The organism is Cellulophaga omnivescoria, from assembly GCF_027915275.1.
In the GTDB taxonomy this organism is placed as follows: Bacteria; Bacteroidota; Bacteroidia; order Flavobacteriales; family Flavobacteriaceae; genus Cellulophaga; species Cellulophaga omnivescoria.
In genome coordinates this window covers 1498529-1556199 of record NZ_CP115819.1, presented here as the reverse complement: position 1 = coordinate 1556199, position 57671 = coordinate 1498529, and the positions used below count along the sequence as shown (strand labels likewise).

General features: G+C 31.4%; 53 protein-coding genes (2 of these 53 running past the window's edge). 10 read left to right on the top strand and 43 right to left on the bottom strand.

What is annotated here, in order from left to right:
- The 9 genes from porW to PBN93_RS06795 all read right to left on the bottom strand — a co-directional run.
- Window positions 1-1879, bottom strand: the 5' portion of a protein-coding gene (gene porW, locus PBN93_RS06835; RefSeq protein WP_271081745.1) for a type IX secretion system periplasmic lipoprotein PorW/SprE. The gene continues 668 nt to the left of window position 1, outside the view; 1879 of the gene's 2547 nt are visible here — the first part of the coding sequence; it begins with the start codon at window positions 1877-1879; its stop codon lies beyond the left edge, outside the window.
- A gap of 189 nt (window positions 1880-2068) precedes the next feature.
- A complete protein-coding gene (locus PBN93_RS06830; RefSeq protein ID WP_271081744.1) occupies window positions 2069-2809 on the bottom strand; it encodes an ABC transporter ATP-binding protein in 741 nt (246 codons plus the stop codon).
- Between the two features lie 43 nt (window positions 2810-2852).
- On the bottom strand, window positions 2853-4325 hold the full coding sequence (locus PBN93_RS06825) for a DUF5687 family protein (protein WP_271081743.1): 1473 nt from the start codon (window positions 4323-4325) through the stop codon (window positions 2853-2855).
- Window positions 4326-4386: 61 nt separating this feature from the next.
- Window positions 4387-5085 (bottom strand): hypothetical protein, encoded by a 699-nt coding sequence (locus tag PBN93_RS06820; protein ID WP_271081742.1) that lies wholly within the window; start codon window positions 5083-5085, stop codon window positions 4387-4389.
- Between the two features lie 2 nt (window positions 5086-5087).
- Window positions 5088-5777: a hypothetical protein gene (locus PBN93_RS06815; RefSeq protein ID WP_271081741.1), complete on the bottom strand. Its 690-nt coding sequence runs from the start codon at window positions 5775-5777 to the stop codon at window positions 5088-5090.
- Window positions 5774-6505 (bottom strand): hypothetical protein, encoded by a 732-nt coding sequence (locus PBN93_RS06810; RefSeq protein ID WP_271081740.1) that lies wholly within the window; start codon window positions 6503-6505, stop codon window positions 5774-5776. The genes PBN93_RS06815 and PBN93_RS06810 overlap by 4 nt, the downstream gene beginning before the upstream one ends.
- Before the next feature lies 1 nt (window position 6506).
- Window positions 6507-7139, bottom strand: coding sequence for a hypothetical protein (locus tag PBN93_RS06805; RefSeq protein WP_271081739.1), 633 nt, complete (start codon window positions 7137-7139; stop codon window positions 6507-6509).
- Window positions 7136-7783, bottom strand: a complete 648-nt coding sequence (locus tag PBN93_RS06800; protein ID WP_271081738.1) for a hypothetical protein — start codon at window positions 7781-7783, stop codon at window positions 7136-7138. The genes PBN93_RS06805 and PBN93_RS06800 overlap by 4 nt, the downstream gene beginning before the upstream one ends.
- A gap of 4 nt (window positions 7784-7787) precedes the next feature.
- The gene (locus tag PBN93_RS06795) at window positions 7788-8126 is read right to left on the bottom strand and encodes a PadR family transcriptional regulator (RefSeq protein WP_038505492.1); all 339 of its coding nucleotides are present in this window, start codon (window positions 8124-8126) and stop codon (window positions 7788-7790) included.
- 187 nt (window positions 8127-8313) lie between these two features.
- On the opposite strand from PBN93_RS06795, the gene PBN93_RS06790 reads away from it, so the two are divergent.
- The gene (locus tag PBN93_RS06790; RefSeq protein ID WP_077403301.1) at window positions 8314-9363 is read left to right on the top strand and encodes a ferredoxin--NADP reductase; all 1050 of its coding nucleotides are present in this window, start codon (window positions 8314-8316) and stop codon (window positions 9361-9363) included.
- 52 nt (window positions 9364-9415) lie between these two features.
- Here the strand turns inward: PBN93_RS06790 and PBN93_RS06785 are convergent, their stop codons facing one another.
- From PBN93_RS06785 to PBN93_RS06760, 6 genes are all read right to left on the bottom strand, one after another.
- Window positions 9416-10198, bottom strand: coding sequence for a patatin-like phospholipase family protein (locus PBN93_RS06785; protein ID WP_271081737.1), 783 nt, complete (start codon window positions 10196-10198; stop codon window positions 9416-9418).
- 232 nt (window positions 10199-10430) lie between these two features.
- On the bottom strand, window positions 10431-11417 hold the full coding sequence (locus PBN93_RS06780) for a phosphotransferase (RefSeq protein ID WP_271081736.1): 987 nt from the start codon (window positions 11415-11417) through the stop codon (window positions 10431-10433).
- 4 nt (window positions 11418-11421) lie between these two features.
- Complete coding sequence (locus PBN93_RS06775) at window positions 11422-12489, bottom strand: nucleoside hydrolase (RefSeq protein ID WP_171974496.1); 1068 nt, start codon at window positions 12487-12489, stop codon at window positions 11422-11424.
- A gap of 10 nt (window positions 12490-12499) precedes the next feature.
- Entirely contained in the window at window positions 12500-13948 is a 1449-nt protein-coding gene (locus PBN93_RS06770) for a SusD/RagB family nutrient-binding outer membrane lipoprotein (protein ID WP_271081735.1), read from the bottom strand.
- 13 nt (window positions 13949-13961) lie between these two features.
- Window positions 13962-17180 (bottom strand): SusC/RagA family TonB-linked outer membrane protein, encoded by a 3219-nt coding sequence (locus PBN93_RS06765; RefSeq protein WP_271081734.1) that lies wholly within the window; start codon window positions 17178-17180, stop codon window positions 13962-13964.
- A 97-nt stretch (window positions 17181-17277) separates the two neighbouring features.
- Entirely contained in the window at window positions 17278-17976 is a 699-nt protein-coding gene (locus PBN93_RS06760) for a TIGR04282 family arsenosugar biosynthesis glycosyltransferase (protein ID WP_077403285.1), read from the bottom strand.
- A gap of 321 nt (window positions 17977-18297) precedes the next feature.
- Between PBN93_RS06760 and PBN93_RS06755 the strand changes: the two genes are divergently transcribed.
- Entirely contained in the window at window positions 18298-18906 is a 609-nt protein-coding gene (locus tag PBN93_RS06755; protein WP_077403282.1) for a TetR/AcrR family transcriptional regulator, read from the top strand.
- A 74-nt stretch (window positions 18907-18980) separates the two neighbouring features.
- Here PBN93_RS06755 and PBN93_RS06750 read toward each other — a convergent pair whose 3' ends face one another.
- Genes PBN93_RS06750 through PBN93_RS06740 form a run of 3 tightly spaced genes read right to left on the bottom strand, consistent with a single transcriptional unit; the run spans window position 18981 to window position 21582 of the window.
- Complete coding sequence (locus tag PBN93_RS06750; protein WP_271081897.1) at window positions 18981-19976, bottom strand: glycosyltransferase family 9 protein; 996 nt, start codon at window positions 19974-19976, stop codon at window positions 18981-18983.
- Between the two features lie 37 nt (window positions 19977-20013).
- Window positions 20014-20613, bottom strand: coding sequence for a DUF4254 domain-containing protein (locus PBN93_RS06745; RefSeq protein WP_077403276.1), 600 nt, complete (start codon window positions 20611-20613; stop codon window positions 20014-20016).
- 30 nt (window positions 20614-20643) lie between these two features.
- Window positions 20644-21582, bottom strand: a complete 939-nt coding sequence (locus tag PBN93_RS06740; RefSeq protein WP_271081733.1) for a hypothetical protein — start codon at window positions 21580-21582, stop codon at window positions 20644-20646.
- Window positions 21583-21623: 41 nt separating this feature from the next.
- On the opposite strand from PBN93_RS06740, the gene PBN93_RS06735 reads away from it, so the two are divergent.
- The gene (locus tag PBN93_RS06735) at window positions 21624-21857 is read left to right on the top strand and encodes a DUF6341 family protein (RefSeq protein ID WP_077403270.1); all 234 of its coding nucleotides are present in this window, start codon (window positions 21624-21626) and stop codon (window positions 21855-21857) included.
- A 116-nt stretch (window positions 21858-21973) separates the two neighbouring features.
- Here PBN93_RS06735 and purD read toward each other — a convergent pair whose 3' ends face one another.
- The 4 genes from purD to PBN93_RS06715 form a co-directional block, all read right to left on the bottom strand.
- Window positions 21974-23245, bottom strand: a complete 1272-nt coding sequence (gene purD / locus PBN93_RS06730) for a phosphoribosylamine--glycine ligase (protein ID WP_077403267.1) — start codon at window positions 23243-23245, stop codon at window positions 21974-21976.
- Window positions 23246-23466: 221 nt separating this feature from the next.
- Window positions 23467-24441 carry a UDP-glucuronic acid decarboxylase family protein gene (locus tag PBN93_RS06725; protein WP_077403264.1) on the bottom strand — a complete coding sequence of 325 codons (975 nt, stop codon included), beginning with the start codon at window positions 24439-24441 and terminating at the stop codon, window positions 23467-23469.
- Between the two features lie 63 nt (window positions 24442-24504).
- The gene (locus PBN93_RS06720) at window positions 24505-25872 is read right to left on the bottom strand and encodes a sugar transferase (RefSeq protein WP_077403262.1); all 1368 of its coding nucleotides are present in this window, start codon (window positions 25870-25872) and stop codon (window positions 24505-24507) included.
- A gap of 19 nt (window positions 25873-25891) precedes the next feature.
- The gene (locus PBN93_RS06715) at window positions 25892-26641 is read right to left on the bottom strand and encodes a glycosyltransferase family 2 protein (protein WP_077403259.1); all 750 of its coding nucleotides are present in this window, start codon (window positions 26639-26641) and stop codon (window positions 25892-25894) included.
- A gap of 82 nt (window positions 26642-26723) precedes the next feature.
- Between PBN93_RS06715 and PBN93_RS06710 the strand changes: the two genes are divergently transcribed.
- Complete coding sequence (locus tag PBN93_RS06710; protein WP_077403256.1) at window positions 26724-27971, top strand: DUF2264 domain-containing protein; 1248 nt, start codon at window positions 26724-26726, stop codon at window positions 27969-27971.
- Here PBN93_RS06710 and PBN93_RS06705 read toward each other — a convergent pair.
- The 17 genes from PBN93_RS06705 to PBN93_RS06625 all read right to left on the bottom strand — a co-directional run bounded on the left by PBN93_RS06705 (window position 27968) and on the right by PBN93_RS06625 (window position 46863).
- Window positions 27968-29251 (bottom strand): O-antigen ligase family protein, encoded by a 1284-nt coding sequence (locus PBN93_RS06705; protein WP_171974495.1) that lies wholly within the window; start codon window positions 29249-29251, stop codon window positions 27968-27970. The two genes, PBN93_RS06710 and PBN93_RS06705, sit on opposite strands and share 4 nt — an antisense overlap.
- The gene (locus PBN93_RS06700; RefSeq protein ID WP_077403250.1) at window positions 29202-30329 is read right to left on the bottom strand and encodes a glycosyltransferase family 4 protein; all 1128 of its coding nucleotides are present in this window, start codon (window positions 30327-30329) and stop codon (window positions 29202-29204) included. Before PBN93_RS06700 ends, PBN93_RS06705 begins: the two co-directional genes overlap by 50 nt.
- A 5-nt stretch (window positions 30330-30334) precedes the next feature.
- Window positions 30335-31543 (bottom strand): O-antigen ligase family protein, encoded by a 1209-nt coding sequence (locus tag PBN93_RS06695; RefSeq protein WP_077403247.1) that lies wholly within the window; start codon window positions 31541-31543, stop codon window positions 30335-30337.
- Complete coding sequence (locus PBN93_RS06690) at window positions 31521-32798, bottom strand: lipopolysaccharide biosynthesis protein (RefSeq protein WP_077403244.1); 1278 nt, start codon at window positions 32796-32798, stop codon at window positions 31521-31523. The genes PBN93_RS06695 and PBN93_RS06690 overlap by 23 nt, the downstream gene beginning before the upstream one ends.
- Entirely contained in the window at window positions 32791-33981 is a 1191-nt protein-coding gene (locus tag PBN93_RS06685) for a glycosyltransferase family 4 protein (protein WP_077403241.1), read from the bottom strand. The genes PBN93_RS06690 and PBN93_RS06685 overlap by 8 nt, the downstream gene beginning before the upstream one ends.
- 42 nt (window positions 33982-34023) lie before the next feature.
- Entirely contained in the window at window positions 34024-34650 is a 627-nt protein-coding gene (locus PBN93_RS06680; RefSeq protein ID WP_077403238.1) for a DNRLRE domain-containing protein, read from the bottom strand.
- Between the two features lie 111 nt (window positions 34651-34761).
- A complete protein-coding gene (locus PBN93_RS06675) occupies window positions 34762-35853 on the bottom strand; it encodes a GDP-L-fucose synthase family protein (protein ID WP_077399291.1) in 1092 nt (363 codons plus the stop codon).
- Between the two features lies 1 nt (window position 35854).
- On the bottom strand, window positions 35855-36976 hold the full coding sequence (gmd, locus tag PBN93_RS06670; RefSeq protein ID WP_077399294.1) for a GDP-mannose 4,6-dehydratase: 1122 nt from the start codon (window positions 36974-36976) through the stop codon (window positions 35855-35857).
- A gap of 44 nt (window positions 36977-37020) precedes the next feature.
- Entirely contained in the window at window positions 37021-38376 is a 1356-nt protein-coding gene (locus PBN93_RS06665) for a nucleotide sugar dehydrogenase (protein WP_245799573.1), read from the bottom strand.
- A gap of 78 nt (window positions 38377-38454) precedes the next feature.
- Window positions 38455-39234, bottom strand: a complete 780-nt coding sequence (rfbD, locus tag PBN93_RS06660) for a dTDP-4-dehydrorhamnose reductase (RefSeq protein WP_077399300.1) — start codon at window positions 39232-39234, stop codon at window positions 38455-38457.
- The gene (rfbC, locus tag PBN93_RS06655) at window positions 39231-39776 is read right to left on the bottom strand and encodes a dTDP-4-dehydrorhamnose 3,5-epimerase (RefSeq protein ID WP_077399303.1); all 546 of its coding nucleotides are present in this window, start codon (window positions 39774-39776) and stop codon (window positions 39231-39233) included. The genes rfbD and rfbC overlap by 4 nt, the downstream gene beginning before the upstream one ends.
- A 2-nt stretch (window positions 39777-39778) precedes the next feature.
- On the bottom strand, window positions 39779-40642 hold the full coding sequence (rfbA, locus tag PBN93_RS06650; RefSeq protein WP_077399307.1) for a glucose-1-phosphate thymidylyltransferase RfbA: 864 nt from the start codon (window positions 40640-40642) through the stop codon (window positions 39779-39781).
- A gap of 10 nt (window positions 40643-40652) precedes the next feature.
- Window positions 40653-41696, bottom strand: coding sequence for a dTDP-glucose 4,6-dehydratase (gene rfbB / locus PBN93_RS06645; protein WP_077399310.1), 1044 nt, complete (start codon window positions 41694-41696; stop codon window positions 40653-40655).
- Window positions 41696-42745, bottom strand: coding sequence for a hypothetical protein (locus tag PBN93_RS06640; protein ID WP_077399313.1), 1050 nt, complete (start codon window positions 42743-42745; stop codon window positions 41696-41698). Before PBN93_RS06640 ends, rfbB begins: the two co-directional genes overlap by 1 nt.
- A 1-nt stretch (window position 42746) precedes the next feature.
- The gene (locus tag PBN93_RS06635) at window positions 42747-44432 is read right to left on the bottom strand and encodes a DUF6909 family protein (RefSeq protein ID WP_077399317.1); all 1686 of its coding nucleotides are present in this window, start codon (window positions 44430-44432) and stop codon (window positions 42747-42749) included.
- 57 nt (window positions 44433-44489) lie between these two features.
- Entirely contained in the window at window positions 44490-45986 is a 1497-nt protein-coding gene (locus PBN93_RS06630; protein WP_077399320.1) for a GH3 family domain-containing protein, read from the bottom strand.
- A 7-nt stretch (window positions 45987-45993) separates the two neighbouring features.
- Complete coding sequence (locus PBN93_RS06625; protein WP_077399323.1) at window positions 45994-46863, bottom strand: M23 family metallopeptidase; 870 nt, start codon at window positions 46861-46863, stop codon at window positions 45994-45996.
- 177 nt (window positions 46864-47040) lie between these two features.
- Here PBN93_RS06625 and PBN93_RS06620 point away from each other — a divergent pair, with 177 nt between their 5' ends.
- The 3 genes from PBN93_RS06620 to PBN93_RS16305 all read left to right on the top strand — a co-directional run bounded on the left by PBN93_RS06620 (window position 47041) and on the right by PBN93_RS16305 (window position 50164).
- Window positions 47041-47232 carry a twin-arginine translocase TatA/TatE family subunit gene (locus PBN93_RS06620; RefSeq protein WP_013620918.1) on the top strand — a complete coding sequence of 64 codons (192 nt, stop codon included), beginning with the start codon at window positions 47041-47043 and terminating at the stop codon, window positions 47230-47232.
- A gap of 388 nt (window positions 47233-47620) precedes the next feature.
- The gene (locus PBN93_RS06615; protein WP_271081732.1) at window positions 47621-49729 is read left to right on the top strand and encodes an OmpA family protein; all 2109 of its coding nucleotides are present in this window, start codon (window positions 47621-47623) and stop codon (window positions 49727-49729) included.
- Window positions 49730-49993: 264 nt separating this feature from the next.
- Window positions 49994-50164, top strand: coding sequence for a DUF6747 family protein (locus tag PBN93_RS16305; RefSeq protein ID WP_333780843.1), 171 nt, complete (start codon window positions 49994-49996; stop codon window positions 50162-50164).
- Between the two features lie 137 nt (window positions 50165-50301).
- On the opposite strand, the gene PBN93_RS06610 is transcribed toward PBN93_RS16305, so the two are convergent.
- The 3 genes from PBN93_RS06610 to PBN93_RS06600 all read right to left on the bottom strand — a co-directional run bounded on the left by PBN93_RS06610 (window position 50302) and on the right by PBN93_RS06600 (window position 54251).
- On the bottom strand, window positions 50302-51303 hold the full coding sequence (locus PBN93_RS06610; RefSeq protein WP_077399331.1) for a DUF4837 family protein: 1002 nt from the start codon (window positions 51301-51303) through the stop codon (window positions 50302-50304).
- A 22-nt stretch (window positions 51304-51325) separates the two neighbouring features.
- Window positions 51326-52945 carry a lytic transglycosylase domain-containing protein gene (locus PBN93_RS06605; protein WP_271081731.1) on the bottom strand — a complete coding sequence of 540 codons (1620 nt, stop codon included), beginning with the start codon at window positions 52943-52945 and terminating at the stop codon, window positions 51326-51328.
- A 115-nt stretch (window positions 52946-53060) separates the two neighbouring features.
- On the bottom strand, window positions 53061-54251 hold the full coding sequence (locus tag PBN93_RS06600; RefSeq protein WP_077399337.1) for a phosphoglycerate kinase: 1191 nt from the start codon (window positions 54249-54251) through the stop codon (window positions 53061-53063).
- A 275-nt stretch (window positions 54252-54526) separates the two neighbouring features.
- Here PBN93_RS06600 and PBN93_RS06595 point away from each other — a divergent pair, with 275 nt between their 5' ends.
- The 3 genes from PBN93_RS06595 to PBN93_RS06585 all read left to right on the top strand — a co-directional run bounded on the left by PBN93_RS06595 (window position 54527) and on the right by PBN93_RS06585 (window position 57223).
- Window positions 54527-55678, top strand: coding sequence for a DNA polymerase III subunit (locus PBN93_RS06595; RefSeq protein ID WP_271081730.1), 1152 nt, complete (start codon window positions 54527-54529; stop codon window positions 55676-55678).
- A gap of 2 nt (window positions 55679-55680) precedes the next feature.
- On the top strand, window positions 55681-56082 hold the full coding sequence (locus PBN93_RS06590; protein ID WP_271081729.1) for a DoxX family protein: 402 nt from the start codon (window positions 55681-55683) through the stop codon (window positions 56080-56082).
- Between the two features lie 151 nt (window positions 56083-56233).
- Window positions 56234-57223 (top strand): phosphotransferase, encoded by a 990-nt coding sequence (locus PBN93_RS06585; RefSeq protein ID WP_271081728.1) that lies wholly within the window; start codon window positions 56234-56236, stop codon window positions 57221-57223.
- Here the strand turns inward: PBN93_RS06585 and PBN93_RS06580 are convergent.
- A protein-coding gene (locus tag PBN93_RS06580; RefSeq protein WP_271081727.1) for an RNA polymerase sigma factor crosses the window boundary here: on the bottom strand, window positions 57213-57671 show its 3' portion. The gene runs 786 nt beyond the window's last position; the window shows 459 of its 1245 coding nt (coding positions 787-1245); its start codon lies beyond the right edge, outside the window; the stop codon is at window positions 57213-57215. The two genes, PBN93_RS06585 and PBN93_RS06580, sit on opposite strands and share 11 nt — an antisense overlap.

The window sequence follows — 57671 nt, the reverse complement described above, 5'->3', positions numbered from 1 at the left end:
ACAACACCTCTGCATACCTAGAACCTTGGTGGTTTGCTATAATATCTTGTTTCATTGCAGCGGCTAAATTACTGCCAGATTCTTCATATATTTTATATAAATTATACTTAGATGGTAGTATTAATCGCTCCTCTGGGTTAGACTTTAAAACCGACTCTAGTTTACCAGCTGCCAAAAGGTTTTCTTTAAATTTTTCTTTATAAATTAACCCTAATTGGTAGTTTGCAAAATTGCGCTCCTTTTTTAAGCTATCTATTACCGCAACACTAGTTGGTAATTTATCCATATAATAATCTACCTTATACTCTTGTCCTTCTTCTACAATAGCATTAGATGCGTTACCAGCAACTGCAGTATCATCATTAGTTTGCAATACCACATTTTTGTTAGACCAACGCCAATTATCCTCTAGTTTACGAGAACCCCAAGCGGTTTTAAAATCGGTTTTACCATAACCTAAACTTGTAATATTGTAAAAATAAAATTTGCCCTTATTTTGTTTACCTGCTTTGGTATTAGCAAAAGCTGCTATACCTGCGTTTTGACGCTCTTTTTCTTTTTTTGCAGCCGCCTCTTCCTTTGCTTTTTTATCTTCAATAAATTTTTGAAAATAAGTTATTTGCTTCTCTTTAGGCAAATTGTAAATAGTTACAACACTGTCTGTATACTGCACAATATCTTCATACTTTACAACATCTTCTAAATTGTCTAATTTCTTTTTAATTAAACGGTGCTTTTTACTGGTTTCTACCAAATTGGTAAGTGTACTATCAAAATACGCCCCAGCTTGTTTGTAGTTATTTTTATCAAAATAATACTCACCTAAATTCTCATAATTAAGTGCGTTTAATTTATTATCGTTTGTGGTAGCGCGCAAAGATTTATCAAAATAAACCAAGGCCAAACTATCTTGTTGTTGATTTAAAAAAAACTGTGCTTTTTGCCTGTATATTTTATCTAAAAACGGCCTATTTTCTCTGTTCTCTTCTAAATCTGTTAAATACTCTAACATTTCCTCTTTGTTACTGGCAGTAACAGCTGTGTTCATTATTTTTTGCAAGTGCGCATTAATAAAATAAACACGAGGAGATTTTCTGTTTAAATCTATAATTTTATCAAAGGCATAATTGGCACTATCTTTTTTGTTAAGCTGATTGTACAACTGTCCAATTATAAAATAATACCTTCCTTTTTCTTCTTGTTTTTTTGTGTAGACCGATGCTCTTTTTAATTGCTGAATTGCAGTATCTGGAGCATTTAAATTAATATATGCCTGAGCCATAACCGCTCTTGCGTCTGCATATTCTTGGTCAGATAAGTCGTCATATTTAAAAAGCTTTTTTAAGTTTTTAATAGCAAGCTCATCATTCTCTAAACGCACATTGGTTTTTTCTCTCCAAATACGAGCCTCGTTAAACTTATCGCTCTGTATGTAATTTTTAAGCACATAATTAAAAGCCTCTTGAGCCGGAATAAAACGCTGATCAAAATAACGTGCTTTTCCTAAAAGTAAGTAAGCCTCATCTGTTTGCGGGTTACGCTCCCTATCTTTAATAACCATACTATGTTTTTGTATGGCTTTTGTTGCTTTTTCTTCTGCTATTACAAAATTTGGATTGTTATTTTCTGAATCTAGTTTAACATCATCTGTAACTTCTAAACGCTCTATTGGTAATAAATCCCAATAATTATCTTTGTAATTGGCATTTAATTCTTCTCTACCCTTTTCAAAAGCAATATTACCGTTATAGAGCACATTAAATTTTGTATTTAATGCGTGCCACTCTCTGTTAACAAAGGCGTTCTTTTTAGTAGAACAGGCATTAAAGACTAATGCTGCTAGCGCTACTGTTCCTATAATTTTAGTTTGAAGCTTCAAAATTGTATCTATTCTTACCTAAACAAAACTAAAAAACCGCGGTATTATTATGTTTAAGGTGCATAAATTTACTATTTATTTTTATTTATTTGGTTTGATGAGCTCAACAACTAAAAAGGCCCATCAAATTTTATACAAATTGATGGGTCTTTAAATTTTAGAAAGTCGTATTTTAATTAAAGCAACTATTTATTCCTCATCTTCAAAAACAGCAACTGCCGCATCTGGAGCCTCTGCACCTGAAAAGAAAATTTCTAACTCTTTTAAAGTTGCTGCAGATGTTTTTATGTCTTTAACCAGTTCACCTTTATCCAACACTACAATACGCTCACATACCTCTGTAACATGACTAAGATCATGGCTAGAAACCAAAACTGTGGTATTTTGATTTGCTGCCAAATTTTTAATTATACCTTTTAGTCTTATTTGCGTTGTTGGATCTAAATTTGCAAAAGGTTCATCTAAAATTACCAACTCTGGACTACCAATAAAAGAAGCTACAATACCAGCTTTCTTCTGGTTTCCTTTAGATAAATCTCTTAAATATTTTTTTTGATTTAATATTTCTCCATGAAAAAAGTCTTCAAAACTATTAACAAGTGCATCTACATCTGCTTTGTTTTGTCCTCTTAACTCACCAATAAAATAAAAATACTCTTCTGGTGTTAGGTAGCCAATTAAAAAAGATTCATCTATAAATGCAGAAGTAAATGGTTTCCAATCTTCACTGGTATTTACTTGTACATTGTTATTTATTATTTGCCCTGTAGAAGGCTGAATAAGATCTAACAACAAACTAAAAAATGTTGTTTTTCCTGCTCCGTTATTACCTACAAGACCAAAACATTGTCCTTTTGGAATTTCTAAATTTTCTATATTTAAAACCGTAGCTGTGCCGTATGTTTTTGTAAGGTTCTGTGCTTTTATCATGGTTTTTGTTTTTTATGGTTATACTCTTAACAGAGCTACTTATTTATGCTTTTTGTTTGTATGCGTGTATAGTTTTATACTTTTCTTTTTTGTAGATTTTCTCAATCTTATTAAAAACTATATTTCTAAATGCTAGTCCTAATATACCAGCCGCAGCAACAAGTACATAGCCTGTTGTTGGGTTTACTAGGTAATATCCGGCAGCAAAAATTATCATTGGCAGTAAAAGTTTAGGCAATGATAATAACATTGTTTTCATATTAAAAGCCTGTTTATCTCCAAAGGCTTTTTTATTTGATGTTAAATCTATAGGCATTTTTATAAAGGCACCACCCAATAACACTAAATGTGAGTTTACACCAATATTATAAATTGCACCAACCAATACGGCTAGGTATGCGTTTATGCCAAAAAATAAATAAAAAGAAGCCAAAACAGTACTAATTAAAGTGGCAATTACCACCAAATACCATTTAGAGGTAATGTAGTCTCTGTACTTTATATTCTGACTCATCATTAATTGGTAATACGCACTATCCCAACTTGGCACAAACTGTCCAAATGTGAATAAGAAACCACCCGAAACAAATATTCCACCAAATATTTGCCAAACTGGTCCATTATATACCTCAACAGCTCCCGACCCAAATAATAAGCCATAAAACAAGAATAGAAAACTCATTAAACCAGCTGTTTTTGGTCTTTTATTTCTTTTTATAAGTTTAATATCGTTCTTTAAAAAGGTTCCTGTACTTCCAAATTTATCTAAGAATGACAAATCTTCTGTTTTTGCTATAGCGTGCTTTGTTTGTAAACCAGCATCTAAATACATATTTTTTATAAAGTAATTAAATGCAGCATAATACAAACCAATAACTGCTATCCAAGGAAAAATAACCATCCAAGGAGCGTTATATAATCCATTAAAAAATGGCGCAGTGTAATTAGTAATATCAAAAACACCAAAGTAATGGCAAGCTCCCAGTGCTACAAAAACAGCTATTACTGGGTAAAAAACACTGTCCTTATTATTAACTAATATATTTATAAAATTACTACAAAAAATAAGTGCAAAAATACCAAAGTGCCAAGCTACCACACCAAGCGGATTATAGCCCTCTATTAGTAATACAATAGAAAATGGCAAAAAGAAAAAAGCATAACCCCAATTAAAAAAGGAAGCAATTGTTTTTCCTAAAGAGTAATTTACAACTTGTGCTTTTTTTAAGGGTAAATACAGTAAAGGCTTAATATTGGCTACAGGCATTTTTTGTAACATATACCTAATTAGCAAATCTAATACAAAAAGGTATATTAGGTATTTGTTTACCACCTCTAGTGGATCTCCCATATCTGCCTTTTTTATAAGATAAAAAGAGCCAACTCCCATTGAAAGGAACACCACAATAAAGTACAGCGCAAAAAAGCCCATAAATATTTTTAGTGCCAGGTTAGTTTTAAAAGAAGCCGACCTAAAAAAGGACTTCCATTGCAGGCTTAAAAAGTGTTTTAACATAATTTTAGGTTGATTAATTATATTTTGTTAGTGGCAACAAATGCCAATTTGTTACACTATTTTAAATTAAATTGTATTCTGGGTACGTTTCTTCTAACAATTCTTGAGCTTTACTAGGCATTACATAAGAAGTAATGTAAAAAGTTAAACATAGTAAAGTAGCAGCTATGGCAATAAGTGCCAACCAGTAACTATGCAAGTCACTAAAATTAAAACGCATAGTATTTACAATATTAAAAACATTAGAAAATGTTATTACAGAAAAGCCATTTCTGGTATCACCAATCATAGCTTCTAACATAAACAGCTTTTCTTTTTTCTGCTTTTGTTTTTTCTCTTTTTTTCTTCTTTTAAATTGATGATAAAAATCTACAGCTACTAAAATTAGTATTGAACCCATTAATACATATGATGCTTGCTTTAAATGAAGCACCAGAAAAAAGCCCATAAAAATTGCAATAGTGGTTAACAGCTTTGGCAACTGAAACCACTCTTTAACAAACCTAAAAAGTATTTTTCTGTAACGTTTGTTCATAGCTTTTTGGCGTTTTTCTACAACATCCATAAAACCAAAAACACCAAATTTTTTAAATTCAACTTGCAAAGCATCATCAAAAGATAAATTTGGATTTTGCTCCCATTGCTCCTCTATACCATTACTTAGGTGGTCTACTAGCTCCGTCTGCAAATCATAATGCATTACATAATGCTTGCGGGTAAATGCGTACAATTCTTCTATTTGTTCTTTGGTTAATTTCATATTCACACTAATGAGTATTCAGGGTAAGTTTCACTTAATATTTCATTTACTTTTTTTGGAATAACATATATCATAACAAAACAAATAAATAGATACATTACTGTATAAGCTGAAAGTGCATATTGAAGATATATATTTTCAAGAACACCACTAGAAGGTGTATACCAATTGTATGTATAAATTGGTAAGTAAAAAAATGCTATGCTGTTTCCAAACTGATAAATAATATCTTTTAACAACCATCTTTTACCTTTCTTCAGCCTTTTTTTATTTAAGAATGAAGCAATTATCAACAAAACTGCTGAAAATAATAGAACTCCGTTAATTAGATCTAACTTATAATTATTAGGAAAAAAATTGATGCCAAAATTGAATACAAAAATACACCCTAATAAGAATAGTATTTTTGGTAACTTAAAATAGTCCTTATAAAAATGAAGAATTAGCCCAAAATACTTTTTATTCATTTGCACTTTTTTACTATCTACAACATCCATAAAACCAAAAACACCAAATTTTTTAAACTCAACTCCTAAAGCATTATCAAAAGATAAATTTGGATTTTGTTGCCATTGTTCTTCTATACCATTACTTAAATGATCTACAAGTTCTGCTTGCAAATCATAATGCACCACATAATGTTTTCGGGTAAATGCGTACAATTCTTCTATTTGTTCTTTGGTTAGCTTCATACTAATCTTTTATAAATTGATTTGTATTTTTTAAGTTGTTTAACAAACAATTGAATAGATATATAGAAAAAAGGAAACAACAACGCCAATACTATAAACATATAAATAGGTGATAGTTGCTCTCCTTCTTCTAAAAATATTTTAGGTGCAAATAACAATCCATTAACAAAACTAACTCCAGAAATACTAGATAATAAAGCAGTATTTATAGTTAATGACTTAAATGTATTTTTTAGATTAAATAATGAAACTAAAGACGGAGTTAATGCCATTACCATTAATAGCAATAATAAAGTCTTATGCATTGTTTTTACAGCAAAAAACTCTTTGGTATATAAAAATACTATGAGCACACATGCGTATAGTATTAGTGACTTAGCATTGGTGAAAAACAGCCTTAAGGCTTTTCTTTGAAGCTTTCCAAAACCCTTAGTTAACCCCTGTCTTTTTTCTTCAATAAACTCTTTATAACCAGACGAATCTGCGTACAAACTAGGAAAAGTATCCCAACCGGTATTTTCCTTGTTAAGTCTTTTTATAGTTAAATCATTACCAAATTTTACATGAACTGTTTGCATTGCATTGGTAAAACTAGATCCTACTTTCATTAGAGCTTCTACCTCATTACTAATATGGTCCAAAAGCTCCATACGAACATCCCAATATTTCACTTTATTTTTAATAAGATAATCATCTATAAATTCTATTTGTTCTTTGGTTAGTTTCATATTAAGCAATAGTATAATGGTTGGTATATTTTTTATGAAGATCTAGAATCACCGCAATAAACGCAGTAGACAGCCCCAGTAATAAAACAAAAACCAAAGTAAAATAGTAGTCGTTTATAATTACAGATTTTTCATTAAAAAAAGGGTTTTGAAAAGCGTTATATAGTTGGAAACTTAAAGTAAGTATAAGTCCAGTTCTTTCAATTCCAGATAAACGTTGCCCACGCTGTTTTAACCCTATGAAGAAATATACTAGTATAGCAATTATTAAAAAACCAAATGGTACAAATTTTAGAAACTTCTTATCTCCCAAAGGAAAAAACTGTATTAAAAGAAAAGAGCTAGCCACCATAATACAGATATTTAATGGCGCTGTAAACTTTTTAAAAAGCGATTTAAGTACTATTTTATCTGTAGTTTTTTTAAACTGCTTATTGTACTTTAATAAATCTTTTTTATGCACAACCATATACGCCTTAAAAGCGTCATAAAACGTTAGGTTTTCTTCTTCCATTTTTTCTAATACCGCAGTAGCAACATGGTCTACCATTTCTGTTCTAACATCTGTAAACATAATATCAGAATTTTTAAGATAGGTGTCTATAAATTGTATGTTTTCTTTGGTTAGACTCATACTAAAACATCATTTAAAAATTTATATTCTTTTTTAATCTTCTTCTGCTTAAATGTTACCTCAACTAAAGCCGCAATATTAAGTAGCAAAGCAAAACTGATATATCCTAAAAACAATGGTAGATACTCCAAGAAAAAGTCTTTAAATGGAGTAAACATATAAAGTAGTAAATGAGGTAAACTAAAAATATTAAAGAGATAATTAGTACTTAATAGTTTTAACTTAAGTCTATTCTTAAAATGATTGTATAAAAAGAAAATAAACTGAAAAATAATTACACCAAAAAAAGGAAACAGTACAGCCTTTTCAAACAACTCTAAACTAAGAATTGTATATAATTGAAAATATACAAAAGCTATAACAAACGTAATTAAATAGAAATAAGGCGATTTTATAAAAACCAAAACTCGCTTCCAAAGATCTTTTTGATATCCCCAATGCATAGTCTTAGCCTTAGCTTCACTAACTTGTTTACACCAACTAATTCTTTTAACTAAAAAACTATTTAAACCTGGACAATTATCCAGAGACTCATACTCAGATACCAAATGGTCTATTAGCTCGAACCTTACATCTGCAAACTTTATACCTTTCTTTTTTAGATAAGCGTTTATATTTAATATGTCTTCCTTAGTTAATTTCATACCTCTACTCTATACTCCATTTAGGGTTTACTAAATTTTGCATACTACGTATAAACTCCTCTAACTCTGCCAATCTGTTAACGGTTTCTTTTTCACCTGCTTCAGTTAGCTTGTAATATTTACGCAAACGATTATCTACTTTGGCAACCTCAACATCTAAAAGTCCTTCCGCTTCTAATTTATGTAAAGCAGGGTACAATGCACCTTCCGTAATTTTAAGTTCTCCTTTGGTTAACTCTTTTACTTTTTGTGTAATCTCATACCCATACATCTTGCCTTTTTCTTCAAGCAACTTTAAAATAATAGTATTTAAACTACCCTTGTATAATTTAGAATTTCCCATTTTTCTGTTCTCTTATTTTGCTTTTAAAACAAACATCTCCTATTTCTATAACAACTTTTAGCAGTAAAATTGTTATTACGAATATATACATAATTTTCTTATGCATAAGAATTCTATGTATTAAATTTTAGTGAACTAGGTTTTTTATCAAAAGGGCAATGTGTATTTTTGTAGAAAATATTTTTTTATGAATCATTTTCATCCGTTAACGGTACAACATATAAAGGCTTTAACACCTAGTTCTGTAGCAATAACATTTGCTATTCCTAAAGACTTAATTCAGACTTTTAAGTTTATATCTGGTCAATACATCACTATTAAAAAAGAAATTAAAGGCAAAGAATTGCGTAGAGCGTATTCTATTAGTTCTTCTCCTAAAAAAGATTGTATTACCATTGGTGTTAAAAAAGTAGATAATGGCGGTTTCTCAGACTTTGCACATTCCAAACTTAAAGAAGGTGATGTTCTAGAAGTTATGCCTCCAGAAGGTAGGTTTGTTTTTAAACCTACAGATGCCGTTAAAAATGTTGCCGCTTTTGCTGCTGGTAGTGGTATAACACCTATTATTAGTATTGCAAGGTCTGTATTAGACAGCAACCCAGAAAACAAATTTGTTTTAGCATACGGTAACAAATCTTTTGAAGAAACAATGTTTCACACAGACTTAGCCAAGCTTCAACTAGAATATAATAACCGATTTTTTGTATACTTTATTTATAGCCAAGAACAGGATGAAAACTCTATTTTTGGAAGAATAGAGAGGTCTACAGTTAACTACATTACTAAAAACAAACATAAAGATATTGCTTTTGATGATTTTTATCTTTGCGGTCCAGAGGCTATGATTAATACAGTTTCTGATACTTTAAAGGAAAACGAAGTTAGCGAAGACAAAATACATTTTGAACTTTTTACAACTACAGAAATTAAAGACGAAATGCCTGTTAAAGAAGGCGGAAAAACGGCAGTTACTGTTATTGTAGATGATGAGGAATTTACTTTTGAGATGGATAAAAGCACAATTGTTTTAGATGCTGTTTTAAAAGAAAATATAGATGCACCATACTCTTGCCAAGGTGGTGTTTGCAGTAGTTGTATTGCTCGCGTTACAGATGGTAAAGCAGAAATGGTTAAAAACCAGATTTTAACGGATGGTGAAATTGAAGAAGGATTAATTTTAACGTGCCAAGCACACGCAACAACACCTACATTAAAAGTAGATTTTGATGATGTTTAAAAACAGCGTCTAAAAAAAATACCAAGTCGTTCTATATCTAGAACGACTTTTTTTATTCCTTTAATTGAGCTTCTAAAGCTCTACAGGCAGCATCATAACCAATAACAAATGCTTTTTCTATACCCTTACGGTCTAACAAACCTATTTTGTCTACCTCTTTAGATTCTAACAGCATATTACAAGCACTAAGCTTTTTTTTTGCAGATGCGTATATCATTAAACCGGTTACCCTACCCGTAAGCTGTAATGAGTTTTTAAGGTCTTTTTTATCTAACCTTGCAACAATAGATACATTACTCCCAATAATATAATCGCATGTATTTAGCAATGGCTCTAACGGAAAATTGTTCATTATACCACCATCTGCGTATAGATTACCATTAATTTCTATTGGTGAAAAAACAGGAGGTAAAGCAGCCGATGCCAACATAGGCCTAATTAATTCTCCATAAGAAAAAAATTCTTCGTCACCGTCTTGTAAGTTGGTTGCTACAATATGCAACTCTCTTTTTAATGCTGAAAAAGCATTCTCTGGAAAGTATTTTGCAAACAAGGCAACATATTTTTCTGTATCTAAAAAACCTGCTTTTGCAATGGTTAAATAATGGTAATGAAAAAGCGGTGTTTCTTTAAAAAACCTAAGCATATCATCTATAGAACTTCCATTAGCGTACAAAGCACCCACCAAAGCTCCTACACTACTTCCAGAAACAGCTTTAGCATCTATTCCAAACTCATTCATTGCCTTTATTAACCCAATGTGCGCCATACCACGCACACCTCCTCCAGAAAGCACAAGACCAATAGATTTTGATGTAGTAATTTTAGCGTTCATTTAGCCTATTTTTCTTCAAATTTACTACAAAATGCTATTAAAAAGTACTTCTTTTTTTAAACTGATTGGTTTGTTACTTATATTTTTTTGACACTATAATTAAATTTTGATGCAATCAACCTAAAAAAGCCAACGCTTATAGACATTTGTTATTGATTAATACATTTATAAAAAACAAAAACCAACTATACAGTTGGTTTTAATGTTTTTGTGCATTAATTAAAAAACGTACTTAATTCACTAAAATTTTGCGAGCCTCATTAAGTAATTTCACTCTTTTTTCTAAATTAATTTCTAATGGTAACTGTGCTAAACCAATAATTCTACGCAGTATTTCTATTCCCATAAATTTATAGCATAATACAGTATCTAAATCCGCTAAGGACTTATATCTATCTACAGCTTTTTCTATTAACGTGTTAGCCTGATTTGCCATTTTTAAATGTGCTAGTAAAACGCCAATTTCAAATTCGGGCTTACCAAAAAAACAAAACTCAGGATCTATAACTTTTAAGCCTTGTACAGTTGCCAACCAACTACCAGGAAAATAATCTCCGTGCAGCAACGTATTACCATCTTGTAAATACAAATCTCCAAGTTCTTTTACAGCTTTTTTTAAAGGTTCATCTGTCTTAAAACGTTCTGCTTCTTTTTGCAACCCTGGTAAAATATCATCTAAATTAATACCATTATTTAATACATATGGGTAATTAAAAATATGTTCATGGTTAAGAGCTCGCATTTTAGTATTGGTAATTCTGTCCTCTTGTGTGTGGACTGTAATACTGGTATGCAATGTAGCTGCAAAATCTACAACAGCATACAAATCCTCTTCTAAAAATTGTTTTCCTAATTGATACAAATATGTAAAATCAGACCCATTACCAAGATCATTCATAACCATAACATTGTTAGCTTTATCTAAGCCAATTAATGTAGGCATCATTTCTTTTAAGTTAGGAACCTTTTCTATTATTTTATAAAATTTGGCCTCCATTAATACCCGGTCTTCTGGAGCGGCAACCTGCGGATATTTTTCTACATATTCTCTACTTTGCTTAACAATAAAAGATCTGGTTTCTGTAGTAATACGCAGCGTAAAATTCATATTACCATCTCCAGGCTTTTCTACAGCAACAATGGACTCGTTATTAGTTAACCAATCTTTACTTTTTAAGTAAAGGGTTAAATCCTCTATATTGTTGTTTAATTTTATCACGATACTATTTTTTAAATGTTTCCATTAATTTCTGATGGTAATTAGGCACTACATCGTAACAATAAGTTACTGCTGCACCACCTTCTTTTGTGCACAATAAATAAGATTTGTAGACCCTATTCTTATTCTCTTTTACAGTATCATCTAAATTAATCTCCAAACGGGCCTGTAAAGGTTCTGTTATAATATCTTCTGGGGCAATTATATAATGGCTAGCCAAAACATCAAACGGATTAAAACCTTCTGCTCCCTGATTTTTCCATTGCTCTATCCAAGGCTGTGATGCGGTTGCCAACCATTTCATAGCAGGTGTTGTAGATTTTAATGCTTCAAGGTCGTTTTGTTTTATCCAAACCTTACTAGAAATTTCATAAGGACAAAAAACCAACGGGACATTATTTTCTAATAATATTCTAAATGCTGTGTTGTCTAAATCAAAATTTAAATCCTTAGCCAACACACCTTTGTTTCCTATTTTAAAATAGTCCAAAGGGGTTCTACGACCAGCTACTAAAACAACCTCAACTATTTGAGATTGTAACTCTGGATATTTTAATAGTAGTAAACCAACATTAGTGGCGGGGCCAATTGCCAAAATAGTTAATGGCTGCTTTTTTAATGCTGCAGCCATTGCCTCTACAGCATCATTAGTTACCACACTGTCTAAATTAATTGCAGCACCAGCACCTTTATAAACTTTAATTTTTTGTGCTGCAAACTCCTTACTTATGTAGTTGCCAATAGCAAAAGCATTTTCTACGCTGTTGTTACCAAAAACAGTACTTAAACCGTTAATTTTTACGTTTTTGGCCTGTAATAATTGCAAAACCGCATAGCCATCATCTACATCAGAATAGCCAGGTTTTTCTATATTCTTTTTTCCAACAGCTAAATCTGCGTCTATCCAAACTTGTTTTACTCCGTTTACAATTCCGCTTGGCTTTGCTTCATCAGCAGCTTCTGTTTTTGCCTCTTGTTTTACTTCTACGGTAACGTTCTTAGCCTCTTCTTTACAAGCCGCAAACACCATAAACACAAGCAAAATACCAATTAGTTTAATTTTTTGTTTCATAATTATCATTCTATTTTTCCCACCAGCCTTTGCTGTTTATATTATCCCCACCAATACGATCAACAGCTTCTTTATAATTTGCGCTATTGGTAGCTTGCTCTGACTCTGGATACAAATACCGAACGGGATATTTGTCATTATTAAAATTATCGGGACCAGCCTCTAAATTTGGAATCCCGGTTCTACGTACATTAAACCAAGCTTCATGGCCAATATTAATTAAACTTAACCACTTTTGAGTTAATATTTTTTCTAAATCATTTGCAGTGCCATCTAAAGAAATTGCTGGCCTAGTAAAATAATCATCAGGGATTGGTGTATTGTAATACTCAAAACTAGCTGTAACAGCATTTTGGTAATACGTATTTGCATCTCCTGTAATATAACCTCTAGATGCCGCTTCGGCAAGTGCAAATTGCACTTCTGAATACTGCATAAATTGCGCATCTACACCGTCTGCAACATCTCTAAAAATACTGCCAAATAAAGATATGTTGTTTAAATCTATACCACTTGCATTTATGGTGCTACTAGATTGTCCGTTTTGCAATCCTTTGTATTCTGGTGTGGTAGAGTTTTTACTTGCCGCTGTAGGCTTGTAAAGTACAGCAACACGAGGATCATCCCAAGCAGTTAATATAGTTTCTACAGTTTTTGTCATTGTATGCTCTTGGTACAACCCTAAAGCTGCGTTAAACATAGGAAACTGGTTAGGAGCAGATGCCAAATAAGGCACAACGGCATTGTCTGCATTAGACTGCATTAACTTACCAGAATCTGCCAAAGTTTGTAAATCTGTAAAATCTGTTGTTCTTTTACTAATACGTAATAAGTAACGTACTTGAAGCGAGTTTGCAAAACGCACCCACTTCTCTAAATCTCCTTGAAACATAACATCACCCTGAATTACGTTGTTTGTATTTTCAAGCGTGTTAACTGCTTTTTTAAGCACTGCCAATATTCCCGTTTCGGCATCTGAATATATACTTTCCTGTGTATCATACTTTGGAGAAAAAGTACCATCTAAAGCTGCTACTGCTTCTGTGTAAGGCACATCACCCCAAAGGTCTGTTAACTGAGAAAAAAGGTAACTCTGCATAATATCACCAACAGCCACGTAAGCATCGTTTGCCGCTGGTGAGGCTTTCATCGATTTAATATCTGATAATAATCTAAAAATAGCACTCCAGTACTCACTATTAGATCCCATTTCATAACGGTCTATACGCTCAAACTCTATACTTGCTGCAAATTGCGCCAAATAATTAGCTTGCCTAAAACCTTGTTGATAGGCGCTAAGGTCTGATGATACAGAAACCACATTGGTTAACAAAAACTGCGGATCTACACTTTCTGGCGCATTAGGATTGGTGTTTTTTTCTTCAAAATCGTTAGTACAAGCAGTAAAAATAGTGCTTGCTACTGCGGTTGCTACAAATAGCTTTATATATTTTTTCATCTTTTTTTACTTCTTAAAATTCGGTTTTTAAACTAACTCCAAAGCTTCTGGTAGAAGGGTATGAAAAATCTTCTACACCATAAGTAATGCTTTGCTCTTGCAACGCATTTAACTCTGGGTCAAAATGCGGATTCTCTGTAAACAGCAATAAATTGCTACCTACCAAACCTATTTTTATTTTATTAAAACCTATGGCATCAACAATTTTTGCAGGAAAATTATAGTATACACTTACTTGTCTTAATTTTACATAAGAAGCACTGTAAAGCGCACTAGCCTCATTACCACGATCAAAAAATGCATTGTTGTAAGCTTGGGCTGGCACTACTGTTGTATTTGGTGCGTATTGCGGGTTATCTGCTGTACCTGTATTTATAACGCCAGCACCAATAATACCAGATTCTCTACCTTCTAATGTTTCTTTTAACACGCCAGACGTACTACCTAGTGCTTTTGTTCTAGAAACTATTGTTCCACCTTTACGCCAATCAAATAAAAAAGTAAAATCTAATCCTTTGTATGAAAACTTGTTATTAAAACCCATTGTAAAATCTGGGTTATAATTTCCTAGTAAACGTAAGTTGGGATCTTGAACAGGAAACCCGTTAGAGTCGTGTACAATTTGCCCATCTACCTCAACAAAACCTGTACCGTACATATCACCAACACGGCCATCTTTTTTTGCTATATAAAACACAGAGTTAGATCCGCCACCGCCAGAAAATATATTGGCAGTACCAGTTACAAACTGGTCTACACCCTGTGGCAACTCCTTAACCTTACTTCTAAACGTAGAAAAGTTTACCGAACTCTGCCACTGAAAATCTGCATTTTTAATTACGGTACCACTAAGTAAAAGCTCTAAACCTGTGGTTTGTACTTTACCACCATTTACGTTAAAACTACCAAAACCACTAGATTCGGATATTGGTCTAGATATAATTTGATCTACACTTGTATTTTGGTACGCTGCAGCATCTAATTGCAATCTACCATTAAAAAACCAGGCCTCTATACCTGCTTCAAAGGCATTAAGACGTTCTGGTTTAAGATTTGCATTTTTTAAAACCGTCTCGTTAGTCACCCTAAAATTAGATCCGTAATTCTGATTAAATAAAAAGTTTTGCGTGTTTTGGTACGGGTTAGTATCATTACCAACACTTGCAGCACTAAATCTAAAATTTAAGTAAGATATTGGCTCTGGTAATTTTAAAAAGCTACTAGCCACAAAACTAAGTCCTGCAGAATAATACCCAAACGAATTGTTATTAGATGGCAATGTACTGCTCCAGTCATTACGATAGGTAAGGTCTAAATACAAAGCATCTTTATAAGATAAATTACCGGTACCGTAAACACTGTTAATTCGTTTTTCAAACAATCTGCTATCTCCTTTAAGCGGAGTTCTAGAATTTGCCAAGGTGTAAATCCCTGGTAATGCTAGTTGTGAAGCTTCAGCGTAGCTGTACTCTATTTCTTGATCAAAACGGTTTGCACCTACAGAAACAGTATATTTTAAATCGTTGTTTATAGCATCTTTATAAGACACCAAAATATCTGTATTTAACTCTCTAAAACTTATATTATCTTCTCTAAAAGAACCTTGCGGATTTGCATTTGTACTCACCGCTCTTCTAAACTCGCGCTTGTCTGCATACGTATCTAGGCCTGCGCGTACTGCAACATTTAGTTTATCTGTAATATCATAAACTGCAGAAACATTACCTAAAACTCTATTTTTATTAAAACTATTGGTGTTTTCATTAACCGTTAAATATGGGTTTGTAAGCCATAAGTAATTAATATCATAATGCTGCACTCCCTCCTGACCTGCTTGCCAGTAATGTTTTAAAGCAGAAACATCTGCTTGCCTGCCTGTCCAGTTAAAACCATACAAAGGATTCTCATAACCGTAACCAAGGTTTGGCCTGTTACCACTACGTGTATTTATATAATTAACAAAAGCGTTTACATTTAATTGTTCTGTTAATTTTTGATGTAAACTAAGCGAAATACCATCACGATCTAAATCGGTATTTGGTACAATGCCCTCGTTTCTTAAATTACTATAAGACAATCTACTGCTTCCGTTTTCACCTGAAGAATTAATGGCGATGTTGTTTTGTTTGGTAATACCCGTTTCAAAAAAATTACGCACATTATTTGGGTTAGACACCCAAGGAGTAGCAGTTATAGGTGTAAAACTACCATCTGCATTTGTACGTGCAATAACATCACCAGCACGCACAGGGTTTCCGTTAATGTCTACAGAAGGACTATCAAACTGATTTACCAATAAGCCCTGATCCAATCTTGGGCCGTAGCTACTTAAACCACCATCATTTACACCAGCACCTTTACCGTTCTGGAAAGAGTATTGACTGTTAGACCCACCACCATACACATTTTGGTAATCTGGCAACGTTAATAAGGTTTCTACCGTAAGTGAATTGCTGGTAGTAACCCCAAATCCTTTCTTATTTTTACCACGTTTTGTAGTTATAACCACAACACCGTTTGCTGCTCTTGCCCCATAAAGTGCCGCAGAACCAGCACCTTTTAAGATAGAGATTGATGCTATATCGTCTGGAGAAATTTCTGAACCACCGTTTCCAAAATCAACTTCTTGCAAAGCACCGTTGTTTACTAAGTCGCTCGTAATTTGTTCATTACTAATTGGCACACCATCTACCACAAACAATGGCTGATTGCTTCCGCTTAAAGAATTTTCTCCACGTATAACAATTCTAGATGAAGAACCCACACCAGATGATCCATTAGTAATTTGCACACCTGCAACTTGGCCTGCTAAACTATTAACCACATTGGTTAATGTAACTTCTGTTAGTTTATCTGATGACACCCTAGTAACAGCAGAAACAAGGGATTGCTTTTCTCTTTCTATACCTAGAGCAGTGACTACAATTTCGTTTAACTGCTCGTCTGATGTGGTTAAAGTAATACTTGGAGGTAAATTACCATTTATAACCGTAACTTTTTTTGATGTATACCCAATAGAAGAAATCTCCAATACAAAGTTGTTAGTAGTTATTTGTAATGTAAAATCACCATCTATGGTTGTGGTTGTGTAGTTATTTTTACCTACTTCTTTTACCGTAGCAAAAGGTATAGGTTGGTTGTCTTGGTCTACTATTTTAGACGAATATGTATTTGATTGTGCAAATACGGTAAAGGCAAACAGCTGCATTACAGCCATTATAGCTATTTTCATAATTAAGTGTAATAAGGTTGATAAATTATTTTATAAGCAGTCACCACCAATTGTAATTTAATTGGTTTTTACTTATAAAAATGCCGAATGAAAAAGTTTACAAATTAGGCGGACCTCTACGTAAAAATGAAGTTGAATAAAAAGACGTAATAACACCGCTAGCAGCATTAGCTTTGGGTGTTACTTTAAAATTTAAATGTGCAATTATAAAGTTGCTTAAAACCAAATTAGGGTTTGAATAAGCAAATTGCATTGCTTCATTTGTTGTATCTACATCTTGTAATGTTTCTAAAATTGTAAATGACACATTATTAGCAATTGCCAAGTAGTGTATTTTTTTAGATAATTTTGATGTTAACCACGGTAGGTTTTTAAAAGCATCTTCATTAAAAATACTTTTATGCACACCAAATAGGTAAATACCACCATCTTTAGACGGACCAAAAACTACTTTTTTAGTAGCCATGGCATCTACGGCCTGTTGTATATGTTTAGCAGTAAGGTTTGGTGTATCATTACCTATAGAGATTACATTGTTGTAACCTTGAGCATAGAGGCTTTTGTAAGCATTGGTATAACGCTCTGCAAAAGTGTATCCTTCTTGTTGTGTTTCATCTAACCAAACAACATCTACACCACTATTATTTGCAACCTTTAGCGTATTTTTTATTAAGAGGTTAAAAAACTGCTTAGAAACACTTTTTTTATGACCACCGAATACAGATTTCCTCTCTGCTTCTAATTTAGCGGAAAGAGAAAAAACTAATAAAACCGTTTTGTTATTGTGTAGTTTCATTGTGGTTGCTTGGTCGTTAAAAAACTAAAACCTTAAAATCTTTTATAAAAATAATACAGAAAATAATAAACAATCTTTAATTATAAGACAATTACTACAAATTTCCTTTTAAATAAACATTTTTTGTTAATTATTTCCTTTTTTGCACAATAATAAAACAAACCAAGTAGTTTATACACTAGGGTAAACTATATTTTTATTTAAAAAATAGTGTAGTTTGTCGTTCCCCATACCATTTACACCTATAAACACACGTTGCGATTACAAAACAAAAAGTAAGCAGCAAACTAACCAGTCTTTTTACTGTAAAAAGAAGCTATAATGGAAAAGAACTTAAAACGTATGGCCACAATGCAAAGAATGCAGTCTGTTGGTCTAGAAATATTTTATAAAAATGGATATTATGATACCAGTGTAGATGATATACTAAAAGTATTGTCTTTATCAAAAGGGGCGTTCTATTATCATTTTAAATCTAAGGAAGAATTTTTTATAAGTATTTTACAGAATATTATTTTCCCAAAAGTATATAGCGAATTAATTGCTCCTTTTGAAGGACTAGAAAACCCTGCTGTAATTTTAGACAAGTGCTTTGACAATGCTCTTGAAACGGCAGAACACAACCAATTAGACAATGGCTTTGTGTTAAGTAATTTTATGACCGAGTTTAGCGGCAAAAATGAAACCATTGTAAAGCTCCTTAAAGAGATGTTTAAGGTGTGGGAAGTAAATTTGATTACCAATTTACAAAAAGGAAAAACTGACGGTTATATAGACCGCCACGTAGATAGTGAAGCTGTTGCTAGCTTTTTAATGTCTTCTTATATGGGTGTACGTGTGTTAATGATAAATGGTAATGCAAAATTATTTCGTTACAAATACATTCAGCAATTGCGTAGTTACTTTAAAACTATTGCTGTTAAGCGGTAGAGATTAAATTATCGTTTTTAACGATGTTTAAGTTTTTCAAAATAGAAATTTAAAAACATTTATGCTATTTCGAATTACCCAACAACCTCCAAAACCTTTTGTACAACATCGTCTGGCAGTATGGTTTTCATTGCTTTTTCATAACCAGGCGGAAATTTATTGCCATACACAGATGTTGGTATAAGTGGGTAATTTTCTCTGTTTGCTAACAATGCATTTGTGCTTTGTTGCGCAAATGGGTAAAAACCAGCAAATGGGTGTGTAACTCCCCAAAGTGTTATTGTTGGCACCGCAAACATTGCGCTTAGGTGTGCGTTACCGCTATCCATAGCTAACATAACGTCTAGGTTTGAGATTAAAGAGAGTTCTTCTGTAAAGCTTAGTTTTTTAACCACCGAAACACAATTGCTATACGTTTGTTCCCAGCTATCTAAAACTTCTTTTTCTTTATCTCCTCCTCCAAAAAGGATAACAGTATAAGCATTGGTTGTATTTAAACTGCTTACTACTTGTTCCATAAGCTCTAAAGGGTACGTTTTACCCTCAAAAGCAGCAAATGGTGCAATTCCTATCCACTTTTTTGGTTCTTTTGGCAGCAATGCAATAGCAGTATCAGACAGTTTTTCTTTTGTCAAAGCACAAGATTCATCTAACTTAATGGGAAATCCTAACTTACTAAAAACAGAAACGTACCGTTGTTGCGTAGTTTTCAGCTGCTTAAAAACTTTATTTTTACTGGCCGTTAACGCTTTTTTATCGGCTCTGCCTTTATCAATTTGTATAAAAGGAATACCAGATAATTTAAAAAACTGTTTTAGAATGTTAGATCGTAAAACGTTATGAATATCAGCTACCGCAGTTATTTTTAACGCTTTTAGCTCTTTAAACAATTTATAAAGTCCGTTTACGCCTTTATGTTTGCCCTTAACGTCTGCCTCATAAACCTGTACGTTAGGCAATTGTGCAAACATTGGGGTAAAAAACCGTCTTGTTAAAATGGTAATTTTTAAATCTGGATTTTGGATTAACAACCCTTTTACAACGGGCACAGTCATTGCAACGTCTCCCATTGCAGACAACCGAATTATTAATATGTGCTCTTGATGCTTAGTTTGCACGAAGCACTGGGTTTAGCTCGTCATCATTGTACATTTTCATTTGCTTGTACACTTTCATATATTTGTTACCAGCTTCAATATCTGCTAATAGCTGATCTATTGCGGTAGATAAGTCTTTTTTCTGCTCTAATAATACATCTAATTTAGCTTTACACTTTTGCCTATGGTCTTCAGTAGCATCTGCTCTTGTAGCTTCTTCCTGCATATGGTAAACCTTTAATGCCAAAATAGACAATCTATCTACTGCCCAAGCAGGACTCTCTGTATTTATTGTAGCATTATCTTTAATTTGTACCGTATGGTATTTATTTAGAAAATAACTATCTATATACTCTACCAAATCTGTCCTATCTTGATTACTTGCGTCAATTTTACGTTTTAAATCTAATGCATCTACAGGGTCTATATTAGGATCTCTTATGATGTCCTCATAATGCCATTGTACGGTATCTATCCAGTTTTTACGATACAACAAATGGGCAATTTCGTCTTTTGGATATGGGTTTTCAAAAGATTGATATACATTATCTAAAACGTGGTATTTATCTATACTTTGATTAAATATTTTAAAGGCAAAATCACTGAACATACTGTAAAATTTTAGGCAAATATACCAATTTTACTTTAGTATAACCTTAAACACAAACACCGTTATTGGTACAACAATAGCTATAAAAAGATTTAATTCTTTAAAACGAGGTTTACGTAAAATTTCTATGTAATTGGTTAAAAAGACTGCTGCCGGAAAAAAAGTAATCATTATTGGAAAATAACCAAGAGAAGTCTCAAATAAGGTTATAAAAATACCCACGGTAAAAGATACAGCAACTAAACGCATACTTGCCAAACGACCAACACCACTTTTGCCAAGTTTAACACTACTTACTACACCTACAATAATTACAACAATTAAATACACTATAGTTGCAGAGCTTTTGCTCCACTCCCTAAACATATCTGCGTTAATATTTAATGTAAAAACATAGTGTTGTAATACAAAATTGAACTTACCAAGCACTGCAAAAACAGCAGATGTAATTAAGGCAACTGTGACCAAGGCAGATAATGGTAAAAACCAATTTCTAATATTTTTTGGTTCATAAATATAAATAGCAATATAAACCCAAACAAGATAAAGTAGAGCCCAATCATAAAACAAGCTGGCTACTATAATCCACATAGATGCATCAAAAATTTTATACTTAATTTCTTTTAATGATTTAAGACTTAATATTTTTCGGGTAGCCAAAACAATAAAAAAACTGCAAAAGATACCGTTAGTATCTGTTAAAGAAGCAGGAAAAAAAACACATAATAAACCATAAAAAAGTACAGCAAAAGAGTTTGCCTTTGTGATTTTATTACGTTTAACAATAAAATTTACAAGGAAAATTGTAAAAAATAGTACTGCAACTATACCAATATTAGAAGCTACTAACCCCAGTGTAAACAAGGTATTCTCTCCAAAAAAACGTACCGTACCATAAAACACCAACAATAAAGTAAGTACAATTATGTAATTTATAGGTTTTGTTTTTCCAAAAAAGCTTGAAATCATCTAGAGTTTTTATATTTTTGCACGGTAAATATACATATAAGATGAAAACATTTTTTAAAGCAATAGAGGATTTATTTGTTGATGTACTTTTTGCTCCTTTAGATTTATTAAGAGCATTAGAATTAGAAAACTGGTGGGCTGCAAATACACTTAACTGGATTTTTATGATTATTGGTGCAATAGCAATGGTATATTGGATGTTACAACTTAAAGAGCACGCTGCTAATGGCGAGGAAGACAAGAGCGCTAACGCACACTCATTTATTAAGATCTAAAAATATCTTTTATTAGCTGTACCGGCTAAATTAGATTTACTCATACACTAAGAAAACCCAACTAGCTACTTATGTAGTTACTAGTTGGGTTTTTATTTTATTGTTTTTTTTTGGTTTTACAAATCGAAACCTAGATCTTTTCTATAGTTTATTTTATCAAAATGTAGCTTTTCTACGTTTTTATACGACTGTGCTAAAGCCTCTTTAAAATTAGCTCCAAACGATGTTACTGCCATTACACGGCCACCACTAGTAACCACTTTATCACCATCTAACTTAGTGCCTGCATGAAATACAATAGAACCCTCTACTAAGTCTAAGCCTGTTATCTCTTTACCTTTTTCATAAGCTTCAGGGTAACCACCAGATACTGTCATAACTGTAGTTGCCGTACGCTCATCAATTTTAATATCAATGGTATCTAACGTTTGGTTGCCTACAGCTTCAAAAACCTCAACTAAATCGTTTTGTAAACGTGGTAAAACAACTTCAGTTTCCGGATCTCCTAAGCGCACATTGTATTCTATAACCTTTGGTTCATTATCAACTTTAATAAGCCCAATAAAAATAAAACCTTTGTACGGTAAATTATCTTTAGCAAGGCCTTCTACCGTTGGTTTTACAATTTGGTTGTGTATTTTACTCATAAACTCATCACTAGCAAAAGGAACAGGAGAAATAGCACCCATACCGCCTGTATTTAAACCAGTATCACCCTCGCCAATACGCTTGTAATCTTTAGCTGTTGGCAATACTTTAAAGTTTTTACCATCTGTAAGCACAAAAACACTAAGCTCTATACCGTCTAAAAACTCCTCTATTACAACTGTTGTACTAGCATCTCCAAATTTAGAATCTACCAACATAGAAGCAAGTTCTTTTTTAGCTTCCTGTAAATCTTGTAAAATTAAAACACCTTTACCTGCTGCTAAACCATCTGCTTTTAAAACATAAGGAGCTTTTAAGGTTTCTAAAAACGCTTGTCCTTCTGCCAACGTATCTGCTGTAAAACTTTTATATGCTGCAGTAGGAATATTATGACGCATCATAAATTCTTTAGCAAAATCTTTACTACCCTCTAAAGTTGCGGCTGCTTTTTGCGGACCAATTACTGGAATATTTTTTAAATCGATGTCGTTTAAAAAGAAATCATGTACACCATTAACCAAAGGGTCTTCTGGGCCAACAACAACCATATTTATCTGTTCTGCAAGAACAACTTCTTTTATAGCTTGAAAATCATTAACACCAATTGGTATATTTTTTGCTATTGAAGCAGTACCAGCATTACCAGGTGCTACAAATAGTTTGTTTAGCTTTTTACTTTGATTTAGTTTCCAGGCAATAGTATGTTCTCTACCACCAGATCCAAGGATAAGAATATTCATAATGTAAAAGTTTGCCCAAAAATACAGTAAGGCAAATTAATATCCTTTAAAAAAAAGAAAAAAAGAAGTGAGAGTATAGATAGCTTCGCTGTTAAAAATAAGAATATAGACTTACTGTTAAGGTAAATAGATACAAGATCGCTGCGCTGATAGATTCTAGATGCAAGACCAACTCATTTTAATCTATTCTCTATTTTCTATACTCTAGTCTCTATGTCTCTCTATTTAGAAAAATCTCTATGTTCTTTATCTTGTAATTCTTCAGGGGATAACGACTTAAAGTAGTCGAAAACAATTTTTAGTCCTTCTTCCCTAGAAACCCTAGGTTCCCAACCCAACAGTTCCTTTGCTTTAGTAATATCTGGTTGTCTTTGCATTGGGTCATCTGTTGGTAAAGGCTTGTAAATTACCTTTTGCTCTGTACCAGTAAGTTTTATTATTTCTTCTGCAAATTCGCCTATTGTAGTTTCGTGTGGATTACCAATGTTAACAGGATAGCTATAGTTGCTCATTAGAAGCCTATAAATGCCCTCTACTTGATCATCTATATAACAGAAAGACCTTGTTTGCTTTCCGTCGCCAAACACCGTTAAATCTTCTCCTCGTAAAGCCTGACCCATAAATGCTGGTACAACACGACCATCGTTTAGTCGCATTCTAGGCCCGTAGGTATTAAAAATCCTAACTATACGCGTATCTAGTCCGTGAAAACGATGGTAAGCCATAGTAATAGACTCCATAAAACGTTTAGCCTCGTCGTAAACTCCACGTGGCCCAACCGGACTTACATTACCATAATATTCTTCGTTTTGCGGGTGTACTAATGGATCTCCGTACACCTCTGAGGTAGAAGCTACCAAAATAGTCGCATTTTTTTCTTTTGCTACTCCAAGCAAATTATGTGTACCTAACGCACCAACCTTTAATGTCTCGATAGGAATTTTTAAATAATCTATAGGACTTGCTGGTGATGCAAAATGTAATATATAGTCTAATTTACCAGGAATATGAATAAACTTAGACACATCATGATGTTGAAACTCAAAATTTTCTAATGGAAAAAGGTGCTCAATATTTTTTAAGTCTCCCGTAATTAAATTGTCCATTGCAATTACGTAGAAACCCTCTTTTATGAACCTGTCGCATAAATGAGATCCTAAAAATCCTGCTGCTCCAGTAATAAGTACTTTTTTCATTCTATTTTTTAATATGCCTTTTCTTCTCCAGAAACAGCGTTAAGTACGGTTTGTACTATGATTTTAAACTCCTCTTGAAAATAAAACTGTAGTAACCGTTTTAAATATAATTCTTAAATCTAAAGTAATAGACCTATTTTTAATGTAATACATATCATACTCTAATTTTCTAATAGAATCATCTAAATTTTCACCATACTTATATTTTACCTGTGCCCAACCTGTAATACCAGGCCTAATCAAATGTCTAACATCATAAAAAGGAACAATTTTATTTAGTTCTTTAACAAAAACTTTTCGTTCAGGCCTAGGACCAATAAACTGCATATCTCCTTTAATAACCGAAATAATTTGAGGCAATTCATCAATTCTAAATAACCTCAATATTCTTCCAAAAGGTGTTATTCTTGCATCGTTTTTAACAGCCATTTTTGCTCCAGATTTCTCAGCGTCAGTAACCATTGATCTATATTTATAAATTTTAAATTCGTTACCATATAAACCCACTCTCTTCTGTGAATAAAACAAAGGACCTCGGTTGAAAAACAAATTAAGTATAAAAACAAATGGTATGGTGAACACAAAAAATAGTCCAACAAAAAGCGCTAACATAAAGTTTACCAAAAAACTAAATATTCTTAATAAATATCTAATTTTAATATTTCTAAACTGAAGTATTTCATAAAAACTATCGTTATGAGATTTAATAGGTAGAGCCTCATACATATTTTCATAAAAAGAAGTAAAAGAAATGACTTCTTTTCCTTTTAACATTGCCATTATAATAGCTTTTTCTAATTCTTTAGAAAAATTATTGTAACTATCTGTATTTATTATCCAAGTATCAATTTTATCTGTGGCTTCTAAGATAGATTTCTTATTAGTAAATTCCTTATGATTAGAAGTAAGAGTTAGCTTAACTTTATAAAAGGTTTCTAAATCAGTTCCGTTAATTTTAGCTATTTCATCCTTTATTTCATCTTTGTTTTTTTCGTCATAAACGTATAAAACATTTTTTGTTACTGGAATTATATTAAATACATTACGGTAAAAAAAACGCCATAATCCAATTTGAACTGGAGTTAAAAGCAAAAAACACAATAAAGGAATTCTCCAAAAGCTAACATCAAAAAATATAACAGTGAAAACAAAAATTGATAACACATATATCCCCGATATATATAGAGACTGAGAAAGTAAATACTTTTTTTTAGAGACTTTTTCTAAATTATAAAAGTCAAGAATATATGCAAGCATTAAGTAAAAAAGCAACCCTATTGCAAAAATTAAGACCTTAAGATTTAATGATACAAATTGTTTATCTATAGCAAAATTAATAAGTAAATTTAATGACGCTAAAATAATTAACAAGTCACCTATTAAAAGAATAAATTTTCTCTCGACCGAATTTAAAATTGAAGGTTTAGCCATTAATTATGTACTCTAATTTCTAACAAAAATAAGATTTCAATTTTAAAACAACCGCTGTAAATAAATAAAAAGAAGATTTAATAAACGAAAGCTTTTCTTCTTCTCTATATATTTTCCATTCATATTTTAATAAATCTAGTTTATTGGAGGAAATAGAGTTATTCACTATTCTATAAGAAGCTAAATTTAGATTTAATCCATACGCATCGGTAATCTTCAATAACTTTAACCATAATGCATAATCTTGTCTCTTTCTAATTGACGGCATATAATGCTTCCCTAGACTATCACAATTATAAATAACCGTCAAACACCCAATAGGGTTCTTAAATAATGCCCTATTATAATTAACGTGATTTAACACCTTTTTACTCTTTGACAATACATTTCCCTTTTCATCAATTACGTCATAGGAAGAAAAGGAAAAATTGTGTTTATTTTTTACCATAAATTCAATTTGTCTACCTAATTTATCCTTATGCCAAATATCATCACTATCTAAAAATGCAATATAACTCCCGCTTGCTAATTCAATTGCCTTATTTCTAGAAACACCAGCACCACTATTTTTCTTTAATTTCACATAGATAACCCTTGAATCTGTCTTAGCAAATTCCTTAATAATAGAAGCACTTAGATCTGAAGAACAATCATCTACCAAGATGTGCTCCCAATTTTCATATGTTTGATCCTGAACAGATTGTATACAGTCTGAGACAAACTTCTCAGAATTATATACAGGCGTCACTATAGAAACTTTGTTATTCATTTAAAAAAATTAGAGCTATTTTTATTAAATTAGATAAAAATGTTTTAGACTTTTTTATAATTTACAAAGAAATTAAAAAATTATGCTTAGAAGAAAATTTATAACAGCTATGTCTTTATCTGGAATTATTACCTTTATAAAACCTCAAAGTATATCTGCTAAATCTCATAAACACAAAGCTAAAAGTGGAGACAAAGATAGGGCATATTGGTGTAACCTACTTTTTAAAATTTCTTATCCTGTTTTTTCAAATTTGGCAAATGAAACATTAGCAAAAAATATGCCTGCAACCAAATCTCCTACTTACGATGGTCGTAAAAATGTCACTTATTTAGAGGCAGTTGCAAGAACAGCTGCTGGAATTGCCCCTTGGCTTTCCTTACCAGACGACGAAAGTAAAGAGGGTAAAATGAGGAAAAAATTAAGAAGTGTATTCTTGAAAGGAATGGTAAACGCGGTCAACCCTTCAAGTCCGGATTATCTAAATTTCAGGACAGAAAAACAACCAATAGTAGATGCAGGACACCTTGTACAAGCATTCTTAAGAGCTCCAAAACAACTTTGGGAGCCTTTGGATGAAATTACAAAAAAAAGATTTGTAGAGGAGTTAAAAGCATTAAGGACAAGAAAAGCATATAAAAACAACTGGTTACTTTGTAGAGCGATAACAGAAATATTTTTACTATCTATTGATGAAAATTGGGAAAAAAAATATGTAGATGAAGCTCTTGATTATTATAAAGATTGGTATATAGGTGACGGCTGGTATAAGGATGGCGTAAAGTTTTCTTTTAATTATTACAATTCCTTTGTAATGCATAGTATGCTAGTAGATACACTAAACGTTTTAGTAAAGAAAGGCTTAACAAAAGAGGAAGAGTATGATTTATCTTTAAAAAGAATGATTAGATTTGCTGTACAATTAGAAAGAATGATTTCTCCTGAAGGAACATATCCCGTTATAGGAAGATCTATAACATACAGAACGGGAGCATTTCAAACCTTATCTCACGTTTCTTTATTAAAAAAATTACCAACAAAAATTAAACCCGCGCAAGTGAGATGTGCTCTAACAGCCATTAAAAAAAATCTATTTATTGATGACGTTTTTGATAAAGACGGATGGTTAGAGTTAGGGTTTAGGGGCAACCAACCTGAACTTGCAGACTATTATACATCAAGGGGTAGTTTATATATGACTACACTAAGTTTTTTACCCCTTGGTTTAAACAAAACAGATAAATTTTGGTCTGGAAAAGATGAAGATTGGACTTCTAAAAAAGCTTGGAACAGCAAACCTTTCGAAAAAGATTTTCAAGTACAATATTAAATATTTTTACTGTTGCATGTTACATCTAATTTATTCAACAATATGGGCACTACAATAGAATAGAAAATAATTCCATTGTACCTAACAAGCATAGATTCAAATACTAATGATATTATTAAAACAATAAGCATACTTAGATTATATATATTTGAAACTCTATAACCTATTACTGCAAATGGTAATAAAAATAATATTAAACCCAGAACACCAACCTGAAGAGTTGTTTGAAGAAATTGATTATGAGCATTATATTCATTTTCTGCATTTGTAATATAATCTGATTTTAAATACCCAATTAGTAATTCTTTATCTGCATCACCAACTCCATATCCTAGGAAAGGAGATTTCTCAATCAAATCTAGTGCCACTTTCCAAGATAAAATTCTTGATTGAGAAGATGTAGTATACTTGTGGTTTTCTTTCAAATTAAAATCATTAAGTCTTTTAATTCCTTGATTAATTCTTGGATTAATAAAAACTAATATTCCCAAAAAAGCAACAGTACTAAAAATAATTATTCGACTAGAATTTTTGTAATAGATTAAAAATATAACACCAATTAACAAGAGTAGAACTAATGCTGATTTGGAAGATAAAAAAAAGATATATACTGATAGAGTTATTAATAAGAAAAGTTTTATTTTTCTTGATAACGAACTTTTTAAAGTGTAAATAATACCCACTAAAACATATAAACCTACATAGCTTGGATGCATAAAGGTAGAGAAGTATCCACCAAAAAAGTAATTTCCTCCATCAATAATTGATTCTTCAATATTTAGACCTGCTTTTATTGCTGAATTGAAGTTTACTCCTTCTTCATTAATTGTTAAAGAAGAGTAAAAAGCTTTAATTAAATTAAAAATAAATGTAATAAATATACCAAAAATAAATGCCTTAGATACTTTATCTATAATCTCCTTATTTGCTCTAATAAACATAAAAATAATAGGAAATATGATTAAAGGTAACGATCTTTCTATAAGTTTAAGACCTTCTTTAACATCATAACTATAATAGAGACTTATAGTCATAAGGAAAAAAAGTAATGGAAAGGACCAATTAATAATGTCTAAACTATATGTTTTTTTAATCATAAAAATACTTGAAACACCAAAAAACATTGACAGAATAAATAAAAAACTAGATGGCTGTATTCCAAAAGGTAATGTAACAAAACCAAGGAGAATAAAATTCCAAAAAAGATTAATTTGTACGTTATTTTCAGTTTTAATAAAAAGACCTTTCATAAATCTCAATAAATGATTTTGTGCATTCATCCCAATTAAATTTTTCTGATTGCTGCAGCGTATTTTGAGTAAGCTGCTCATATTCTTTTTCAATATAATCCACTGCTCGTATTACATCATTCACACTATCGTTCCTTACAGATACTCCTACCTCGTTTTCTTTAAAAAAACCATCAACACCCTCTCCTTTACAAAATACTATAGGTAAACCTTGACTAAGAGCTTCTACATATACTAAACCAAAAGTTTCCTTAATAGATGGCATAACAAATATTTGACTCCTTTTATATATTTCTAAAAGTTTAGAAAAATTATAAATATGCCCATGAAAAATAACGTTATTGTCTGCCATCTTTTTAACAGTATGTATAAAATTACCATCTCCTACAACTTCCAGAACATATTTTTTTTTACTTTTTTTATTAAGTTCTTTTAGAGCATTGATAACAACATCTAGTTTTTTTCTTTTAACAATACGACCAACATACAAAAGTCGTATGGGCTCAACAATTCTTTTTTGCACTACTAAATTAGAAAACCACTTGTCATCAATAGCGTTAGGAACGACACTGATTTTGTTTAAAATATCTGAGTGAAATTTACTTAAATATTTTTCTTTAAAAATTTCAACATATGATGGGTTAATGAAAATTACTCTTTCCGCTTCATTCATTATTTTATTTCCAAATTTTCTTAAATGAAACATCCATTTAAAAAAAGTAAATATATCAGATGCTCTTACACTAACTACATAAGGAATATTATACTTTTTTTTAATTTTATAAGCTACTCCTCCGTCACTAAATAAGAAATGTCCATGAATTAAATCCACCTCTCTTAAATCCACTTTACTCTCAAGATCTTGCAATATAATATTGATTTTCTTATGATACTGTAATCTAAACAAAAGAGATCTTTTAAGAATATATGAATAGTGATATTCAACATTTTTAATACTTTCATCTCTATTTCCATCTATTTTATCTTCCCACTTAACAGGAACATAAACTATTTGATTATATCCAAAATTTGACAATCTATTAACAAGGTTAACATATATTTTTTGATCAGGAAAATCATTTGAAAGTTGTAGTATTGTTTTTGCCATAAAGATTATAATTCTATTACTTTAGGTGAATATAGACTACTAAGGTATAGTGCATACATTCCATATATAATTCGGATATCTTCTAAACCTCCAGTTTTTGAATAACATAATATAAGAAATATTAAGATTAATTTAGAAGTTACTTTTTTTGTTTTATAGAAAAATATGAAAAATAGAAAACTTGACAATATAAGAAAACCCAAAACACCCAATTCAAAAAGACTTTCTATTAAAATATTATGGGGATACCCTCTACCATCATTCCCTGTATACAAAAACATAAAACTACCTATTCCTGAACCAAACAATAAACGTATTGGCCCTTCTGTAATACTATCAAAAGAAAATGATAAAAAATCTAACCTTCCGCTAATTGAAGCTCCTCCACTATCAGAATTAAACATTACGTAAAATCTATTAAATGTTCTTTGAAAAAGATTAAAAAAAAGGTTTCTTAATGGGGTGGCAAAAATTACCAAAGCTATAATTCCTCCAAAAACCAAATTCGTGTTGCGTATTCTTAATTTTAGACTTTTTATTTTAAATAGAAAAAATAAGAGCATTGTAATAATAAAAAAAATAAGAGGTCCCCGTGCACTAGAAATAACCAATAAAAATATAGGTAATACAACCTTAAGATCAAAGTTAGACTTAAGCTGATTTCTAAAACAAATATTATAATAAGCAATAAGTCCTAAGAACATTCCAATTGTTAAGTAATGACCTCTTATTTCATCTGCCCTTTCAATATTTATAAGCGTTTTATAAGGAGTCCACCTTACAAAATTCAAAAAAATAATAAATACGCTAAACGGAATTATAATATTATATAAGAGACTAAAAAAGGATTCTATGGTAATTTCTTTTCTAAAAATCGGATATATAAAAGCAATAATATTTAATATCAGTAATAAACTTTTATAGTAACCAAAACCAGTAGATGCAGTGTAAAATAAACTTATAAAAACAACACATTGAAAAAAAATTATTAAAAATGTATAGACAAGTTGCTTATTGTTAATCAGTATTTTTCCTTTCTTTTTTATTGTAACATAGACAATATCACACAATATCATTAAAGCAGAAATAGCTGTAACATCTATGAACCTAGGCACTCCAATATAGAAAAATATTGACTTTATTATTCCTGAAATAATAAAAATAGTGAAAAGCGCATTTATAAAAAATCTTTTACTTAGCTTTAATTTCCTCAATTTGATATTTGTAAGACATGTATATTATAATAACCCCATAAATTAAATAAAACAATAGAATAATCCAAGTATAGAGCTTTAAATACATTATTAATGATAGACCATCTGCATAAAACAAAAATAATACTACAGCAAACTTACTTATCTCCCATAGTGAATTAATTTTAAATTTTTTCAAAGCAATTAGTACTTTTCCTAAAGGTGAAAATATAAGCATTATTGCTGACCCATAAACTAATATTTTGGCATATTTCCCAGAATTTTCCCAGCCTTCTCCCCCTATGAAAACAAATATTTCTTCTCCATAAAATTGTATTAACAATATAAACAAGGTAGAAAATGATAATAACATAAGAATCACAGACAATAAGAGTGGTAAAATTTTTTCTTTCTTGTTAATTAGTTGACTAACTCGCTGGAAAACAACTTGAGATATCGCAATAGATATAAATACAGACGGAATAGCTAATATTTTTTGGGTAAACTCCAGATAACCCACTTCTTTTATATCAAACTTACTTAGTATTAAGAAAGTTAACGACCCTAATACAAATGTATTTAAAATATTAGGAATTAAAGTAAATACTGGCAACTCTCTATACTCATACATTACTTTCTTAATCCTGATAAGGCTAATGTTTTTTAACGAAGTCATTGATCTTACTTTCCAAAAAGAAAAAGCGCCTTGAACTGTGTTACCTATTGTATCACCAATTAATAAACCATTAGGATTTTTAAAATATCCAAAAAGAAACTGTATTAAGCCCTCTGAAAAACGTCTAGATACTTTACTCGAGGAAGACAACAAAAACCTTTGCTTTCTGATTAAATACATATTAAATGTATTAAAAATTGAATAACTATAAACACTAATTGGTAAAAGGCACATCGCTAAAAAAGAAAATTCCTTAAAGTAGTAATGTACTCTATTTTTAAAAATTAATATTATGATAAATAACAACAAGCAAATAATTGTACTAATAATCACACTTAAGTAAAGTACATGTTTAGAGTCAGTGTCTTTTTTTGGAAGCAGAATGGCATTTTCATATTTTAAGGATGAAAGTGCTACTAAAATAGAAAATGACTTAAGGAATACATCGTATGTTCCAAAATCCTCAGGTGAAAATGTTCTTTTTAAAAAGGGTTGCAGTAATAATGGAATGACTTGAGCTAACAAAATCCCAACCGAAAGAATTAAAACATCTCTCCCTAAACTCTTTGTTGATTTAAAAAAGTCACTTATATTAGACATCAAACAAAATAAGGTATTTCTTTTTAGCTTCTTTCCAAGAAAATTTATCCTTGGCCGTTATCAAACTTTTCTTTAAGCCCTCTTGTTCATCATTACTCATGTTAAAAAAATAATCTATTTTTTTAACAAATGAATTTTCTCCAACAACATCAGCAGTAAGCCCAACATTATTATCTATTACATACTTCCCAATTTCTCCTGTATTAGTTACTAAAGCCGGTAACTCAAATTCTCTAGCTAATGATAATGGACCACTTTGAGAACCTGACTCCAACTCATAAGTCAGTATTAATAAATCACTGCAACTATAATATAAAGCCATTTTTTCTTCTGAAATATAATCTATATCAAGCATATAATTTTTCATATTATGCTTTGTAATCCACTTATCAATATCCTCTTTAGTGACCGACGCTTCAGATCCAGCAATAATTAATTTTGGTTCCTTATTAGACTTAGAAACATTTTCTATTGTAAACTCAATATTCTTATCTTTACGCAGCATACCAAAGAAAAGAATAACATTATCATTTTGTTTTAACCCTAATTCTTTTCGAGCTAAGGGTTTTGAAACCTTTTTAAATGGGATAGAACTAGGGTATTGAATAATATGTATTTTATGATCCTGAATTTTTAAAAATTTAGAAATTTCAGACTTTATATATTTACCATTTACTACTATACCTTGAATGTTATTTAAGATTTTATTATTAAAAATATATTTAAAAACACTTTTGTATAAAGAGTAAATTATATCCTTAGACTGAAACTTTGCACTATGAATCCATAAAAAAGTTTTTATTACCCCTTTTTTATTTAACTTTTTAATTAAGGTTAACAATGGAATAACATCATAATCCATAATGTATACCAAATCATTCTTTTGAATAATACCAGACTTTACTATTTTTTTATAGTAACAATAAGAAACATATTGCTTCATAATTGCCCTAAAATATGGTGCAAACTTACCGTATTTAACAAAATTCTTAGCGTCTGTTTTTACATAATTTACTCCAGTGTAATTAACTTTTATATTAGGCGGAGTGTCTATCTCTGTATCTGAGGCTAAATGTAGAATTATATTGAATTCACTCTTTAAATTATCACAAAAATTACGGACATACTCAAAACCATGTCCCTTTGTTGAATACATTGCTGAAATAAGGTGAAGTTTTCTCATTTATATTGGTTTAGGTCAGTACTATATAAAACTGTAAGTTATTTATTTCTTATCTTTGTACCTAATTTCTACTTTTGGTCTCTTAGCTAAATCATCTGAATTACTTGAGTAAAAACTTATCATATTATTTTTTGAATTCTCATTTACTAATCTAAACATAAAACCTAAATTTCTATATTCTTTCCTTGCAAAGCCCTTAATAAAATTAGAAATATCTATCTTGTACTTTTCTCGCTTTCCTCTAGAAGAATCAACAATAACCTCGTTTTCTCTACTTATTGATGGCTGACCATCCCACGTAATTCTATTTTCTACCCAAGGATAAGTTATCCTTTGAACGTAAAAATTAACATCACCATTCGTTTTTAAATCATTCCTATATAAGTAAATAAAAGCTGAATCTATTTCAGCCGCTCTACTAATTTCAGGCATATCAAAGCCCAATACAAACCTGTTATCATCTTTTAAACTGTCATTTTTAATTCTAGAGATTAAATGTAACACTTTATGATCTCCATAATTATTTGTAGGATACGCTTTAGAAATTATAGCATCCTGTCCATTTTTTTCATTTAAAACAATATTGTAAGTTTTGGAAACTTTTTCTGTTTGACAGCTATAAAAAAGTATTACAACTAGTAATTTCCATAATTTTTCAATCTTTATCAAAACTAAATTATTTTAAGTTAATCAAAATGCTAAAAATTCTTATTAAGAATAAGTGTTACTATGATTTTTTATTTCATATTCATCTGAAATTTTCAACTCAATTACAATAAACTAATCTGTATTTGTTGCTGTATACCAATTATAAATCATTCCAATACCCTCCTCTAAATTAACCTTATGTTTCCAACCTAAATTATTAAGTTTGGTAACATCTGTTAGTTTTTTCATTGTTCCATCGGGTTTACTTGTATTAAAAACAAACTCTCCCTTATAACCCACTGTTTTTGCAATTAATTGGGCTAACTGAGCTATGCTAACGTCTTCACCAGTTCCTATATTTATGTGAGTGTTTCTTACCTCTTTAATGTCCTTTACTACATCTCCAAAATCCCTTTCCTCCATAATATACACACAGGCATCTGCCATATCTTCTGACCATAAAAATTCTCGTTTAGGCTTGCCGGTTCCCCAAATCTCTACACTAGCTTTAGATTGGTTCAATACAACTCCAAAGTCTGATAAAACTTGTTCTATTTCTTCCTTAGAGGCAGATCCGTTTATACCTTTTATTGGTAACTTGTTTAGGTCTGAACTGATATAATCCCAGTTTTTCTCTTCTAATGCTTTACCTAAGGCTACTTTTCTAATTAATGCTGGTAAAACGTGTGACTTTTCTAAATCAAAATTATCATTAGGACCATATAAATTTGTTGGCATTACAGAAATAAAGTTAGTACCGTACTGTAGGTTATAACTTTCACACATTTTTATACCTGCTATCTTGGCTATTGCATATGGCTCATTTGTGTATTCTAATGTGTCTGTTAATAGGTAGTCCTCTTTCATAGGTTGCGCACAGTTTTTTGGATAAATACATGTGCTACCCAAAAACAACAACTTCTCTACCTTATGTTTGTAGGACTCATGAATTACATTGTTTTGAATCATTAGATTTTCATAAATAAAATCTGCTCTGTACGTATTATTAGCCACTATACCTCCTACTTTAGCTGCTGCTAAAAATACGTACTTAGGTTGCTCTACCTTAAAAAAATGAGATACTGCTTCTGTATTAGTTAAATCTAACTCTTTATGAGTTTTAACTACTAAATTATGATATCCCTTACTCTTTAAATTTTTAACTATGGCACTACCTACAAGACCTCTATGACCCGCTATATATATTTTTGAACTCTTATCCATACTATTCAAAGTAGTTTAAAATGCGGTAACCACCGTCTTTTAAATACTGCTCTTTTTGCATTAACTTTAAATCACTCTGCACCATATCTTTTACTAAATCTGGAAGATCATACTCTACGGTCCATCCTAATTTTGTTTTTGCCTTGGTTGGGTCACCTATTAATAAGTCTACCTCTGTTGGTCTAAAATATTTTGGATCTACTGCTAATACCTCTTTACCTATCTCTAATTGGTATTTTGGATTATTACATTTTACAACATAAGCTTTTTCGTCTACACCAGTCCCTTTAAACTCTAACTCTATGCCAGCTTCCGCAAAACTCATTTTTACAAACTCTCTAACTTTTGTAGTTTTACCAGTTGCTATAACCCAGTCTTCTGCTTCGTCTGCCTGTAATATCATCCACATCATTCGAACATAGTCTTTAGCATGGCCCCAATCTCGCTCGGCATCTAAATTTCCTAAATAAAATTTATCTTGTAGTCCTAACGCTATTTTTGCCGTTGCTCTGGTTATTTTACGTGTTACAAATGTTTCTCCTCGGATAGGAGATTCATGATTAAATAAAATACCATTACATGCATACATATTGTATGCCTCTCTGTAGTTTACTGTTATCCAATATGCATACATTTTGGCAACTGCATAAGGGCTTCTTGGATAAAAAGGAGTAGTCTCTGATTGTGGAACTTCTTGAACTTTACCATACAACTCTGAAGTTGAGGCTTGATAAATTCTTGTTTTATTTGATAAACCCAACATACGAACTGCGTCTAATATACGTAAGGTTCCTATACCATCTGCGTTAGCTGTATACTCTGGTACTTCAAAAGATACGTGTACGTGACTCATTGCTGCCAAGTTGTATATCTCATCTGGTTGTATCTCTTGTATTAACCTTATTAGGTTTGTACTGTCCGTCATGTCTCCATAATGCAGAATAAAATTCCTATCTTCTATATGAGGATCTTGGTATAAATGGTCTATCCTATCTGTGTTAAATAAAGAAGATCTTCTTTTTAAACCGTGTACTTCATATCCCTTTTTTAATAAAAATTCACTTAAATATGCGCCATCTTGGCCTGTCACTCCTGTTATTAAAGCTACTTTCTTTTCTGACATAGTTATGGTGTATTCGTTTATAGTTGTGTTTAATTATATATAAATTAGTTATAACTATTACCCTCACCAATTCTATAATATACAAAGCCAATTTCCTGAAGCTTATTTCTATCTAACACTCCTCGTCCGTCAAAAACAAAGGCTGGTTTGTGCATATTATCATAAATACGTTGCCAATCATAGGTGCTAAACTCTTCCCATTCTGTTAAAATAGCTATTGCATGGGAACCTTTACAAGCCTCATATGCATTACCACTAACTTCTAATCTATTATCTACTTCTTCGGCTTCAATAGAATCCAAATAATTAACATCAGCATAGATTTGGGATTCTTTTACCTTAGGATCCCAAACTGATATTTTTGCCTGTTCTGACAATAATTCCTCTGCAACATATATTGCAGGAGACTCTCTAGTGTCGTTTGTATCTTTTTTAAAAGCCCAACCTAAAAACGCAATTTTCTTATCAGAAACTGTATTATAAAGTGTTTTAACAATATTATGTGCAAACCGTCTTTTTTGATGGTCATTTAATAGAATTACTTGCTCCCAATAATCTGCTACTTCGTTTAAACCATAGGATTTGGCAATATAAACTAAGTTTAATATATCTTTTTGAAAACATGAGCCACCAAAGCCAACTGACGATTTTAGAAATTTTGGACCAATACGACTATCCATTCCTATTGCCTTAGCGACTTCATCTACATCTGCTCCTGTAATTTCACAAAGCTCACTCATTGCATTTATAGAGGAAACTCTTTGCGCTAAAAAGGCGTTTGCTGTTAGTTTAGATAATTCTGAAGACCACAAATTAGTGGTTAAAATTTTATCTTTAGGCACCCAGTGAGCATAAACATCTACCAAAGCCTGTACTGCTTGTTTTCCTTTTTCCGTTTCTTGTTGTCCACCTATTAATACTCTATCTGGATTGGTTAAATCTGACACTGCCGTGCCTTCTGCCAAAAACTCTGGATTAGATAGTATTTCAAAATTTACATCGTTACCAGTGTGGTCTAATATATTTTTAATTGCTTGTGCCGTTCTAACAGGTAAAGTCGACTTCTCAACCACAATTTTATCGGAGGTAGCTACGCGTGCTATTTGCCTTGCACAGAGCTCAATATATTTTAAGTCTGCAGCCATACCTTTGCCCTTACCATAGGTTTTTGTTGGCGTGTTTACAGAAATGAAAATCATATCCGCCTCATCAATAGCTTTATCAATATCTGTATCAAAAAATAAATTTCTTCCTCTTGCCTCAGCAACTACATTGGACAAACCAGGTTCATAAATAGGAATATTAGAGACATCTGCATCATTCCATTGGTCTATTCGTTTCTGATTTAAATCGACAACTGTAATTTCTAATTCTGGACACTTTTGGGCAATAATAGCCATAGTTGGCCCACCAACATATCCTGCTCCGATACAACAAATCTTTTTTATCACTTTATATATTTTTTATTATAATCTAAATTAATCACACAAAAGTGCGCTGTTCTTAGGTCTTTTAGCAAAACTACGATAATTATTAGCCCTTACAAGCTTTGTAGTCTTATCTAGCTGATTTTTTTTTAATATTTCTTTAGCAAAATCAAACCACGTCATAGGCGTTCTGTCCGTATAGTGCTTAATCCCAAAATCCTTATTATCAGAAATAATTATATCTAAAATATACTTAGCTAAATTGTTTGCATCAGTTGGGCAACCAATTTCTGTGTCTATAACAGACAAATTTTCTCCCTTCTTAGCCTTGTTTAAAATAGTTTTATAAAAATTATGTCCAAATTCCGAATACAACCAGGACGTTCTAACTATAAAATATTTTTCTAATATTTCTTTTATAAACTCTTCTCCTCTCAACTTAGATTTTCCATACTCATTAATAGGGTTTGTACTATCTGATATTGTATAAGGGGAGCCTTTTTCTCCATCAAAAACATAATCTGTTGAGATGTGCACTAATACTACATTATGTTTTATACACTCTTCTGCTATGTTTTTTACTCCATCACCATTTACCAAATAAGCTTTATCAGGAGTTTTTTCTGCCTGCTCTACATTTGTATACGCTGCACAGTTAATACAGTAATCAAACTTATCTTTATCAAAAAAAAGACGTAATCTTTCTTTATCAGTTATATCTAAATCCTTAGAGTCACAAAATGTAAACTTTATATCACTATAGTCATCTTTTACTTTTTTAAAACACTGTCCTAATTGACCGTTTGCCCCAGTTACTACAATTTTAATCATACCAAAACCTCTTTCAATGTTGGTAAAGTCAAATCTTTTTCAGAAACTTTAATTTCCTCAGGTCTAACTTTCCAATCAATATTTAAAGTAGCATCGTTGTATATTACCCCTCCTTCAGATTCTTTATTATAATAGTTATCACACTTGTATAAAACCTCAGCAGTATCAGTAAGAACAGAAAATCCATGAGCAAAACCTCTTGGTACAAATAGTTGTTTTTTATTTTCTGAAGACAATTCAACAGAAAAATATTCTCCGTAAGTTTTAGAATAAGGTCTTAAATCTACCGCCACATCTAAAATAAGGCCATTTAAAACACGTATTAACTTTGCCTGTGCATTATTTCCTTTTTGATAATGTAACGCTCTTATAACTCCCCTTGTAGAGAATGATTGATTATCTTGAACAAAATTAACCTCTTGATCAACAATATCATTAAACCGGTGGGTATTATAGCTCTCAAAAAAATACCCTCTTTCATCATTATATAGTGTAGGCTCTATAAGTACACAACCTTCCAATTTTGTTTTTGTAACCTTCATTCCTAATTATCTAATATTCCTAAAAGGTTTTTTCCATAACCACTTTTCAACAATGGTTCTGCCAAAGCTATAAATTGATCTTTATTGATATAACCCATTTCATAAGCCGCAGCTTCAATGGCACCAATAGTTAAACCTTGACGCTCTTCTAAAACCTCTACAAATTGTGATGCCTGCATTAAGGACTGAAAAGTACCCGTATCTAACCAAGCCGTACCACGATCTAATATACTTACACTTAATTTACCTTTTTCCAAATACACCTTGTTGACATCTGTAATCTCTAGCTCACCACGTTTGCTTGGTTTTATATTTTTTGCAATTTCTACTACAGTATTATCATAAAAATAAATACCTGGAACAGCATAATTAGACTTAGCCTCTAACGGCTTTTCTTCTATACTAATAGCTTTGCCTTCTTCGTTAAACTCAACTACTCCATAACGTTCTGGATCATACACTCTGTAAGCATATATTATTCCGCCTTCAGGATCATTATTAGATTGTAGTAATTGTGCTAAACCAGATCCATAAAAGATATTGTCTCCTAAAACCAGCGCTACTTTATCATCTCCTATAAATTCTTCACCAATAATAAAAGCCTCCGCTAAACCATTAGGATTTTCTTGAACAGCATATTGAAAACTACAACCATACTTAGTCCCATCACCCAATAAATCTTTAAACAAAGGCAAATCTTTAGGTGTAGATATAATTAAAATCTCTTTTATACCAGCATACATTAAAGTAGAAAGCGGGTAATAAATCATTGGTTTGTCATAAATAGGCATCAACTGCTTGCTTACACTTAATGTAATGGGATGCAGCCTAGATCCAGAGCCTCCAGCAAGTATAATACCCTTCATAACTCTTTATTTAATTATATATTTTTTTATAATACTCTTGATAAGTACCAGAAGTAACACTCTCTAGCCATTCTTCGTTTTGCAAATACCAATCAATTGTTTTTTCTAACCCTTCTTCAAAAGTTACGGACGGCTTCCAACCTAATTCTTTATTAATTTTTGATGCGTCTATAGCATACCGTAAATCGTGCCCAGGTCTATCTTTAACATAAGTAATTAGTTTTTCACTATCACCTAAAGGCCTGTTTAGTTTAGCATCCATTAAACAACACAACAACTTTACCAAATCTATATTTTTCCACTCGTTAAATCCGCCTATGTTATAAGTCTCTGCGTTTTTACCCTTATGAAAAACCAAATCTATAGCTCTGGCATGATCTATTACATAAAGCCAATCTCTAGTATAATTGCCATCGCCATAAACAGGTAATCCCTTTTTATGAATTATGTTATTGATAAATAACGGAATCAATTTTTCCGGAAAATGATTTGGCCCGTAATTATTAGAGCAATTGGTGATTACATAAGGTAACTTATACGTTTCTCCGTATGCTCTTACAAAGTGGTCTGAACTTGCTTTAGAAGCCGAGTAGGGCGAATTAGGATCGTACGCCTTAGTTTCTGTAAATAAACCAGATTCTCCTAAAGCACCGTACACTTCATCTGTACTTATATGATAAAATCGTTTACTTTCTAAGTCATTTTTCCAAGAATCTCTGGCAGCATTAAGTAAATTTACTGTTCCAATAACATTTGTTTTTACAAAGGCCATAGGATCTGTAATAGACCTGTCTACATGCGACTCTGCAGCTAAATGTACAACTCCATAAAAATTATATTTTTTGAATATATCTTGAATAAAATTCTCATCTGTAATATCACCTTTTAAAAAGGTATAATTAGAAGAATCTTCTATATCTGATAAATTCTCTAGATTACCAGCATACGTCAAGGCATCTACGTTATAAATATGATAATTTGGATATGACAGAACAAACCTCCTAACTACATGAGACCCAATAAAACCTGCCCCACCTGTTATTAGTATATTCATTATTTTCCTGGATATTTTTTTAATACTTTATTAAGCTCCATCAATAATAAGAACACTAATAATATATTAACTAATACTATAGGCAACATAAACTTATACTGACTCATAACCCCCCCTAATTTAGCTCCCCTAGTAGGGAAATCCGAAATTACATTAAGGATAGTTGCTTTATTGGCTTTTTCTAAATTTAACTCTACAATTTTCTGCTTCAATTCGTCCCGCTCCTTTAAAAGCTCTATTTCTTTATTTTTTCCTCCTCCATTATCTGCCAAGCTAATGTTAGTGCCTCCAATTTCTTTTGAGGCTTCTTTAACCATTACGTCTTTATATAACTCCTGAAGCGAAATAATTTCATTTAATTGCTGATTGTATATCTCTTCTTGAAAGCCAATATTTTTATCATTTGTAGCCTTCTGCTCCTTAAAATAGGTATTACTAGAAATAGATTTAACAATAGCTGGTTGTGCTTTTTTAGCAACTGTACTGTTTGTACTTATCAGGTTTATTTTATGAAAACGAGCATCAAATGTATTAAAGTTTTCTAGGTAAGCATCAAAATCTAAGTTCTTAACGGTTGTAGAATCTAACTCTCTAATAAACTTATCAAACAACAAAACTTTTTGGTTTTCATCTGAATAGGACTCTATCTCCATTTTCATTATACTAGCTGCTTCTGTCGTTGTTATATTTAAAGAATTAGCCAACGTAATAGAGTCCTCTGCTTTGGCAAGTTCATTGTAAAAAGTCACATTATTATACAGCTGTTGTACACTATTAAAGTTTGGCTCTACTACCATACTTGAAATGTATTTTTGATCGTTTTTAATATCTAAAAATATACCCAAACCAATACCTATAACTCCTGCTATTACAAACTTTATAAAGTGCTTTTGAATAAATAATAAAAACAACATTAAAACGTGGAAAACACCTTTAAATATGCTTGCTATAAAAGCAAATAGTTTTTTAAAAGCATTTCCTATTAACTGAAATAATTGACCTAAATCTATTTCTTCTGAAGATTGCTGTGGTTGTTGGTTATTACTCATTTTATAATTTAAATAATTGTTCTAAAATTTTATTAGTTATTAAGTATGTTGGTTTTACACCTGTTGTGCCTAAACCACCAGATGCCAACGTACTGCCTGTTTCTAGAGGATTATCTGAGGCGTAATAAGCATATCTTACTTTTACATCTTCTTTAATACTTTTTCGTATTTTGGAAGCCGCTTGTATCGCTTTTTGGTAATGCACACCCTCCATCTCTAAACCAATTACTCCCCAAGTAGAGTCCTTAAAGAATTGCAATATATCTTTGTTTTGTAATGATGTTCCTAAGACAGTTACCATTGTTCCTTCTAAAACTTTTAATCCGTGACCTTCAAAATCGGCTGCAGATAGTTCGTTTTTAAAAGGGTAATTGTCTGCTGTTCCTTCAAAAATATGGGCAGTAGCAATCATAATATCACCTTTACCTCCTTCTAAAATTCCGGCTTTACCCATTATAGAAACAGATTCAATATTTAAGAACTCTTTTACACCTTCTTTTTCATACGGTTTTAAAAGCTCATCTATAGTTTCATATGCTTGCTCTCCAAAGGCATAGTCCATTACAAAAATAACAGGCTTTTCATCGTCATTTAACCCCTTTGGAAGATCAAAACAGCATGCTTTATCTCCAAACTTAGCTGAATCAAAAATCTGAACATCAATATTTGTTCCAGAGGTATCATTCAGAGAAATCATTCCGTTTTTCTTGGCATACGCAGTTACTTTTGCCCGTAACTTATCGTTTTTTGGCTTGCTTAAATCTTCATAAATTTCTAAACTATCTTTGGAGTTTGGATACTCTTTTGACAATGCTTTTTTAGCAAACAAAGAGTTCATTACACTGTGCATATTTGCACTAATTATGTGTATTGGTCTATGCAGTATACCGTTTTTTTCTAAAGTCTCTTTTATGGTTAACGCCCAAAGATCTCCGTGAATATGGTGACCTAAACGCTCACGTAAAACAGGACTAAATGTAATTATTCTTTTATCGCCTAATGTTTCTTCTTCTATGGCAAGTTTACCCATCCAGTAAATGGTACGCAAAAACTTTTCTGGATTTTCTTTTGTTGCAAACACTTGGTGCATTGCTTTAACCTCTACAAAAGACCTGCCAAGTATGTTAGCAGTATAACTTAGTGCAACTTCTAATTCTGCCTGTGATAACTCATCAGATTCTAAGGCAGTTTCTAACTTAGTCCAATCTCTTATTGTTTTCTTTGTATCTTCAATTAATACACGTTTGCATATTTTTTCGGACTCTATAAACAAAAAAGTTAAGTGTGTAAGAATATCGTAAATATCAGATCTACCTCTGGTAATTACAATATTCATTTGGTCTTCATCTATACGGTAACAATCTCTTCTTCTTTTTGCAGGTATTATGGCTTTAAAGTGAGATTCTCCGTAACCTTCATCTGAAGTTAAGTTAATGTACCTACATTGTTCTATTCCTTCTGGAAGACGCTCTAAAACATATGTTAAACCATTTAATTCTGATTTTTCCTCTCCTACAGACCCATATATTTCTGGTCTTAATTGCAATAATGCATTACGTAGTGTTTCTCCTGAAACACCCATTGGCTTGTAAAAACCTCTGTTAAACAGGTGTCTCATTGTTATATACAATCGTTCAATTGCATTTGTAGACTCCTGTGCTCTGGTTGTATTTATTATCTTATTCATATTTCTTATTCATTACAAAGCTACATAAATTAACAGTATATTGTTAAGGTTGCTACTTTAGATTAAGGTAAATTCTTTCAAACCATCTGCCAATTTTCGATCATTAGACAAACGTTGTACTTTATTTTGGCCTCCAAACTTACCAATACTTACCATATAATTTTTAAATCCGTTTTTCTGGACTTTAGTTATTTTTAATGTTTGAAGGACCTTTCCTTCAATTAAATCAAAGTAATAACTATTTTGTTTTTGTAAAGATTCATCTATTGTTTTTATAAATAAATCTAAATTCTCTGGTTCTTTTTCAAATTCTATAAACCACTCATGATAGGGCAACTCATTGGTTGTTACAGTTTGCGGCGCAACTGTAAATTCATTAATTCTTGCATCGGTTGCTTTAATAGCCATTTGCATAGCTTCCTCTACTTCTTTAGCAATAACGTGCTCTCCAAAAGCTGATATAAAATGTTTTATTCTTCCTGAAACAATTACCTTATAAGGACTTTTAGAAATAAACTGAATGGTATCTCCCAAATTATAACCCCATAAACCAGCATTTGTAGAAATTATCATTACATAATTAACTCCTATTTCTATGTCTTTTAGAGTGATTCGTTCTGCATTATCTTCATAAAAATCATCTGCCTTAATAAACTCATAAAAGATACCAGAGTTTAAAAGTAATAGCATACCCCTTTCTTGCTGAGAATTTTGATATGCAAAAAAGCCTTCACTAGCAGGAAAAAGCTCAATACTATCTACCTTACGCCCAATTAAATTCTCAAATTTTGCACGATAAGGCTCGTAGTTTACACCTCCATAAATAAACAACTGAAAATTTTTAAATAAATCGCCTACATTTTTACCGGTGGCTATTTGTAATTTTTCAAAATACATTTGAACCCAAGATGGTATACCTGCAATTACGCTCATATTCTCATCTTTAGTTTCTTCAACAATCTTATTTACCTTAGTTTCCCAATCTTCTATACAATTGGTCTCCCAGCTAGGTAACCTATTACGCTGCAAATACTTTGGCACATAGTGCGCAGAAATACCCGATAAACGACCTAATTTTATTCCGTTTTTTTCTTGTAAAACAGGACTACCTTGTAAAAATATCATCTTACCATCTACAAAATCTGCTTCACCAGTTTCGTGAATGTAATTTAAAATAGCATCCCTTGAGGCTTCAATTTGGTATTTAATAGACTCTTTGGTTATGGGTATGTATTTTGCTCCTGATGTAGTACCAGATGTTTTTGCAAAATAAGCAGGTTTGCCTGGCCATAGTACGTTAGACTTACCTTCTACAACCTCATCTACATAATTTTTAAATGCCTCATAATCCCTTACAGGTACATTTTTAACAAAGTCTTTATGCGTTTTTATAGCATTAAAACTATGGTCTTTACCAAACTTAGTATTAGCTGCTTTTTGTATTAATTGATGAAACACCTTTTCTTGGGTTTCTATTGGTTTAGAAATCCATTTGGTATTTTTGGTCGCTATATTCTTAGCAAAAATTTTTGCTGCAAAAGATTTTAAAGACATAATTTACTTATTTAAAATCTATATAATTTGTAGGGTTTACAGAGGTACCATTACTCCACAACTCAAAATGTAAGTGCGGGCCCGTAGTTATTTCCCCTGTATTACCAATAGTTGCAATAACCTCACCTGCTTTTACAATTTCTCCTTGCGCCTTATGTAAAGCACTGTTGTGTTTATAAACAGATAAAAGGTTGTCTTTATGTTCTATTATAATAACATAACCAGTTTCAGTAGTCCAATCTGCAAAAATAACTGTTCCCTGCGCTACAGATTTTATAGGACTGTCTTTTGGTGCAACAACATCTACTGCAAAGTGCTTTTTATCCTTGTCATAATTTTGAGAAATTGTACCACTAACTGGCGAAAATAATACTAAGGAAGATTCTGTTTTAGTATTACCAAATAAATTGTATTTATCTTCTAAAGCAACTTGAGCTCTTAAATTTAAATCCTCTTTAATTGGGCTAAGGTCTACAGTATTAGGATCTATTTTGACTTGCTCAAAGAGCGAATCTCTATTCATTTTATTATTGGCAACATCACCGCTTAAAACCATACGTATATTAGATAAATACTTATTGGTATAATTTAAAACATTAACCAGAGAATCTGTTTTATAGGTAAGTTCTGTGGCCTGTTTTTTTAATTTGGTAGATGAATAACCCGGAATATACTCTCGCAAAGGAGTAAAAGCTATAAGCACAGTTGTAAGTGCAATTAAAACAAAAGTAGAAATCCAACCTAAAACAAAAACATTAAGTCTACTTAGCTTAAAGGAAATTTTTTCTTCAAAAGTATCTTCATTAAGAATAACCAAACGATACTTATTTAAAAGCTTACGTTTAATCTCCTTTCTTTTCTTCCTGTCTTTTGCCATAACAAACAAATATAAACTTTAGAATTATACTATACTAACAAAAATGGGGTTCAAAGTATCAAAATTAAGTTAAATACGCCTAAAACATTAAGTACAAGCACAAAAAGTAATTCTATTACTAATATTAACATTGTTATAGTTACTTTTTATTATCTTTGTTTTTCAAAATTAATTATTATGATTTCATCAAATATTATGTTAGCCATTCCAGGTGGTGCATCTATAGCACTTATAGTTGTTGCAGTTTTATTACTTTTTGGAGGTAAAAAAATACCTGAATTAATGCGTGGTTTAGGAAGCGGCATTAAAGAATTTAAAGATGCTTCTAAAGACGATGATTCTAATGACAAGCTAGAAGAGAAAAAGTAAATTACAATATATCTTAATTTTACAAACCCTGCACGAAAGTGTGGGGTTTTTTGTTCCTAAAATATAGATTTTACCAAAAAATAAAATTCTCTTACCACATTTTTAAGCATCTTTAAACACATATACGCCTCATTTACAACAATTAAAGTTAAAAAAATACAAAGTAACTCTATCTTTGTATTGTTTTAAAAGTTACTTTGTACAGTTTTAATTATTTCAAAAAAAATACCTTTTAACCTTAAGTACTATTAATTATTAACACACTTATACACGAAACTTTAAATAAAGTCGTTAGTTATAGACTGGGGCAACTTTAAAAAAATACTTTTAAAGCTCAACTGCTTCTCAAAAACTTAAACTAAACCCTAGATTTTTTTAACAACTTGTAATGAAAAAATTAATACCTACTTTGTTTTTAATGTTAGCTTTAAGTGCGTCTTCACAAGAAACACAAAAAGAAACAACTACTACTATTTCTAATCCTACTATAGAAAAAGGATTTCCTGTTGCTAATTTAAAATCTGCAGAAAACAGTTTTTACTTTAATAATGATACAGAAGAAAATGTTACCACCAAAAAAGGGAAGTTTTCTGCTAGTAATAGTAAACTAATAAAAAAAGCAAATGAGTATTTTAATATGCTTTGGTATGCAGAAGCTGCAAAATTGTTTGAACAAGCTTTAGAGGAAAATAAAGAAAACTACACAAAAGATATATTGCAAAAAGCAGGAGACTCTCATTACTACAATACAAATATGGAGAGAGCTTACCATTGGTATCAAATTTTATATGACACATATAAAGATGATTTATCAGCAGATCAAATTTTTAAATATTCCCACGCCCTTAAAGGAAATGGTAAATATGGTAAAGCAAAACGTTTTATGCGTTTATATAACCGTATGAAAAAAGATGAACCTACAGAGGTTAAACTAAACAAAGAAGTTAATGCACGTAATGAGCAAATACTAGATGCAATTTTAAACAGAAAACCTACTTCAGAGCTTAAAAATTTAGCTATAAACACAGAGAATTCAGATTTTTCTCCTATGTTTTATAGTAATGATAAAATAGTTTTTGCCTCTGCAAAAGACTCTTCGTTTTTTAGTACAAGAAAATACAAATGGAACAACCAACCTTACTTAGATTTATATGTTGCAAAGGTTAACCAACAGTCTGACGATTTAAAAGACGCTATAAAATTCTCAAAAAAAGTAAATACCAAATACCACGAAGCCTCTGTTACCTTTTCTCCAGATAATACTACAATGTACTTTACCAGAAACAACTATGGTAAAAAACTTAAAAGAGATAAGAACGGAATGAATAACCTTAAGTTATACATGTCTAAAAAAATTAATGGCGAATGGTCAGAAGCTGTAGAATTACCTTTTAATAGTGATAATTACTCTACTGGTCACCCAGCCTTAAGCCCAGATGGTAAAAAATTATACTTCGTTTCGGATATGCCAGGCAGTATTGGAGAAACAGACATTTTTGTAGTAGATGTTTTAGAAGATGGTTTATTTTCTTCTCCAAAAAACTTAGGGCCAGAAATTAATACAGAACAAAAGGAAATGTTCCCTTTTATTAACAATCAAAAACTATACTTTTCATCTAATGGGCACATTGGTTTAGGTGGTTTAGATGTTTATGAAGTTGCTTATGATGAAGAGGGTTTTAAAGAGGTTATTAATGTAGGACAACCAATTAATAGTAATAAAGATGATTTTTCATATATAATTAATGAAGAAACCCAAAAGGGATACTTTGCATCTAACAGAAAAGGCGGCAAAGGAGATGATGATATTTACTCATTTAAAAACTTAATTGTAGAAGAAGTTAATGAAAACGCAATTGCTGGTGTAGTCACAGAAATTGTAACTGGTGAACTAATGCCTAATGCTTTAATCACCTTATTAGATGAAAATAATATTAAATTAAAAGAAGTAGTAACAAAAGATGACGGTAGCTTTGTTTTTGAAGATTTAGACAGCAATACTAAGTATAAGTTACAAGTTAACAAAGAAACTTTTTATGAAGAAAAGCTAGATACCTTAACTGAAGAAAACCAATTAGTAAATGTAGATATTGCAATGAGAAAACTACATGAAATGATTGCTATTGAAAATGGAATTAAGAAGCTTAAAACTGAAAAAATCTTCTTTGATTTTGATAAATCTTACATAAGACAAGATGCTAGTGTAGAACTTGATAAACTTGTAGATGTTATGACAGAATACCCTAATATGAAAATTAAAATTGAATCTCATACCGATGTTAGGGGTAATGATGCTTATAATAAATATTTATCTGATAAAAGAGCTAAATCTACCAGAAAATATATTATATCTAAAGGTATAGATGCAAGCAGAATTATTAGCGCCATTGGTTATGGAGAAGAACAGCTAATTAATGAATGTGAAAATGGTGTAAGTTGTAGTAGAGAAAAACATCAAGAAAACAGACGATCTGAATTTATAATTGTAGAAATGTAAAATATAATCCTAAAAAAACACATATTAAAAAAAGCTTCTAGGTAAAACTAGAAGCTTTTTTGTTTACATATATTACAAATCTTAGACTGTCATAAAGACTTTACCTACAAAAAAATATGAGCTAACTATCTGATAATGTAGTTCATCGGATAAATATTTAAATTATTGGAATAGAACCTTTTTAGATAACAGTTTAACTAAAATTATTGCTTTGTACCGATCGCCCATACGATATTTACTGCTTAATTAATTAAATGCACGCTCATGAAAGGAATTTTACTTTGTAAAGAAATCTATGTAAATGGATTTAAAAACCTTGGGCACTTTATTTTAAAAAACTATTTCAAGATGTTTTCTTGGTTTTGTTTTACATTAATCGTTATTGCAGCTTATGCTTTAATGTATAGAGTGCTAACCGGGTTCGCTTTTGTTTAAATAGGCAAAAAGGTTTAAACAAAAAGACACAAATTAAAAAGCTAACCAATTGCATTTAATAGTGCAATACTATGTGAAAATTAAAGGCTCCAATTTTATTGGAGCCTTTTTAGTTTTAATATGTAGTAAGTTTAAACTTAATTAGAAGCCTCCTTAGGCACAAACTTTAATGTTTTAATAATAGCTTCCAGTTCAAACATAAAGTCTCGTTTAACAGCTGCAGGAGCAAATGTAAAGCCTTCTACAACTAATTTACGTTGGTTAGCTTCATCATTAATAATATAAGATACATAAGGACCCGCCATAGAATAATTGTAGATTTCCCATCTTCCTCTAATTTCAGCTGCTTTTTTACCTCCAATTTCTGCAGGAAATACAGATGGTGCAAAAGCCTTTTCTGTATCCATATACGTACCTTCATTAGGTCCAGGAATGTATTTTTTACCTATAGAATCTCTTTTTCTAACAATATCACTAATAAAAGTTGCCTTATTATTAAAAGAGTCCCAAGGTAATTCATACACAATTAAATTCATTGTGCCGTTTTTAATATCTCTATCTAGCCATATAAAATTATCCTCTACTTTACCTATAGAATATACTGATGGTATATCCATTGTTACACCAAACATATCTTCAATACTAGTATCTTGTAACAATGAGCGTTTAAAATTACTTTGTGTTACTTGCAAATCTGTTTTATTAAATTCTGATATAATTTGATCTGCCTTTTTATTAATAGTTTCTATAAGCTCATCTTCTGTAGGAGCAACAATAACTGCTACGTTTTGAGGTCTAGAATAGGTGTTTTTATTTATGTATGATAAGCTTGTTGTATCTTTTTTTTGAACAACTAAAATAGATCTAGATTTACGAACAGCACCAGTAAAAACTGTTTCTGGTAAGTGACGTAATGTAAAAATTGGTTCATTCCAAGCAATACCAACTACAGATGCAGCAAAATGGTCTCTTACATTGTCTCCTACCTTACCTTCCCAAAGCTCATTACTCATTACTACCGTAAGTGAGTTTACTTGCCCAATAGAGGCAGGGGTAAAATCTTGCTTAGTACTTGTAGCATCTTTACATGAAATAAATGCTAAACTGATGGCAAAAACTAAAATTGAAAATTTTTTCATCTGATTAAAATTGGTTTAACGGTTATATTTTTTTTGTAGAACAATCACACAACATAATTTTTGTGCCTACTTTTAAATTCTTACCACTAATACCGTTCCAATCTTTTAAATTGTCTACAGAAATTCCAGAATATTTTTGAGAAATGGTCCAAAGTGAATCTCCAGATTGTACTGTATGCGTTTTAGCACCTGGAGGAATAGGCTTTTGTTTAGATTGTGGTTTTGCAGATGCTACAACAGCTTTAGAGTTTCTAGAAAAAATAGTTAAACGCTGCCCTACTCTTAAATTATTGCTTCGCAAACCATTCCATCTTTTAATTTCACTAACCCTAACTCCAAATTTTTCTGCAATTTTACCTAAGTAATCTCCGCTTCTAACTCTGTATCTAGATTGTGATTCTGCCTTTACTAACTGAGGTAATGGTTTTTCAATTTTTTTTAACTCTTCTTCAGCTAAAACATAAATAGCATCTTCATTAGTCACAAATTTACCCATAACACTGGTTGGCAAACGTAATGCATGGTTTCTATCTTCTTGAAAAGGTATTACATTTAACTTGTATGATGGATTTAAGATTTCCAGTTCCTCTACACTTACACTTGTAAATCTAGAAATCTGATCAAAAGTAAGCATACTTTTTACATGAACCGTATCAGTTTCAAAATAAGGTCTATCTACAACCTCACCATATATTCCGTGCTCTTTAGCGTATTCAAAAATATACATTGTAGCTAAAAATGCCGGCACATAACCCGCAGTTTCCCTTGGTAAATGATTTCTAATATTCCAATAATTGGTATAACCGCCAGAACGTCTAATAGCCTTGTTTACATTTCCAGGGCCAGAGTTGTAGGCGGCAAGTGCCAAGTCCCAATCGTTATAAATACTATATAAGCGTGTTAGGTACTCACAAGCAGCTCTGGTAGATTTTATAGGATCACTACGCTCATCTACATAGCTATTAACCTCTAGATTTTGCTCCTTACCTGTACCGTACATAAACTGCCACAAGCCTGTAGCTCCTACTCTAGATTTTGCTCTTGGGTTTAAGGCAGATTCTACAATAGCTAAATATTTCATCTCTAACGGCATATTAAAATTATCTAGCTCCTGCTCAAACATAGGAAAGTAAAACTGACTAATAGTTAGCATACGTTCCATTAAGCCTCTGTTACGAGATAGGTACGATTTTATAACGCGTTCTAAAGACTCATTATACTGTACATTAAAAGGTGTTTTAACATTTAAGCGAGCTAGCCTAGCTTTTAATGTATCTGTTGGTAAATCTATAAAACTAACTGGTATATTCTCTATACGTTCAGTAGCAATTTTATTGTAAATAGTATCAAATAAAGAAGCACTTTCTTTTATTTGTTTTAACCAAGCTTTATCATAATTAGCCGCATTATTGTAGTCTGATAATTGATACTTAGTAGCAGAAGAGTCTCCAGAGACCAGTGCAATAATAGGTTGCACTTTTTGTGGTACATCTGCTTGCTTTTTTGCAATAGTATCTACAGTGTCATTCTTTACAACACTTAAAATTTCGGTACTTACAGCCGTAGTAACAATGCTATCTTTTTCTTGTGCAAAAATAGCGGTACCAGAAAACAGTAGTACTCCTAAAAAAATACGTTTCATTTAAAATTCTCTTTTGGTTAGTTTAGTTGATTGCTTGGTAAAGTCGTGTTTTTTTATTTAAAAATAAAATTTTTAACGCTTTTTAAAGCAATCAAAAATTGTGCCTAACCTTTATTTATGCAGTAATGGCTGCAATACCCGGCAAAGATTTACCCTCTAAGCTTTCTAACATTGCACCTCCACCAGTAGATACATAGCTTACTTTGTCTTGAAAACCAAATTGCTTAACTGCGGCAACAGAGTCTCCACCTCCTACTAATGAAAAAGCTCCTTTTTGGGTAGCTTCTGCTATATAATTTCCTATTTCTATAGTTCCCTTGGCATAACTTTCCATTTCAAAAACACCAATAGGGCCGTTCCATAAAATAGTTTTAGATTTTAAAATTACCTCTTTAAAAATCTCTAAAGTTTTTGGCCCTGCATCTAAACCTTGCCATCCTTCTTCAATTTTATCTACATCGGTAATTTTAGTATTTGCTGTATTGCTAAACTCATCTGCTGCAATAACATCTACTGGTATATGTACCTCAACACCTTTTTCTTTTGCTTGTTTTAAAATATCTAAAGCAAGTTCCATTTTATCATCTTCACAAATAGAATCTCCTACTTGTCCGCCTTGCGCTTTTATAAAAGTATATGTCATACCTCCACCAATAATTAGGTGGTCTACTTTATCTAAAATATTTTCTATAATTGTAATTTTAGAAGATACTTTTGCACCTCCTAAAATTGCAGTAACAGGTTTTTCCCCTGTTTGCATTACCTTGTCTATAGCTTCAATTTCTTTGGCTAATAACGCTCCAAAACATTTGTTTTCTGGAAAAAACTTAGCAACAACAGTTGTAGATGCGTGTGCTCTGTGGGCTGTACCAAAAGCATCATTAATATACACATCTCCTAATTTAGATAATTGCTCTGCAAAAGCATCGCCACCTTTTTCTTCTTCTACATTAAAACGTAAATTTTCAATAAGTAATACTTGTCCGTTTTCTAAATTAGAAGCAGCTTTTTCTGCTTCTTCACCAACAGACGTAGAAACAAAATTTACTTGCACACCTAACACATCAGAAACAGTACTGCAAATGTGTTCCAAAGATAAATCTGGTACAACTTGCCCTTTTGGTCTTCCTAAGTGGCTCATTAAAACAACACTACCGCCATCTTCTAGCACTTTAATTATTGTTGGCTTAGCCGCTTCAATACGGTTGGTATCTGTTACATTAAAATTTTCATCCATAGGAACATTAAAATCTACACGAATTAATGCTCTCTTGTTTTCAAAATTAAAATCGTTTATTGTTTTCATAATGTGCGCTTGTTAAATTTAGCTTAGTTAGACTTACAAACTCCAAATGTAAAGATTTAAGTAAAGCCTATAAAACCATTAACAGTATTTTTAGTATTGCCCAGTGTAAAGCCAATATCATTATCATAAAAACTAATTATAGCTTATATTTTTATGTTTTTTACATTTATTTATAAACCTATTTTAAAAACTTGTAAAATAAGCTGTTATGTTTGCTTGTATTTTTAAGCTATTGCACCATTTTTAATTTACTTCATTTGCATATCTTTGACGGTATGCAGTTTCAAGATATTTTAGGACTTTCTCACATAAAAAAACACTTATGTTTAAGTGCAGATGCTGGTCGTATACCACACGCCCAGCTTTTTGTAGGTAATGAGGGCTGCGGCACATTACCAATGGCCATTGCCTATGCACAATATTTATTATGTAAAAATATAAACGGAGAAAACACTGGCGGTATTGAGGCTTGTAATTTAAAATGTGGTAATCTATCACACCCAGATTTGCATTTCGCTTTTCCGGTAACAAACTCAGACAAAGTAAAAAGCCACGCTGTTAGTAATCACTATATGCAAGATTGGCGCGAGTTTGTAAACCACCAGCCTTATGGCAATTTGTTTGATTGGTACCGACTTATTGGTATTGAAAAAAAACAAGGACAAATTGGTGTAGATGAAGCACAGGATATTGTTAAAAAACTTACTTTAAAATCTTATGAAGGTGGTTATAAAGTAATGATTATGTGGATGGCAGATAAAATGAACATAGCCGCTGCCAATAAACTGCTAAAACTTATTGAAGAGCCACCTGAAAAAACCATATTTATTTTAATTGCAGAAGACGAAGAGCAAATTATACAAACCATACGTTCTAGGTGTCAAATTTTGCACTTTCCGCCACTAGCAGAAAATGCAATAACTGAAGCACTAATAAAAAAAGGATTAGACCAACAAACCGCTTTTAAAATTGCACACGAAGCAAACGGAAATTTTAACAAAGCACTAGACCTTATGAATAACGACTCTGAGGATCTTGTTTTTGAAAAATGGTTTGTGCAATGGGTACGTACAGCTTTTAGAGCAAAAGGAAACAAAGCTGCTATACAAGATTTAATTTTGTGGAGTAATGAAATTGCCAAAACAGGTAGAGAAACACAAAAGAAATTTTTGACCTATTGTATGGCTATAATGCGCCAAGCTATGTTAGTAAATTACAATACAAATGAGCTCGCTTTTATGGAAATGCATGTAGAAGGATTTAAACTAGAAAAATTTGCTCCTTTTATTCATGAAAACAATATTTTAGATATTATTACAGAGCTCGAACAAGCAATGTACCACATAGAACGTAATGGTAATGCAAAATTAATTTTAACCGATTTATCTATAAAACTAACAAGATTTTTACACAAAAAAGCAAGCTAAAAATGACTAACGTACACGAAAATATTACTGAAATTTTATTACTAATCTTTTTAATTATTACTTTTTTACAAAGTGGTTTTGATAAGATTACAGATTGGAAAGGAAACTTGTCTTGGTTAACCGGACATTTTAGTGAAACGCCTTTAAAAAACACGGTCCCTTTACTGTTAGGAATTATCTTGGTTATAGAAGTTATTGCAGGCGCTCTTTGTGCTGTTGGTGTAGTACAGTTTATTTTAGACGGACAAAGTACTATGGCTATTTACGGTACAATTTTGTCATGTATTACTTTATTATTTTTGTTATTTGGACAACGTATTGCAAAGGATTATGAAGGCGCAAAAACTATAGTTATTTACTTTATGCCTACAATATTTCTTCTATATCTTTTAGCCAATAAATAGATTATGACGAAAAAAAATTTGAACTTTTAATGCTGTTGCTAGTTGTAGTAATGGCATTTAGTTTTTTATATTTTGAAATAACAACCTACAATTTTCTTATCCTAATTCCGGCTGCGGCATACATTGCAAGCGGAAGATTATTCTTTAAAAAATGACAAATTTTCCAGTAACTGCCTCTACTCTTTCCGCTACAGCTTTAGGCACGATGGTAAAACATCAGTATAATTTAACTGAAGATTTTAAGTGTTCTTTGTTTAGAACAGGCATAAATCACACTTATTTTTTAAAAAACATAAATACTACATATGTTCTGCGCGTATACTGTTACAATTGGAGAACAAAGCAAGAGATTTTAGAAGAGTTAAAACTTTTAGAGCTGTTAAAGGACAACAAGCTTAGTGTTTCTTATGCATTAACAGATAAAAACAAAAATTTTATACAGCAAATACAAGCACCAGAAGGTATACGTTATGCTGTACTTTTTTCTTTTGCTGAAGGAGGAAAAGTTAGGTTTTTAGACCATCAAACAACCTTTGGCATTGGTGCGCTAATGGGAAAAATACACAACACCACTACAAATAAAACAATAGCGCGTGTTAACTATACCACAGAAACACTGGTTACCAAACCCTACAATTTTACGCTTAAACATTTTAATGCCAATTTACCTGAAATGGAATACCTTAGGGAAATAGGTAAAAAGGTAGAAGAAGCTTTTAAAAACAAAAAAATACCAGAAGGTATTGTACATTTAGATGTTTGGTATGATAATATGGCCATAACAGATAATAGAAAAATTACAATTTTTGATTTTGATTTTTGTGGTAATGGTTATTTGATATTAGATGTTGCCTATTTTTGCGCACAACTTTTTCATATAGAAACAGATAAAGAAGCCTATAAACTAAAGGTAAAAGAATTTTTAAAGGGGTACCAAACCAAGACTACGTTAAGCAAAACAGAGGTAGACTTAATACCTATTGCCGCAACCGCAATATGGCTGTTTTATTTAGGTGTACAATCACAAAGGTTTGACTGGTCTAACGTATTTTTAACGGAAAACTACTTAAAAATGTATTTGGGAAAATTAAAAAACTGGATAAATTTTTGTGAAGAAAACCCTATTACTTTTACACTTTAAGTAATGCATCTCTTTTTTTAATTAAATAAGTTTTCTCTGCAAAATTGGGCACATTTTCTATTGCAACATTTAAATATGATATTGCTTTGTCTTTTTTTCCCAGGCATTGGTAGTATTTGGCTTTAACACCATAAAACAAATATGAACGCTGTTCTAGAGCTTCTGGCTCCAATTTTTGTATAATTAAAAATGCTTCTTGTGGTTGGTTTAGTTCTATGAGCACCACTGCTATAGATAAAGAAATAATTGTATTTTCTTGGTGTTGCTCTAACTGTTTGTAAAGTTCTAAAATTTGTTTCCAATTGGTATCTTGAAAAGTAGTAGCTTTTATATGCTCTATAGCTATGGCAGCTTCAATATGGTAAGTACTATAATCTGGGTAGCCATTAGCTTTTTCCAAAGCATTAGTGCCTAAATTTATTAACGGTAAATACCATTTGGTACGATC

Excerpts from the sequence above, each read along its gene's own strand:
- PBN93_RS06830 (WP_271081744.1), bottom strand. The coding sequence starts at position 2,809 with ATGATAAAAGCACAGAACCTTACAAAAACATACGGCACAGCTACGGTT.
- PBN93_RS06825 (WP_271081743.1), bottom strand. The coding sequence starts at position 4,325 with ATGTTAAAACACTTTTTAAGCCTGCAATGGAAGTCCTTTTTTAGGTCG.
- PBN93_RS06820 (WP_271081742.1), bottom strand. The coding sequence starts at position 5,085 with ATGAAATTAACCAAAGAACAAATAGAAGAATTGTACGCATTTACCCGC.
- PBN93_RS06815 (WP_271081741.1), bottom strand. The coding sequence starts at position 5,777 with ATGAAGCTAACCAAAGAACAAATAGAAGAATTGTACGCATTTACCCGA.
- PBN93_RS06810 (WP_271081740.1), bottom strand. The coding sequence starts at position 6,505 with ATGAAACTAACCAAAGAACAAATAGAATTTATAGATGATTATCTTATT.
- PBN93_RS06805 (WP_271081739.1), bottom strand. The coding sequence starts at position 7,139 with ATGAGTCTAACCAAAGAAAACATACAATTTATAGACACCTATCTTAAA.
- PBN93_RS06800 (WP_271081738.1), bottom strand. The coding sequence starts at position 7,783 with ATGAAATTAACTAAGGAAGACATATTAAATATAAACGCTTATCTAAAA.
- PBN93_RS06795 (WP_038505492.1), bottom strand. The coding sequence starts at position 8,126 with ATGGGAAATTCTAAATTATACAAGGGTAGTTTAAATACTATTATTTTA.
- PBN93_RS06790 (WP_077403301.1), top strand. The coding sequence starts at position 8,314 with ATGAATCATTTTCATCCGTTAACGGTACAACATATAAAGGCTTTAACA.
- PBN93_RS06785 (WP_271081737.1), bottom strand. The coding sequence starts at position 10,198 with ATGAACGCTAAAATTACTACATCAAAATCTATTGGTCTTGTGCTTTCT.
- PBN93_RS06775 (WP_171974496.1), bottom strand. The coding sequence starts at position 12,489 with ATGAAACAAAAAATTAAACTAATTGGTATTTTGCTTGTGTTTATGGTG.
- PBN93_RS06770 (WP_271081735.1), bottom strand. The coding sequence starts at position 13,948 with ATGAAAAAATATATAAAGCTATTTGTAGCAACCGCAGTAGCAAGCACT.
- PBN93_RS06765 (WP_271081734.1), bottom strand. The coding sequence starts at position 17,180 with ATGAAAATAGCTATAATGGCTGTAATGCAGCTGTTTGCCTTTACCGTA.
- PBN93_RS06760 (WP_077403285.1), bottom strand. The coding sequence starts at position 17,976 with ATGAAACTACACAATAACAAAACGGTTTTATTAGTTTTTTCTCTTTCC.
- PBN93_RS06755 (WP_077403282.1), top strand. The coding sequence starts at position 18,298 with ATGGAAAAGAACTTAAAACGTATGGCCACAATGCAAAGAATGCAGTCT.
- PBN93_RS06750 (WP_271081897.1), bottom strand. The coding sequence starts at position 19,976 with ATGGGAGACGTTGCAATGACTGTGCCCGTTGTAAAAGGGTTGTTAATC.
- PBN93_RS06745 (WP_077403276.1), bottom strand. The coding sequence starts at position 20,613 with ATGTTCAGTGATTTTGCCTTTAAAATATTTAATCAAAGTATAGATAAA.
- PBN93_RS06740 (WP_271081733.1), bottom strand. The coding sequence starts at position 21,582 with ATGATTTCAAGCTTTTTTGGAAAAACAAAACCTATAAATTACATAATT.
- PBN93_RS06735 (WP_077403270.1), top strand. The coding sequence starts at position 21,624 with ATGAAAACATTTTTTAAAGCAATAGAGGATTTATTTGTTGATGTACTT.
- purD (WP_077403267.1), bottom strand. The coding sequence starts at position 23,245 with ATGAATATTCTTATCCTTGGATCTGGTGGTAGAGAACATACTATTGCC.
- PBN93_RS06725 (WP_077403264.1), bottom strand. The coding sequence starts at position 24,441 with ATGAAAAAAGTACTTATTACTGGAGCAGCAGGATTTTTAGGATCTCAT.
- PBN93_RS06720 (WP_077403262.1), bottom strand. The coding sequence starts at position 25,872 with ATGGCTAAACCTTCAATTTTAAATTCGGTCGAGAGAAAATTTATTCTT.
- PBN93_RS06715 (WP_077403259.1), bottom strand. The coding sequence starts at position 26,641 with ATGAATAACAAAGTTTCTATAGTGACGCCTGTATATAATTCTGAGAAG.
- PBN93_RS06710 (WP_077403256.1), top strand. The coding sequence starts at position 26,724 with ATGCTTAGAAGAAAATTTATAACAGCTATGTCTTTATCTGGAATTATT.
- PBN93_RS06705 (WP_171974495.1), bottom strand. The coding sequence starts at position 29,251 with ATGAATGCACAAAATCATTTATTGAGATTTATGAAAGGTCTTTTTATT.
- PBN93_RS06700 (WP_077403250.1), bottom strand. The coding sequence starts at position 30,329 with ATGGCAAAAACAATACTACAACTTTCAAATGATTTTCCTGATCAAAAA.
- PBN93_RS06690 (WP_077403244.1), bottom strand. The coding sequence starts at position 32,798 with ATGTCTAATATAAGTGACTTTTTTAAATCAACAAAGAGTTTAGGGAGA.
- PBN93_RS06685 (WP_077403241.1), bottom strand. The coding sequence starts at position 33,981 with ATGAGAAAACTTCACCTTATTTCAGCAATGTATTCAACAAAGGGACAT.
- PBN93_RS06675 (WP_077399291.1), bottom strand. The coding sequence starts at position 35,853 with ATGGATAAGAGTTCAAAAATATATATAGCGGGTCATAGAGGTCTTGTA.
- gmd (WP_077399294.1), bottom strand. The coding sequence starts at position 36,976 with ATGTCAGAAAAGAAAGTAGCTTTAATAACAGGAGTGACAGGCCAAGAT.
- PBN93_RS06665 (WP_245799573.1), bottom strand. The coding sequence starts at position 38,376 with ATGGCTATTATTGCCCAAAAGTGTCCAGAATTAGAAATTACAGTTGTC.
- rfbD (WP_077399300.1), bottom strand. The coding sequence starts at position 39,234 with ATGATTAAAATTGTAGTAACTGGGGCAAACGGTCAATTAGGACAGTGT.
- rfbC (WP_077399303.1), bottom strand. The coding sequence starts at position 39,776 with ATGAAGGTTACAAAAACAAAATTGGAAGGTTGTGTACTTATAGAGCCT.
- rfbA (WP_077399307.1), bottom strand. The coding sequence starts at position 40,642 with ATGAAGGGTATTATACTTGCTGGAGGCTCTGGATCTAGGCTGCATCCC.
- rfbB (WP_077399310.1), bottom strand. The coding sequence starts at position 41,696 with ATGAATATACTAATAACAGGTGGGGCAGGTTTTATTGGGTCTCATGTA.
- PBN93_RS06640 (WP_077399313.1), bottom strand. The coding sequence starts at position 42,745 with ATGAGTAATAACCAACAACCACAGCAATCTTCAGAAGAAATAGATTTA.
- PBN93_RS06635 (WP_077399317.1), bottom strand. The coding sequence starts at position 44,432 with ATGAATAAGATAATAAATACAACCAGAGCACAGGAGTCTACAAATGCA.
- PBN93_RS06630 (WP_077399320.1), bottom strand. The coding sequence starts at position 45,986 with ATGTCTTTAAAATCTTTTGCAGCAAAAATTTTTGCTAAGAATATAGCG.
- PBN93_RS06625 (WP_077399323.1), bottom strand. The coding sequence starts at position 46,863 with ATGGCAAAAGACAGGAAGAAAAGAAAGGAGATTAAACGTAAGCTTTTA.
- PBN93_RS06620 (WP_013620918.1), top strand. The coding sequence starts at position 47,041 with ATGATTTCATCAAATATTATGTTAGCCATTCCAGGTGGTGCATCTATA.
- PBN93_RS06615 (WP_271081732.1), top strand. The coding sequence starts at position 47,621 with ATGAAAAAATTAATACCTACTTTGTTTTTAATGTTAGCTTTAAGTGCG.
- PBN93_RS16305 (WP_333780843.1), top strand. The coding sequence starts at position 49,994 with ATGAAAGGAATTTTACTTTGTAAAGAAATCTATGTAAATGGATTTAAA.
- PBN93_RS06610 (WP_077399331.1), bottom strand. The coding sequence starts at position 51,303 with ATGAAAAAATTTTCAATTTTAGTTTTTGCCATCAGTTTAGCATTTATT.
- PBN93_RS06605 (WP_271081731.1), bottom strand. The coding sequence starts at position 52,945 with ATGAAACGTATTTTTTTAGGAGTACTACTGTTTTCTGGTACCGCTATT.
- PBN93_RS06600 (WP_077399337.1), bottom strand. The coding sequence starts at position 54,251 with ATGAAAACAATAAACGATTTTAATTTTGAAAACAAGAGAGCATTAATT.
- PBN93_RS06595 (WP_271081730.1), top strand. The coding sequence starts at position 54,527 with ATGCAGTTTCAAGATATTTTAGGACTTTCTCACATAAAAAAACACTTA.
- PBN93_RS06590 (WP_271081729.1), top strand. The coding sequence starts at position 55,681 with ATGACTAACGTACACGAAAATATTACTGAAATTTTATTACTAATCTTT.
- PBN93_RS06585 (WP_271081728.1), top strand. The coding sequence starts at position 56,234 with ATGACAAATTTTCCAGTAACTGCCTCTACTCTTTCCGCTACAGCTTTA.